This window comes from Vibrio sp. 1-2 (7-a), from assembly GCF_013048515.1.
GTDB classification, from domain to species: Bacteria; Pseudomonadota; Gammaproteobacteria; order Enterobacterales; family Vibrionaceae; genus Vibrio; species Vibrio diabolicus.
Genome location: NZ_VHSQ01000008.1, coordinates 1 through 57,671, shown reverse-complemented (window position 1 = coordinate 57,671; position 57,671 = coordinate 1). Strand labels below are relative to the sequence as shown.

General features: G+C 43.9%; 36 protein-coding genes and 1 tRNA gene (1 of these 37 running past the window's edge). 13 read left to right on the top strand and 24 right to left on the bottom strand.

Going from position 1 to position 57,671, the window contains the following annotated elements:
• Positions 1–2,058, bottom strand: partial view of a DNA helicase IV gene (gene helD / locus FKN08_RS17620; protein ID WP_047008263.1) — the 5' portion only. 12 nt of this gene lie to the left of the window's left edge; only the first 2,058 of its 2,070 coding nucleotides appear in the window; its start codon is at positions 2,056–2,058; the stop codon falls past the left edge of the window.
• Positions 2,059–2,381: 323 nt separating this feature from the next.
• On the opposite strand from helD, the gene yccS reads away from it, so the two are divergent.
• From yccS to FKN08_RS17605, 3 genes are all read left to right on the top strand, one after another.
• Complete coding sequence (gene yccS, locus FKN08_RS17615) at positions 2,382–4,535, top strand: YccS family putative transporter (RefSeq protein WP_005396670.1); 2,154 nt, start codon at positions 2,382–2,384, stop codon at positions 4,533–4,535.
• Between the two features lie 184 nt (positions 4,536–4,719).
• Positions 4,720–4,950: a hypothetical protein gene (locus FKN08_RS17610; protein WP_041853076.1), complete on the top strand. Its 231-nt coding sequence runs from the start codon at positions 4,720–4,722 to the stop codon at positions 4,948–4,950.
• 80 nt (positions 4,951–5,030) lie between these two features.
• Positions 5,031–5,333 carry a hypothetical protein gene (locus tag FKN08_RS17605; RefSeq protein ID WP_170892601.1) on the top strand — a complete coding sequence of 101 codons (303 nt, stop codon included), beginning with the start codon at positions 5,031–5,033 and terminating at the stop codon, positions 5,331–5,333.
• A gap of 159 nt (positions 5,334–5,492) precedes the next feature.
• Here the strand turns inward: FKN08_RS17605 and FKN08_RS17600 are convergent, their stop codons facing one another.
• On the bottom strand, positions 5,493–20,864 hold the full coding sequence (locus FKN08_RS17600) for a retention module-containing protein (RefSeq protein ID WP_170892600.1): 15,372 nt from the start codon (positions 20,862–20,864) through the stop codon (positions 5,493–5,495).
• A gap of 860 nt (positions 20,865–21,724) precedes the next feature.
• Between FKN08_RS17600 and FKN08_RS17595 the strand changes: the two genes are divergently transcribed.
• On the top strand, positions 21,725–21,970 hold the full coding sequence (locus FKN08_RS17595; protein WP_005397186.1) for a YgjV family protein: 246 nt from the start codon (positions 21,725–21,727) through the stop codon (positions 21,968–21,970).
• A gap of 97 nt (positions 21,971–22,067) precedes the next feature.
• Here FKN08_RS17595 and FKN08_RS17590 read toward each other — a convergent pair whose 3' ends face one another.
• Positions 22,068–22,349, bottom strand: a complete 282-nt coding sequence (locus FKN08_RS17590) for a DUF2218 domain-containing protein (RefSeq protein ID WP_006742780.1) — start codon at positions 22,347–22,349, stop codon at positions 22,068–22,070.
• A 42-nt stretch (positions 22,350–22,391) separates the two neighbouring features.
• Positions 22,392–24,398 (bottom strand): TonB-dependent siderophore receptor, encoded by a 2,007-nt coding sequence (locus FKN08_RS17585; RefSeq protein WP_170892599.1) that lies wholly within the window; start codon positions 24,396–24,398, stop codon positions 22,392–22,394.
• Positions 24,399–24,514: 116 nt separating this feature from the next.
• Here FKN08_RS17585 and FKN08_RS17580 point away from each other — a divergent pair, with 116 nt between their 5' ends.
• Complete coding sequence (locus FKN08_RS17580) at positions 24,515–25,483, top strand: AraC family transcriptional regulator (protein WP_170892598.1); 969 nt, start codon at positions 24,515–24,517, stop codon at positions 25,481–25,483.
• Positions 25,484–25,570: 87 nt separating this feature from the next.
• Positions 25,571–25,957, top strand: a complete 387-nt coding sequence (gene cueR / locus FKN08_RS17575; protein ID WP_012842332.1) for a Cu(I)-responsive transcriptional regulator — start codon at positions 25,571–25,573, stop codon at positions 25,955–25,957.
• A gap of 54 nt (positions 25,958–26,011) precedes the next feature.
• Here cueR and vctC read toward each other — a convergent pair whose 3' ends face one another.
• The 13 genes from vctC to rbsD all read right to left on the bottom strand — a co-directional run bounded on the left by vctC (position 26,012) and on the right by rbsD (position 38,613).
• Positions 26,012–26,767, bottom strand: a complete 756-nt coding sequence (vctC, locus tag FKN08_RS17570) for an iron chelate ABC transporter ATP-binding protein VctC (RefSeq protein WP_005397181.1) — start codon at positions 26,765–26,767, stop codon at positions 26,012–26,014.
• 2 nt (positions 26,768–26,769) lie between these two features.
• A complete protein-coding gene (vctG, locus tag FKN08_RS17565) occupies positions 26,770–27,720 on the bottom strand; it encodes an iron chelate uptake ABC transporter permease subunit VctG (RefSeq protein ID WP_161442085.1) in 951 nt (316 codons plus the stop codon).
• A complete protein-coding gene (gene vctD / locus FKN08_RS17560) occupies positions 27,713–28,648 on the bottom strand; it encodes an iron chelate uptake ABC transporter permease subunit VctD (protein WP_170892597.1) in 936 nt (311 codons plus the stop codon). Before vctD ends, vctG begins: the two co-directional genes overlap by 8 nt.
• A 22-nt stretch (positions 28,649–28,670) precedes the next feature.
• The gene (locus FKN08_RS17555) at positions 28,671–29,579 is read right to left on the bottom strand and encodes a siderophore ABC transporter substrate-binding protein (RefSeq protein WP_005397174.1); all 909 of its coding nucleotides are present in this window, start codon (positions 29,577–29,579) and stop codon (positions 28,671–28,673) included.
• 163 nt (positions 29,580–29,742) lie between these two features.
• A complete protein-coding gene (locus FKN08_RS17550; protein ID WP_006741007.1) occupies positions 29,743–30,423 on the bottom strand; it encodes a Crp/Fnr family transcriptional regulator in 681 nt (226 codons plus the stop codon).
• A 132-nt stretch (positions 30,424–30,555) separates the two neighbouring features.
• On the bottom strand, positions 30,556–31,287 hold the full coding sequence (locus FKN08_RS17545; RefSeq protein ID WP_046875984.1) for a nucleoside phosphorylase: 732 nt from the start codon (positions 31,285–31,287) through the stop codon (positions 30,556–30,558).
• A gap of 10 nt (positions 31,288–31,297) precedes the next feature.
• Positions 31,298–32,029: a nicotinamide riboside transporter PnuC gene (gene pnuC, locus FKN08_RS17540; RefSeq protein WP_005397168.1), complete on the bottom strand. Its 732-nt coding sequence runs from the start codon at positions 32,027–32,029 to the stop codon at positions 31,298–31,300.
• Between the two features lie 500 nt (positions 32,030–32,529).
• Positions 32,530–33,552 (bottom strand): substrate-binding domain-containing protein, encoded by a 1,023-nt coding sequence (locus tag FKN08_RS17535; RefSeq protein ID WP_005397164.1) that lies wholly within the window; start codon positions 33,550–33,552, stop codon positions 32,530–32,532.
• A 33-nt stretch (positions 33,553–33,585) separates the two neighbouring features.
• On the bottom strand, positions 33,586–34,503 hold the full coding sequence (rbsK, locus tag FKN08_RS17530; protein WP_170892596.1) for a ribokinase: 918 nt from the start codon (positions 34,501–34,503) through the stop codon (positions 33,586–33,588).
• Between the two features lie 225 nt (positions 34,504–34,728).
• A complete protein-coding gene (gene rbsB / locus FKN08_RS17525) occupies positions 34,729–35,607 on the bottom strand; it encodes a ribose ABC transporter substrate-binding protein RbsB (RefSeq protein ID WP_006741010.1) in 879 nt (292 codons plus the stop codon).
• Between the two features lie 77 nt (positions 35,608–35,684).
• On the bottom strand, positions 35,685–36,668 hold the full coding sequence (gene rbsC / locus FKN08_RS17520; protein WP_006741011.1) for a ribose ABC transporter permease: 984 nt from the start codon (positions 36,666–36,668) through the stop codon (positions 35,685–35,687).
• The gene (gene rbsA / locus FKN08_RS17515) at positions 36,665–38,170 is read right to left on the bottom strand and encodes a ribose ABC transporter ATP-binding protein RbsA (RefSeq protein WP_053807826.1); all 1,506 of its coding nucleotides are present in this window, start codon (positions 38,168–38,170) and stop codon (positions 36,665–36,667) included. Before rbsA ends, rbsC begins: the two co-directional genes overlap by 4 nt.
• Before the next feature lie 23 nt (positions 38,171–38,193).
• Complete coding sequence (rbsD, locus tag FKN08_RS17510) at positions 38,194–38,613, bottom strand: D-ribose pyranase (RefSeq protein ID WP_005397153.1); 420 nt, start codon at positions 38,611–38,613, stop codon at positions 38,194–38,196.
• Between the two features lie 471 nt (positions 38,614–39,084).
• Between rbsD and FKN08_RS17505 the strand changes: the two genes are divergently transcribed.
• The 4 genes from FKN08_RS17505 to FKN08_RS17490 all read left to right on the top strand — a co-directional run bounded on the left by FKN08_RS17505 (position 39,085) and on the right by FKN08_RS17490 (position 44,133).
• The gene (locus FKN08_RS17505) at positions 39,085–41,451 is read left to right on the top strand and encodes an EAL domain-containing protein (RefSeq protein WP_053807827.1); all 2,367 of its coding nucleotides are present in this window, start codon (positions 39,085–39,087) and stop codon (positions 41,449–41,451) included.
• An 841-nt stretch (positions 41,452–42,292) separates the two neighbouring features.
• Positions 42,293–42,934 (top strand): murein L,D-transpeptidase catalytic domain family protein, encoded by a 642-nt coding sequence (locus FKN08_RS17500; protein ID WP_170892595.1) that lies wholly within the window; start codon positions 42,293–42,295, stop codon positions 42,932–42,934.
• A 330-nt stretch (positions 42,935–43,264) separates the two neighbouring features.
• Positions 43,265–43,723 (top strand): hypothetical protein, encoded by a 459-nt coding sequence (locus FKN08_RS17495; RefSeq protein ID WP_065645896.1) that lies wholly within the window; start codon positions 43,265–43,267, stop codon positions 43,721–43,723.
• 86 nt (positions 43,724–43,809) lie between these two features.
• Positions 43,810–44,133 (top strand): hypothetical protein, encoded by a 324-nt coding sequence (locus FKN08_RS17490; protein ID WP_046875977.1) that lies wholly within the window; start codon positions 43,810–43,812, stop codon positions 44,131–44,133.
• A 125-nt stretch (positions 44,134–44,258) separates the two neighbouring features.
• On the opposite strand, the gene FKN08_RS17485 is transcribed toward FKN08_RS17490, so the two are convergent.
• Positions 44,259–44,939 (bottom strand): DedA family protein, encoded by a 681-nt coding sequence (locus FKN08_RS17485; RefSeq protein WP_053807828.1) that lies wholly within the window; start codon positions 44,937–44,939, stop codon positions 44,259–44,261.
• A gap of 575 nt (positions 44,940–45,514) precedes the next feature.
• Positions 45,515–46,033 carry a DUF4136 domain-containing protein gene (locus FKN08_RS17480; protein WP_053807830.1) on the bottom strand — a complete coding sequence of 173 codons (519 nt, stop codon included), beginning with the start codon at positions 46,031–46,033 and terminating at the stop codon, positions 45,515–45,517.
• 371 nt (positions 46,034–46,404) lie between these two features.
• On the opposite strand from FKN08_RS17480, the gene FKN08_RS17475 reads away from it, so the two are divergent.
• Positions 46,405–46,479 (top strand) — tRNA-Gly (locus FKN08_RS17475).
• Between the two features lie 17 nt (positions 46,480–46,496).
• Here the strand turns inward: FKN08_RS17475 and FKN08_RS17470 are convergent.
• Together FKN08_RS17470 and FKN08_RS17465 are read right to left on the bottom strand one after the other, a co-directional pair.
• The gene (locus FKN08_RS17470; RefSeq protein ID WP_085344412.1) at positions 46,497–47,354 is read right to left on the bottom strand and encodes a sterol desaturase family protein; all 858 of its coding nucleotides are present in this window, start codon (positions 47,352–47,354) and stop codon (positions 46,497–46,499) included.
• Positions 47,355–47,361: 7 nt separating this feature from the next.
• Positions 47,362–48,372: a DUF2804 domain-containing protein gene (locus FKN08_RS17465; RefSeq protein WP_170892594.1), complete on the bottom strand. Its 1,011-nt coding sequence runs from the start codon at positions 48,370–48,372 to the stop codon at positions 47,362–47,364.
• Positions 48,373–48,674: 302 nt separating this feature from the next.
• Between FKN08_RS17465 and gdhA the strand changes: the two genes are divergently transcribed.
• Positions 48,675–50,027, top strand: a complete 1,353-nt coding sequence (gdhA, locus tag FKN08_RS17460) for an NADP-specific glutamate dehydrogenase (protein ID WP_039437518.1) — start codon at positions 48,675–48,677, stop codon at positions 50,025–50,027.
• Between the two features lie 75 nt (positions 50,028–50,102).
• Here gdhA and FKN08_RS17455 read toward each other — a convergent pair whose 3' ends face one another.
• The 3 genes from FKN08_RS17455 to FKN08_RS17445 form a co-directional block, all read right to left on the bottom strand.
• Positions 50,103–50,570, bottom strand: a complete 468-nt coding sequence (locus tag FKN08_RS17455) for an OsmC family protein (protein WP_046875971.1) — start codon at positions 50,568–50,570, stop codon at positions 50,103–50,105.
• Between the two features lie 98 nt (positions 50,571–50,668).
• Positions 50,669–53,026 (bottom strand): ATP-binding protein, encoded by a 2,358-nt coding sequence (locus FKN08_RS17450; protein ID WP_145534828.1) that lies wholly within the window; start codon positions 53,024–53,026, stop codon positions 50,669–50,671.
• Entirely contained in the window at positions 53,019–53,987 is a 969-nt protein-coding gene (locus FKN08_RS17445) for a cytochrome c peroxidase (protein ID WP_170892652.1), read from the bottom strand. The genes FKN08_RS17450 and FKN08_RS17445 overlap by 8 nt, the downstream gene beginning before the upstream one ends.
• A gap of 720 nt (positions 53,988–54,707) precedes the next feature.
• Here FKN08_RS17445 and FKN08_RS17440 point away from each other — a divergent pair.
• A complete protein-coding gene (locus tag FKN08_RS17440) occupies positions 54,708–57,356 on the top strand; it encodes an EAL domain-containing protein (protein WP_249373445.1) in 2,649 nt (882 codons plus the stop codon).
• Positions 57,357–57,671: the final 315 nt, after the last annotated feature.

Sequence of the window (57,671 nt, the reverse complement as noted above, 5' to 3'; positions counted from 1 at the left end):
GATGATCGGATAATCACCATTGACGAGCTCTTGAACAAATGCGGACCCAGCGCCAGTGTGCGTAATCCAAACTTTCTCTTTCGCACGCGTAATCGCCACGTAAAACAGCCTGCGCTCTTCTGCGTGAGGGAATTTGTCTTTGGACTCGGTCAATGCGCCATCAATGTGAATTTGCTTCTTCTTCGCAGGGAATTGCCCCTCATCCACAGAAAGAATAATAACAAAATCAGCCTCTCGCCCTTTACTCGCATGGCAAGTCATAAAACGAATATCGAGATTAGGAAAACGTCGCAACCAATCGTCATACAAGTCGGGCTTATGATAATGATTACGTCCTAACAATAAGACTGACTTGGTTTGCTTGGCTTGTTGATTCAATTGATCCAAGATCTTTTCAACTTGGTTACTTGGTGCGGTATGCACACTCTTCTGCTTACGTTGCTTGTGGCTATTTAGTGTTTTCGGCAATTGCGATGGGTTTTGCTGCACAAAAGTGTTTGCCACATCACCAATCTGATTGTTGAAACGATAAGTCGTATCTAGATGATGAACGGTAGAGTGAGCAAAGCGGTCTTTAAACCCAGTGATAAGATCGACGTCCGCACCAGCAAACTGATAGATGGCCTGCCAGTCATCACCAACCGCAAACAACGTCGCACCCGCTTGTTTCTGTGTGGATTCGCACAGTGCTTCAATCAGTGCTAAACGGTCTGGAGAGATATCTTGGTACTCATCGACCATAATGAAGCGCCATGGGGAGACAAATTTCCCTTTATTTACATAATCTGTCGCACGACTGATCATGGTAGGGAAATCCACTTGATTGCTTTCTTTAAGCATTTTCTGCCACGCAGTAAAACATGGCCAACACAAGGCGAGTTCGCTGTTTAAACGAGTATAGTCTTGGTGATTTACCAACTTTTCTTGCACTTGCTTTTTGGTTAGCCCTACCGCAGCTAAGTGAGACAACTGAGAGTCTAGCCACGCGATCAGTTTGGGGTTTTCTGAGTGACTTCCTAACTCATCGTCCCCTTTTAAATAGGCAATCGGCCATTTGTCTAAATGTTTTTGCCAACGTTTAAAGTTAGTAGGCGTCATCCAATGCTTTTTCAGCCAATCTACACACCATGCTGTTCGCTGGTTGTCATCTAACGCCAACGGACTGATCTCAACAGGCTGTTGCTCAACTTGATTGAGTATATATAAGCCTAGTTGATGGAACGTATTCACACGCACACCGTCTGCGGCCATGCCTACTTTATCCACTAAACGCTCTTTCATTTCAGTCGCGGCATCACGACCGAAAGCCAGCATAAGCAACTCTTCTGCTTGAGCCTGGTGGCTTTGCAACAAGTATGCAACTCGAGCCGTTAAAACACTGGTTTTGCCAGAGCCTGCGCCAGCAAGGACTAAGTTGTGATCATCGTTAAGCAACACCGCATATTGCTGGGATAAGTTTAAAGGCGAAGATTCTATGCGATTAAACAGCACTTCCCAATTCGGACGTTCTTCCTCAAGCCAATCACGATTACGCTCACCAAGCGTCGCAGACGTATCAATAAGCCAAGGTTCGATTTCCGCCATGCGATTCGGCATCCGCATTTTGGCTTCTTCTAGAGTGGTTTTCATTTCGCTTAACTCTTGGTTAAGACTTTCCACCCAGGAGACCACTTGAGAGTGCGATAGATAGGCAGGAAGATGCTTAAGTTTGTAGAGCTCTTCTTCCCACTTAGGTAGATACTCAGCCAGTTTTCGGCACTGAGTATTGTGCCATTCTTGATACTGACGAACAGCTTCAAGAGCAAACTTACGGCATTGTGGCCACGGTAGCCCTTGTACTAGCCAGCTTTGTTGTTTACCTTCGTGCTCATGAGCAAAAAACTGCAAAGAGCTCCATAACAACCCACGCTTTACGCTAACTTTGCCATTCCAGATCGTAAAAGGAATATGTTCTTCACTGCCTATTGAGCTTAATAAAACACTGTTCTCTTTTATTTCGACGTGATGGTACTCATTTTGAATAAAAAACTGTGCTTTGCTAGTGGCAGTGAGCTGCATGAAACGTGCGCCTTTTAATTTAGAAGTTGTCGATTTATATCATTTTAAGGCGCCAAATTGTAGCAATGGCGAGCACCTAAGTAAGCATCTTCTTTTATTCTTTAATAAAATTCACATTACTGTCGATTTAGTAACCTAAAGCTCATTCTATTTGAAGCTGACTTTACAATTATAGACACATTGCATGGCTGCTTTAGTATAAGTCAATGACATCCCTGTTGATTTTATCAGCAACAACGAATTTTTCTTAAAGTAAATCATAAACGCGCTATAGTGGGTTTGGTAGTATTCCCCCGTTCTTCATCGGAAACATAAGGCGCATTGTGCAAGCAACTTCTAAATTTCGGCTCTATTGGGCAAACAAGACCATAAATTACAGCGTTCTTATCCTAATCACCTTACTGGGTGTAGTTATCCCGACTTGGTACTTCGAGCAAAACACGCTGATCACGCCGCTAATACTGGGCGTTATTGCTGCTGCTTTGGCAGAGAGTGATGACAGCTTCACTGGACGCATCAAGGCGCTGATTCTGACCTTTCTCTGTTTTGCGCTCGCCGCTTTCTCAATTGAAATCTTGTTCGACACCCCTTGGGCATTTGCATTAGGGTTATTTATCTCAACCTTTGGTTTTATCATTCTTGGAGCGATAGGTCCTAAATACGCGAGCATTGCTTTTGGCTCTTTGCTGATCGCCATTTACACCATGCTTGGCGCACATGAGAGTACTAACATTTGGTTTCAGCCACTGCTGCTTTTAACTGGTGCGGCTTGGTATTACTTCATGTCGATGATTTGGCAGATATTTTGGCCTCTTCAGCCTGTACAACAAAGCTTAGCCAATGTGTTCTTCCAAATGGCAAATTATCTCGATGCGAAAGCCAAGCTTTTTCACCCTGTCACCAACCTAACGCCACAGCCACTTCGGATTGAAGCTGCCAAGTGCAACGCAGCGACGGTGATGGCGCTAAACGCTTGCAAAGCCACATTACTAAACCGCTCGAAACGCGGCCACATTGATGGCCCTAGTGACCGATTCTTAAATATCTACTTCATCGCTCAAGACATCCACGAACGAGTCAGCTCTAGCCATTACCGCTATCAAGATTTAGCAACTGAATTTGAACGTTCTGATGTGCTGTTTCGCTTTAAATATCTTTTGGAATCTCAAGCCCAAGCGTGTCGTGATATCGCATTAGCGATTCAGCTAGGGAATGAATACTCACATACCGATCAGTCCATTTTGGCCTTAGCTGAAGTGCAAAATTCACTTGCTTACTTAGAAGAACAAAAGCAAGGACACTGGAAACGTCTGCTAATGCAGTTAACATATTTATTCAATAACTTAGCGACGGTAGAAAAGCAACTGAATAACATTAACAACCCAGATGTCGAGGGCCTAGAGGAAGATACGCTCGCCGATACTAACCCGCACACATTAAAAGCCATGTGGCAGCGTATATCCGCGAATTTACACAAAGATTCGATGCTGTTTCGACACGCATTGCGTATGTCGATTGCCTTGACGATTGGTTATGGAATCATTCAAGTATTCAACATCGACCGAGGTTACTGGATACTCTTAACCACTCTCTTCGTGTGTCAGCCAAACTACAGTGCAACGCGTCAAAAGCTGACAGCGCGAGTCATAGGCACATTAGCCGGTTTGTTAATTGGCGTACCATTACTGACTTTCTTCCCTTCTCAAGAAAGCCAGTTAGTATTCATCGTTATTTCTGGCGTGATGTTTTTCGCCTTTCGGATGAACAATTACGGATACGCAACTGGTTTTATCACACTACTGGTCCTCTTCTTATTCAACCAGTTAGGTGAAGGTTACGCGGTTGTGCTTCCTCGACTGGCCGATACCCTCATCGGGTGTGTGCTTGCTGTAGGAGCCGTACTGGTTATTTTGCCAGATTGGCAATCGAGAAGGCTGCACAAAGTCATGTCGGATGCGATAGATGCTAACAAACAGTATCTCGATCAGATCATTGGTCAGTATCGAATTGGTAAAAAGGACAACTTGAGCTATCGCATTGCTCGTCGTCAGGCCCATAACAGTGATGCCTCACTTTCTTCTGCCATCAGTACAATGCTTGCGGAACCTGGTAAATATCGTGCTGCCGTTGATGAGAGCTTCCGCTTCTTAACGTTAAATCACGCAATGCTGAACTATATTTCTGCTCTTGGTGCGCACCGAACTCGCATTGAAGATGAGTCAATTCATAAGCTCGTTTTAGATGCGCACCGCTGTATTCATCAGCATTTAGACGTTCTCCATAAACAGCTTCACCAGCATTGCGAAGAGTGCGATTTATCTAATATTGACGATGCGGGACTTGAGCAACGCTTAAATGAGTGGCGAGATGAAGATGATAGTTCCGCTCGCATGGTATTGCAGCAACTTCACCTTATCTATCGCATGCTCCCAGAGCTACATTCACTCGCCAGTAAGTTTGCAGTGAGAGTTAACTAGTAACACACGCATATAAAAGGGAAGCGGATTGTCGCTTCCTTTTTTCTTTCTACTTTTCTATCTACCCCAAAGTGGGTAATTATGTACCTTCATAGGAAAAATCTGACGTATCACTTAACGCACCTTGACAATATTCGGACAAAAAGCAATCGATCAAATTCTAATCTATCTAGGTTGAATAAATATGTTGTATCCAAAGGACGAAGAATTTCGGGAAATGAAGGATAAACCGAATTACAACGAGGGTATTGAGATGAACGCACAACAATTTAATGAACTTAAACAAAAGCTCAGTGATTTAACGGCGAGTCAGTTGAAATCATTACAGGGTGAGATAAGCGTAAAGTTAAACAAAACACAAAACCCAGTACTTTCTGTTGAAGAAAGAGAAATGCTTTCTAAACTGTTTGCTTAATCAAATCATTGATATAAAACACTTGAACGTTTTATAAACTCCACCTATGCTCTCATTAGCATAGTATTGGGAGTGGTGATATGCCTGTATCAGGAATTCAATCTGGGCACCAAATTGTTCAGATGTCACAGCAGATGGCTGAAAAAGCCGCGCATGGCATTAATGATAATTTAGGTAAAGTGAAAGAAGAAATCGCTTCTCACAACATCGATTTGGCTAAAGTGGCAGATGTCACAATAACCGCTTCAACTCCTAGCCTCCCCTCTCAAAAAGTTGAATCACTCATCAACCTTACGCAAGCTGCAGGTTACAACCGAGTGGGTGCGTCCGTCATTGAGAAAAACAATGAAGTCATTGGCAGCTTACTCGATATTCACGTCTAAAACTTCTTAGTTCCGACCTGTCACTACAAATCCGTAACAAGCCCTCTTTTGCTACCTAATGTTGTGCTATTTCGATTCAATAAGTCTCGATAAAAACCAATAACTCCCAATAAAAACGGACGCCTTGTTAAAGCCGCCCGTTTTATGTTGAATCCAAATTTATCCGTTATCAATAACACCATGATTCAGCAATGACTCTACAATCTCATTGGAGCTAAGACCGTTGAAGTCTATCGATGTACCTAAGTTTTCCACCACAATGGTTTGCTGGACATTTGCATCCGTCGTAATGTTCAGAGAAACATTTTCTGTTGATGCGTCGTAATCGGCTTGAATGTGCGCAAGTAAATCATCAATACCCGCCGTTGGGTCATTCAAATCAGCGATCACGTCTTTGAGGTCAATGGTGTCCTCATTGACGCTAAAGTCAGTGATGGTGTCAATCGCACCATTATCCACCGTGTCTTCTGTCCATTTAAAGATATCGCTACCCGCACCACCAGTCAGAATATCAGAGCCTAGTCCGCCGATAAGCACGTCATCTCCATCTCCTCCTAGGATATAATCATCTCCCGTACCTGCTGCTAAAGTAATGCCTGCATCACTACCAATAAGATAGCTGTCTTCACTTTCAGCAGACTGATCTATATCTTGACTATTTAGTGTAACGTTTAGATTAATATCTAATGGCGTTGAATACGCTTGGTCACCATTTGATGCTGTAGAAACCGCAGTCAATGTAATATCGTAATCTCCCGGGATCGCATTATTGATATGTAGCGTATCAATTTCATCTTCTGGAACAGTCCATGTTGTACCATCAAAGCTGATATTCGATGTTGTAGCTTCACTCGTGATAGTGGCTCCTCTTGGCACGCCAGTGAGCTCTAAGGCCAGTACTTCATCGACATCGGTCAATGCCGCCATAATACCCACCAGCGCGATGCCTTGACGGCTTGCACTTTGACTCGCGCTAATTCTTTGAATGTAACTAAAGTTCTGATCAATGGCCAAGTTTGGTACGTCAGCGACAGGCGTTACGTTAATATCAAACGTTTCTGATGTTTGTAGTGAGGTACCCGTTAAGTTGTCATAGAAGATACCGTTGTCATCAGCGGTAACCGTAAGCGCAATAGAATTGCTGTTCACGTCACTGGCATCAATAAATACACCGACATCCGGCTCCGTCGAAGCGAAAAGACTATTAAGCTGAGACAAAGTCCCCATCAGTACAGTTTCACCTGCTAAACCAACGCCTTGAGTAATGCCACTCCCCGCCGGGACAACGACACTTATATCACCCTCATCGATGCTGAGTGACACCGTCATGATTTCATTCTCATGAACACCTGCAAAATCAACATCGGTAATTTCGATACCTGAGATTTTTTGATCCGATGACTCCACAATCATATTTGTGACCATTGAGCCATCAATCTCCGGAGCATCGTTAATCGCCTGCACTGTCATCACGGCTGAGCCACTGACGGTCTTCGGATCCGAGACGCCATTGGTCATGCCATCATCCGTAATATCGTAATTAAAGCTTACATCCCCGTAAAAATCAGGAGCAGGTTCAAAGCTCCACTCCGTTGAGCTCAGTTGAGTAAGCGTCCCTGCTGCAGGGTCGACAAGCGTAACATTGCTAACGGTTAAATTGTCCGACTCAATATCAACCGCATTAACCAGCAAGTCCTCTGCGGTAACAATAACAGCGCCGCTGTCTTCATCAATACTTGTCAGCGTCACTTCAGATGTTGTTGGCGCATCGTTCACCTCTGTGACTTCAATTACAAATTGGCTGCTATTTGAATTGAGTGTTTCATCGACACCGCTAATCACAATCCCTTCGTTGCCTTGGTCATCGACAGTGATATCGACATTGACGTTACCAAAGAAGTTAAGCGCTGGGTTAAACTCCACTAAACCATCAGCGATAGCGGCGTTAAGGTCAGATACGGTTCCTTTCAGTTCAATTGAACCCGTGCCGTCTCCAGAAACCGTCAATCCGTAATTGGCAATAATCGATGGATCGAGCGCCAAGTAACCGCTATCGACAGCAATATTTAAGACATACTCTGCGGTAGGATCATCAAGTACCGCATCCACATCCGAAATACCAAATGTATCCAGCAGGATAGCGTTGTCTTCTGGTGTTTCAACGTCAATGACATTCACTAAGTCCGGTCGATCATTCACCGCTTCAACATCAACAGCTACGTCAAACTCCTCGGCTGAACCTAAATTTTGGCGACCATCTAGCCCCGTATCAACAGCTTGCACTTTGAAATGCAGTGACCCACCCCATGAGTTATCGTTGCGGTCACCAGAATTAAAGACCACTTGATCCAAATCTTGAGCATCAATTTCTAATACGAAGACGCCATTTCCTTGGTCAGTAAACACCGTTCCATCAGGTAATGAAACACTCGCCCCATCTGGCACATTTGAAATTTCAACTCTCAGCGTCTCCGGATCATTTTCCTGGTAGGTTGCGCCATCTCCGATGGACTCTTTGTTATCAACCACTAACGCATTAACGTTGATAACAATATCTTCTCCCTCATTCCCCGCAGCTGAAGTATCGGGATTCACATCAACATCATCGCCAATAGGATTCACAACCAGCGTAAAGTTATTAGTTCGCTCAGTTGGTACTTGTAACAATTCTTCTTGGATGAACACGGTAATGCCAATCTCTGCCTCGCCACTGAAGTTTTTCGGCGGTTTGATTTGGATGTCACTCAAATCAACGGATGTCTGAGTAAGGTCTTTTAGCTGAATACTCCATTCTCCTCCGCCGTTGTTCTTAACAACATAATCAGAGGAATTGGATTGCACGACAAAATCATCAGGGATCCCTGTTAACTTGAGTGAAACGAAACTTTCAGAGCCATCATTATCGTTTAAGCTGATCGAAACCCCAGAGCCTGATTGATTCAACGAAATTAAAGTATCTTCGTCACCAACCACGGTAATTGGCTTCGTAGGATCGGCACCTGTAATCGTAATATCGTCCACCACTGGCGTAACTTCGAATGTCACGTCATCAGTAAAAGTTCTTATATCGATATTATCGCCAGGGTTATTTAGGATAGACTGATCAAATACAGCCTCGTCCGTGATCTCTCCTTCGATATTAATCTTGACGGTGTTTTGTCCCCCACCTACGGGATAATTTTCTTTCGGCTTAAACAGAACATTATCAAGCGCACCCGCTAAAATTTCTGCTTCATTAAACTCAATACTTGTCCCTAAGCTATTGCCATTTGCGTCAACAAACTCCCCCAGTGTTGTGTCATCGAGCTCTAACTTGATATTCGTTAGCGTTTCCTGACCACCTTGGATATTGTTATAACGGTCAGCAAAATCGACATTTAGATTAAGTTGGATTAAACCATCTTCATAACCCACACCATCCGCCGTTGGTACATCGTTATTTAGGTCATTAACTGGTTGTTTGTTAGCGTCTAAACCGAGAGTACCTGTGATATCCACTGTCACATTTGGTGTAACATCACCATCTAATGGCTGATCACCCGCCGAACTCGGAACATCTGCAATCGGTAAAACCTGAACTGGAATTCGCACGTTGTTTTCTTTTTCGTCGCCAGACTCTGTGTCTTTGGTGACAAACCTCACAGGCAATTCGAAATCACCAGCGTAATCTTCTGCCAAGTGCATCGTTAAACCGTCCAAACCTGTGATATTGCCACTAGAATCAATATCTGCTTGGAAAACGTATTTACCATTGACAAAATCGATATCAGTGCCTGTTATCACCAAGCCAGGAGGAATACCGGGTGCAGATGGATCAATAACAACAGTCAAAACATCTTCCACACCATCCGCATTAATCGCATCGACTTTCGACGTCAATTGAGTGCCAAGGTCGATCGCATTATCTTCCGATGCTTCAATTTGGACGTCATCAGCCACCTGAATTTCAGCGGCAACACTTGTTTGCGGCGTGAGAACCGTCGGAAACTCAAGTGTCACGTCAGTTTCTCTTACTACTGTTGCGTCTTTTTCAACGGCATCTTCACCTAAATCGTTGACCTCGGCATAGATGGTTAATCCAATTTGAGATAGACCGCCGTTGTCACCATCATCGCTGTCGTCGTTTGGCGTTAAATCAAGACCCGAAGGCGCTTTAATCGAGAAGTTTTCTTCGTCAATGACTGTCCATCGACCGCCGCCTTCGTTCAATGCACCAACAATGACCAATTGATTGAGAATCTCAGGGTCGACATTGTGGAACTGAACAACAAGCTGAGTCACCACTTCATCTGAAGAGGCGTCAAACTCTTGGTATTTGATGATATTCGCACCAGACTCCCCACCCGTTGAAGTATTGATCGTAAAATCAATGTTCCCTTGACCGTCTGACTTCACGATGTCAGTGACAACGTCAGTGCTTTCAGTAACAAGCAAACGTGTCTGGGCGTCTAGCGATCCTGTTGTATTTTCTGGCTCAACGATTGGATTGACTTGGACATGCACCATGCCATTGATGGTTTTTTCTGCAATTCCCTGCCCTGGATTAGAAGCATCGACATATTCGTGGTCAATCTCTTTCACCGTCACCGTAGTATTCAAATCAAAGTCAGTACTAGAGTCTTGCTCTAATTGCACCTGGACATACCCGCTTTGAGAGATTCGAGCAGAAAAGTCTTGCTCCGACTCGTTCGCTAGTGGCGAAAGTATTAATGTTCCAGAAACCAATGTTTGTGCTACGCCATCGACATAAACCGTGCTGCCTGGAGGAAATCCAGAAATCGTCACATCACTAAAGAACTCGTCTGTATCAGGGCTTTGAGCCAACGTTGGCTTCCAATCAATATTAAAGCGTGTATCTTCATCACCTTCTGATTGAACCGTGTAGTTATCTTGCGCATCAATGACAGGAGCGACAATAATTCGGATCTCACCCGATGAGGTTCGACTGTGACCATCATTCTCTGTGACGATCGTCGTCGCTGTAATATGAATGTTCTCCGTCGATGACGCTTCCGGTTTAATAACAATTCCAGAATTAATATTCGCCGTGGTGATATTGGCTTCATAGATTGGCTGATTTTGCGCGTCATAGCCTACAAAGGTCAGATCGACGGATGCACCATCGCTATCAAATACCTCGACACCTGCCGGAATATTGGACAGCAGAACCGTAACCGACTCTGAGTGATCATTCGGGTTATCTGGTAACTCGCCAGAGATGACACTAAAGCCCAACTCTACTTGACCATTCTCATCGATATTAGTCTCAATACCTCTTACATTGCCGTCATTAAACTCATGCCAGATCCCTGATTTATCATTCAGCTCAATAAATGGTATGTCAGCTACGCCTTTCACACCGACGATCACTGTTTTGCTGCCTAGTGACAAAATATCTTCGGCAACCCCATTAGATAACGATGCCGTGTCTTTGACGATACCTTCAACGTTGAAAGTAAAGTCATCATTGCTGTGCAACGGAGGAAGCACTTCGACGTTGGCTAACTCAGATTCTGGCACTTCGTAATAGAGTACATTACCGCTTGAATCGGTCACTTCTACGATTTGGCTTGGGTTTGCTGAATCAAGCCACACTAACGTAACGCCATCAATTGAGAAGTCAGAAATACGCACAAACAGTGCTTCAGAACCATCTAAATCCGCAGACGGCTTCATGGTAATCACTTCACTTAACTGAAGTGGATCATGATCCGTGACAGGATTGACGGTGTCTTGAGTTCGAGCGTTATCCTCAAAGACATTGATTCGGTTGACCGTAAAACTACCTGGGTCCGCGATTGGGTTAACATCAATGATGATAGTTTCTGTCTCTGAACGTGCCGTTTCCTTTCCTGATAACGGATTATTGTTTTCTGTCGTAATCGCGGTTACATCAATCTTGATTTCGCCCGAGAAATTATCGATTGCGTCAATTTGAACGTCACCAATTCGGCTGGCATCTACGAGATAAACACCACCAGTTTGTGGAATCGCACTACCATCCGAATATACTAACTCTGCGTTACCTTCCCCTTGTGTAAAGACGAGCTCGTACACTATATCTTCAGGATTACTAGTATCCTGAGTTTCCGCCGTGATATTAAGTGCGACGTTGTTCCCGTCTTCATCGACAGAATAGTTAAACTCGCTGCTCGTCGTCCAAGTCGCAATATCTGCAACGGCAGCAACTTCAATGTCTAAACGACCATTAATCGTATGATCTGGCGTACCATTGTTAAGAATTTCCACACGGATACGAGGATCGATACCAGAAGCATCGGTTGATGTATGACGATCTGGTACGAAGTACAAGTTATCTAACGAGACAAGCTCGCCACTAAATGATTGCTCGACATTCGAGGCATCGAGAACAACCGTATCGCCTACTGGTGTCAGTTCAATGAAGTTACCGCTGCCATCTCGGTAATAGAACGTACCGTTGTGCGTGCTTGCATCTCGAATCGTGATGTCACCTAAGCTTTCGTTACGATCGATATCATGCAAATCGATAACCAAATCGACTTTCGCCGGCGTCACATCCAGCGTCGACAAGTTGTCCTGCGTATTTGCAGAGTCAACGCCCACAACGACACCATCACGCCCTTGGTCCTCGAACGCAGTAACGGTAGACGTGTCAATTTGCGCATTGCGGTCTCTTATCGAGATATCCACATCGGCATCAGCAATGTCGCCATCACCATCGGTTGCAACAACGTTGATGGTGAAATCAATCGAGTCGGTTTCGGTATGGTCAAGATCGTCATTAGGACGGAATGACACACTGCCATCAGTTCGGACAACCAAACGACCGATTTCAGTATCCACTCCGTCAAGAACCTTGTGAACAAATACGACTTGGTCGCTGCCGTTCAAATCGACAGAATCAGAATCAACACCGTTTTGCTTAAAGTAAATGCCTGAATCATCAGCCGAAAATGAAGTCACTTGTGCGCCGTCAGCACCAAGATCGTCATCACCTTCTACAGGGTCTTGGAATAAGTGAACCGTGCGGCTGCCTTGCCCCTCAACACGCGAAATAGATGCATCGTACAAGGTTGGAACATCATCGGTGATCGTCACTGGTAAGTTAATACCTGCCGTATCGCCATCGACATCGGTCGCAAAGACGGGAAGATCGAGTATGAGAGTATCTTCGCCTTGGGTTGAGTGGTCTAGCGCCCCCTCGAGTGTAAACTTGTAAGAGCCGTCAGCGTTCAAAACTAGCGTGAATACTGAGTTTCCATCCGGAGTCTGCCCTTGATAAGTGTAGTTGTTGTTGCTTACTGCAGTTTGAACTAACGTCACCGCAAGACCACCTGAAGTGACTCCCGGGATCGGGTTAGATGTCAGGTCCAGTTGGTAAGAGACAACGGTATCTGCCCCTTCCACCGTATCGAAATTACCCGTTGCTTCAAGGCTGTCTTTGTTGGTTGCCTGAGAGCCATTAGCGAGGTCATCCTCATCAACAGCCAAAGCATCTGCTGATTTAATTTCGGGAATGTCATCAACCACGGTAATTGGAAGATTCAGTGATGATGACGTGTCACCATCAAAATCTGTGACTGTAATTGGGATATCAATGACAAGGTTGTTTTCACCTTGAACAGCGTCATGGTCGATTGGTCCCAACAGTTCAAATTGGTAACTGTCATTATTCGCATCAAGAGACAGCGTGAAGATCTTAGTTGATGTGCCAGTAATCACCGCTTCGTAACTGGTTACACCACCAACCGAGCTCACCACATTCAACTCAATGCTGCTGCCGTTCGAAGTTAAGCCAGACACAACGGCATTGAGATCAGAAATTTGGTAGCTGACAATCTCATCTGCGCCATCAACGACTTCAAATCCGCCAGTCAGTACCGTCGAATCGCCACTTGTCGTGTCAGAGCCACCAGCAATATCATCTTCATCAACGGTTTGTTGGCTAGAGTCTGTCACTTTCACAATCGCTGGAACATCGTCCACCACAGTGATCGGCAAGGTGATGTTATTGGACACATCGCCGTCAAAATCGGTCGCGTTGACTGGGAAGTTGATGACTAACGAGTTTTCATCGTTACCCGCAGGATGATCAAGTGCACCCAACAGTTCAAATTCATAGCTGTCTGCTGAACCATTTAGCGTCAGTTTAAAGACGGTATCCGTCGTACCTTGAACATAGGCTCGGTACTCAATCACACCATTTGAATTTGAGAACTCAACCAATTCAAGCGGCTGACCGCCTGAGGTAAGTCCTGATACAGGTGACGTCAAGCTATCCAACTGGAAGCTAACGATAGAATCAGCACCATCCGTAACGTCAAAGTTGCCGCCAATGATATTGGATTCTGGCGTATCGTCTGAACCTTGGCTTGGAATATCATCCTCATCCACAGACAAGGTACTACCAGAGCTAATAGCATCAATGGTTGGCTTGTCATCTACGATCGTCACTGGCAAGGTCGCAGTGATGGTATCGTTGTCGCCATCTGTAATCTTCACAGGTAGATTCAACAAAATCTCATCAGAGTTAACCGCGTGATCTAACTGACCAGATAACTCAAAGTCGTATTTACCATCTTGATGAAGTGTCAACGTGAAGACAGTCACTCCACCCGGAGCTTGTCCCACGTAAACAAGCGCATCAGCAGTTGAAGCACCAACGTCTTGAGAAAGTGTTACCTCTTCTCCACCCGATTTCAGATTCGGGATAGGATTTGAGCTCAGATCCAATTCGAACGCATCAATACCATCTGCGCTAGTAACGTCAAATTCACCTGATACCTTTAATGGCTCTATAGTGCCATCAGAACCAAGAGGTAAATCATCTTCGTCGACACGTACACTTTCAATGTTGGTAACAACCGGAACATCGTCCACAACGGTAATTGGCAATGTGAAGGCTGGTGAAGTATCACCATCATTGTCCGTCACCGTCACAGGAAGGTTAATAATGATCTCGTTTTGCTGGTTACCATCTGGGTGATCAAGCGGCTTCTGTAAATCGAACTCGTAGGAATTGTTCGTTGCATCCAACGTCAGTTCGAACACCACTTCAGCAGGATTGCCAGCGATACCTTGGTATACGTTCACGCCGTTTGTACTAGAAGACAAAACTAAGGTGATAGCGTCACCATCTGAAGTCAGTGACGCAACAGGCGTTGTCAGATCACTGAGCTGAATAGAAGCAACTTGGTCAGCACCTTCGGTGATATCAAAAGTACCTGAAATAACAGTATCTTCTGCACTTGCAGCATCTGTACCTCCTGGTAGGTCATCTTCATCAACGGTTTGTTCGCTGCCTGCTAGTAAACCATCAATGGTCGGAACATCATCCACAACCGTAATTGGTAAGGTGATGCTGTTCGACACGTCTCCATCAAAGTCCGTCGCGTTTATCGGTAAATTGATGACCAGTTCATTTTGGCCATCAGCATTTGGATGATCGAGAGGAGCAAGCAAATCGAACGTGTAGCTGTCATCAGAGGCATCGAGGGTCACACGGAATACTGGTGTCGTCGTGCCATCAATACGAGCTTCGTAAACTGAAACGCCACCTGCGTTTGATACTTCAACCATAACCAGTGATTGACCACCAGAGGTCAGGCCTTGTACTGGCGTGGTTAGGTCAGAAACACCATACTCTACAATGCCATCAGAGCCATCAGTCGCGATGAAGTTACCGGCAATGCTGTTCGACTGCGTACCATCAGATCCGACTGTTGGGATATCGTCCTCGTCAACCGTTTGCACACTGGTTGCTTCGATGCCACCAAGTGTCGGCTTGTCATCAACGATCTTGACAGGAATTGTCTCAGCAAAGGTGTCGCCATCAAAGTCTGTCGCAATAATTGGGAAATTGAGTGTCAGCTCATCGCTATCAACAGCATGGTCGATTGGCCCTTCAAGCGTAAACTGATAGCTACCATCAGTATTCACCGTCAGCGTAAAGACCGTTTCAGAACCCGCTGTTGCTTTATAGGTAAAGCTTCCATCGCCGTTTGCGGTTTCAGCCAATGTAACTGCCACGCCTTGTGATGTGAGTCCAGCCACCGGTGTTGCAGAAGCATCAAGCTGATAGCTCACCACTCGGTCAGAGCCTTGCGTGGTGGTGAAGTTGCCATCGATTGAAATCGGGTCAGTTTGGTCTGAGCCAATCGTGGCTAAATCATCTTCATCCACGGTAATCGCATCGACATCAGTAATAGTCGGCTTGTCATCGACGATGGTGACTGGGATCGTTTCTGTGGTGGTATCACCATCAAAATCTGTCGCGATGATTGGGAAGTTCAGCGTCAGCTCATCACTACCTGTTGCATGGTCAATTGGACCTTCAAGCGTGAAGTTGTAACTGCCGTCGCTGTTCACCGTCAAGGTAAATACGGCTTCTGATCCTGCGGTAGCGGTATAGGTGAAACTGCCATCCGCATTCTCGCTTTCCGTCATTGTCACCACTACCCCGTGTGAGGTTAAGCCATTAATAGGATTAGAGGACGCGTCTAACTGATAACTCACAACATGATCAGAACCCATCGTGACAAAGTGACCATCAATCGACACGGACTCGTTTTGATCAGAGCCAATCGTAGCCAAGTCATCTTCATCCACGCTGATCGCATCAACATTAGTGATGCTTGGCTGATCATCAACAATAGTGACAGGCAGTATTTTAGTTGAAGTGTCGCCATCAAAGTCTGTTGCGATAATCGGGAAATCGATTTGTAGGCTGTCGCTATTCATCGCATGGTCTAGTGGACCTAGCAGAGTAAAGGTGTAGCTGCCATCTGGCTTCAGCACTAATTCAAATACGGCATTGCCATCCGCTGTTGCAGTGTAAGTAAAGCTACCATCACCGTTTGCCGTCTCAGCAAGCACGACAGATTCACCATGAGAGGTCAACCCTGCTACTGGATCTGCTGTTGCATCAAGCTGGTATTTAACAACGCTGTCCGAGCCTTCTGTCGTACTAAACGAACCAGACATAAACGCATCATCGTTTTGGTCTGAGCCAATTGTGGCGAGATCATCTTCGTCTACTGTCAGTGGAACAACGTTGTCGATGCTTGGAACGTCATCAGTAATGGTGACTGGAATGGTCGCAGTAGTCGTGTCACCATCAAAATCCGTCGCAATGATTGGGAAGTTCAGTACTAACTCATCGCTGTTTAACGCATGGTCGACCGGCCCTTCCAGACGGAAGTTGTATGTGCCGTCAGCATTCACATTCATGGTGAAGACAGGGTTACCATCCGCGGTAGCAACGTAAGTAAAGCTGCCATCGGCATTCGCAGTCTCTACCAAGGTAACAGGCTCACCTTGCGAAGTTAACCCCGAAACAGGATCAGCCGTTGAGTCAAGTTGGTAGCTCACCACACGGTCTGACCCTTGAGTGGTCGTGAACGCACCTTCTACATAAACAGCGTCGCTTTGGTTTGAGCCAATACCTGAGAGATCATCTTCATCCACAGCCAGAGGCACAACATTATCGATGATTGGCGCATCATCCGTGATCGTGACTGGAATGGTCGCCGAAGTCGTATCACCATCAAAGTCGGTGGCAATAATTGGGAAATCAATCGTCAGGCTGTCGCTGTTGGCGGCATGGTCAATCGGGCCTTGCAGCGTAAAGTCGTACGTACCATCTGTTGCGACATTCAACGTGAAGACAGGATTGCCGTCAGCGGTGGCCACATAGGTAAAACTGCCGTCACCATTCGCGGTTTCCACCAAGGTAATCGCCTCACCTTGAGATGTCAGCCCCGCAACAGGATCTGCTGTTGAATCCAGTTGGTAGCTCACCACTCGGTCAGAGCCTTGTGTGGTCGTAAACGCGCCTTCAACGAACAGATCGCCGCCTGGGTCTGAGCCCACACCGCTAAGGTCGTCTTCATCGACACTCAACGCATCCACCGCTGTAATGGTCGGTACATCATCAACAATCGTGACTGGAATGGTTTCAGTAACGGTGTCGCCATCAAAGTCGGTTGCGATAATTGGGAAGTTAAGTGTCAACTCGTCACTATCAACCGCGTGATCAATCGGCCCTTCTAGCGTGAAGTTGTAAGATCCATCAGTATTCACTGTCAGCGTAAAGACCGCTTCAGAGCCCGCGGTTGCTTCGTAGGTAAAGCTGCCATCACCGTTTGCAGTTTCAGTTAATGTGACCGCCACACCTTGCGATGTTAAACCGTCAACTGGTGTTGATGAGCCATCTAACTGGTAGCTCACCACTCGGTCTGAACCTTGTGTGGTGGTGAAGTTACCATCAATAGAAATTGGATTGCTTTGGTCTGAACCGATTGACGCTAGGTCATCTTCATCAACCGTAATGGCATCTACGTCAGTAATAACTGGCTTATCGTCCACGATGGTGACCGGGATTGTGGCATTTGTGGTGTCACCATCAAAGTCGGTCGCGATGATTGGGAAGTTGAGCGTTAACTCATCACTATCAACAGCATGATCGATTGGGCCTTCAAGCGTGAAGTTATAAGAGCCATCAGTGTTCACTGTCAGTGTAAAGACCGACTCGGTGCCTGCTGTTGCTTGATAGGTAAAGCTGCCATCACCGTTTGCGGTTTCAGTCAGCGTGACTGCCACGCCTTGTGATGTAAGGCCGTCCACTGGTGTTGCAGAAGCATCAAGCTGATAACTTACCACTCGGTCAGAGCCTTGTGTGGTGGTGAAGTTACCATCAATAGAAATCGAGTCAGTCTGGTCCGAACCAATCGTGCCTAAATCATCTTCATCAACGGTAATCGAATCAACATCGATAATGGTCGGCTTATCATCCACGATGGTAACAGGCAATACGATTTGGCTTGTGTCACCATCGAAGTCTGTAGCAATAACGCTAAAATCAAGGGTTAAGCTGTCGCTATTTGCCGCATGGTCAATTGGACCTTGCAGCTCAAAACTGTACGAGCCGTCGGTAGTCAAAATTAATGTGAAAACTGCACTGCCATTTGCCGTTGCGCTGTAGGTGTAACTGCCATCTGCATTTTGCGTTTCGGCAATGGAAACGGTTTGACCTTGAGATTGCAGGCCATTTAAAGGATCAGCGTTTACATCCAACTGATACTGTACGACGCCATCAGAACCCTGAGTCGTCGTGAACTGACCTTCAACCTGAGTTGGCTGTGATTGGTCAGAGCCTACCGAACTTAAGTCATCTTCATCGACGTTAAGAGCGACAACGTCGGTAATGGTTGGCACATCGTCAGCAATGGTTACCGGTAGAACAAGTGAACTGGTGTCACCGTCAAAGTCCGTTGCGACAATAGTAAAGTCTAGAGTTAAGCTATCGCTACCAACAGCATGATCGATTGGACCTTCAAGGGTAAATGAATAAGAACCGTTAGGATTCACTTGTAAGGTGAAGATAGCATCCCCTTCTGCCGTTGCAGAATAGGTAAAGCCGCCATCTGAGTTGGCTGTTTCCGTCAGAGAGATAGATCGACCCTGTGATTCCAACCCATTGAGTGGGTCAGTGCCGCTTTCTAATTGATAACTTACGACACGGTCTGAGCCCTGAGTCGTCGTAAAGTTGCCTTGCGCGAGCACAGAGTCGCTTTGATCGGAGCCGATGCTTGATAAATCGTCTTCATCGACGGCTAGTGCCTCAACGCCATCAATCGAAGGAACGTCATCTTGAACTTGAATGACAATTTGCGCTGCTTCTGGAGTGTTTGAACCGTCGGTAATCGAGGAGCGGTCGCCATCTGCATCTACCGCGTAAACTGGCAGTGAGAAAGTAAGCGAGTCATCGTTGGCACCCGTATGGTCGAGTTGTTCATACAAGTTGAATTGGTATTCGCCCAATGCAGGCGCATCAATCGCCACATCAAATACGGTGATACGCACGCCATCCAGCTCGATGAAACCTTCGTAAGTGCGCACGCCGTTATTCTCGGACGCAAGTTCCAGTTGAACAACCTGCCCTTGAGATTGGAGTTCTCCACCAACGTTAAACTCTGTAGGTTCCAACTCATAGTGGTCAATGATGTCACTACCGACCGCTGTCGTGATCGACCCAGAGCCACTTGTTACTGCCGCGCCTTCCTGTGAACCTTGGTCAACCCCCGCCTCGTCTAAAGACAATCCCGTCACGTTTTCAATCACTGGATTATCGCCATCAAGGATGGTCATCGTAAAGGTGTTGCTTGCCGTATCTTGGTCGAAATCGACGATTGTGGTTGGCAAAGAGAGCTCAATCGTATCTTCACCGTTTGTTTGTTCTAACGGCTTAAATTGCTCAAATTGGTAGGTACCATCAGTGTTAAGACTGATAGTTAAAACGGTTTCATTAGAGCCCGCAATGGACAAGGTGATAGTGCTGCCGTCTTCAGAGAGTACCGCCTCTGTTGCCTGATTATCACTCAATAGGCCATCAAATTGACTAAGTCCTTCTTGATTAAATGTGACCGTTGCCAATTGATCACTACCAATATCAACAAAAGTGCCAGTAATCGGAGTAGAAGAAGATTCAACGTTTTCGAAAGTAACGTTTTGCGGCGCCGGATCATCGCCATCAATAACAGTTGTCGTGAAATCGATAGGTGCTTGAATGCTGTTACCACCAATATCTGCGCCTGTAATGTCAAAAGCGATATTGATTTGATCACTGACGATCGATACTTGGCCATCAGAAACAGACGCGACATGGTCAATGCCCTGGCTAATCGTGGTAACGACCTCTAACTCTAAATCACGGCCTAAAGATGTCGCTTCGATCTCTATACGAAGCACTTCGTTACCTTCTTGAGTGCCGATAATGGCATTTTGCGCTTCGTCATAAACGAACGCCACTGGCTGACCAGCAGAGGTAATATCACTATTTAGCTCGGTTAACAGAGACTCTAATGAGGACGTTTCAGGTACAAATGAAGCGGTATCAAGTGCGAGATCCCCTGCTTCAATCAGCACACTAGAAGAAATGGTTTGCGGGTAGCTTGATAGAGAAATTGAGCCTTCTGTTACGCTAGATTGCAGTGATTGTCCGCCATCGGCAAAAATAGTGACATCTAAATCATCAGCTTCATCGCGTTCTTCTACACCGCTACGAGTCGCTGACGTCTCAAAAAAGGTGGAGGCAAGTACTTCCGGATTATTATATTCAACGGTCACATAGCCAGCATTGGCTGAGCCTTCAGCGCCAGCACCAGCAGCCGTTGCTTCCAAAATAGCAGTCGGGTCAGCACCATCTAAAATGGCCTGTTGGATAGCCGCGACATCATTAGCGTCAAAGTTAGCACCTTCGATAGCTGTTGGATCGAAAGTAACCTGGCCATTAACTGGAGATTGCAGCAAGGTTTCTGGTTGTTCAAAAGAAGGTTCTGGAAGGCACGCGACACAATTAGCATCAACCAGATACAGCTCATTATGTATCTGTACATCAAGAGAAGCGTTATTTTCAGTAATGATCACTTCGCCAGATATTAACTCATCCCCCGCTTTTATAGACCTGGCTTTTCCATCCAGACCTAAAACCAAGACTTCACCTTTGACGGCATTTACAATCGCGTTCTGCGGCACGGTTTGCGTACTCATCTGACCTCCGCTAATGGCCTACGTTTCCCATTAACCTTTTTAGATAGTTTTGAAATGATTTAGTGCGGCATACTGCACACCTTTAGACGATTAGACTAAGTATCAACTCATTAAACAATCGATAAATGGCGCACTAATGAGCAAAGTAAGTAAAACTTACTAGTAGTCACAGAAATGTGACACATGTCCTAACGCCGCAATATCGATTAATCATATGAAATTGATACCTTATTCCGTATAAGTGTAGTCGTTTTAAAAAAGAAGATAGATGAAAACGCTCAGCTAAACGCCAAACTACCGGTTGCAATCAATAATGGAAGAAAAGCAATAAGAATGTTGTATACACCTGAACGTGATGACAACTTAATCAATATTGGTGACGAGAAAAACGTGACGATTAAATATTGAATGACATAAATCGTTGGACAAAATATAACCATGAAAATGTGGCTCACAATATGAATTCCCGAGCACCACGAATTCGGCTTTGTCCTGATATACAGTAAAAAAAATACGAGCAAGCTAATAAGAAAATACATAAACATCACACTTGAAAATAATTATCATTTTCAATCATATGTAAATATTCCCCCACTTTCAATGATGTGAGAGCTATTAATACCATCGTTATTATCAATCAACACAATAAGTAAAATTATCAGTAATTCCCGTCCTAAACGTTTGCGTAATCGCTAACCTTCTCTTAACCTTGATTTGAGGCTTTTATCACGGTTTTTCCATTGATATAGTGCGTCCATACAACAAAAAAAGACCATTCGAGGCATGGAGCTTCCTCATTAATCTCAAGATGAGAAGAATTGGTACCGACAAAATTCGGCAGATTTTAAGAGGGTCAAAAAATGGACATGAATATGGTTGAGATTTTAGGTTATGCAGCTTCAATCATGGTCGCAATTTCGCTAACTATGAAAGATATTGTTAAGCTTCGTATCCTTAACTTTATTGGTTGTGCGCTATTTACTGCTTACGGACTAATGATTGATTCTTGGCCTGTAGTATTAACTAACGGCTTTATTGCTTGCGTTAATATCTACTTCCTAGCAAAAATGCAACAGGAAAAAAAAAGCCTAGAATCTAGAGCCTAAAAAGCAATAGCATTCGAACAATAAAAGCCCGCGAATGATAAGATCGCGGGCTTTTTGCTTTTAATGCGCTCTCATTTTCTGCACATTCATCAATAGCTCAGCGAACCCAGTTAAGTGCTAATGTTTCTCTACGAGAGAACATGTCTACATGCGATGAGATTATCGCCTTCACTGTGCTCAATCTCTCTTCTGAATCTGCCTCACAAATAATGGTCAAGCTAGACTCGCAAAGAGCAAACTCCGCTTTTCCCGTCGGGAATGTCACCAAACCGCTGTTTTCATTCCAAGTAGCAGGAACCTTTCGTCCAAAATGCCGACAAAGTGTCACTAAGTATTTGTCAGCGTGTTCGCTATCTATTCGGGTGCTTTCTTTAATCATGAATTTACTCGTGTTTTGAAGCGCCCCCTCTCGGGAGCCCTATTAGAATTGATAAGCAGCAGAAAGTTTGAAGTTGCGACCCGGCTCGTAGTCATCAAGCGTGAAGCCACGTGCCGTACCCGAACGAGACGCATGAGAGCTGTATAACTCGTCAAATACATTATCAATACCAAAGGTCACCGACAGTCCATCAATATTAGACGGCACCCATTGAGCATATAGATTATGTACATCATAACTTGCTTTCTTTGGCTGACCATCAAAGACGTTGTCTTCCTCTAGAACAAACATTGAGTTCCACCCGAAGATCGTTTCTAAAGCGTCTGACTGGTAATCCAAAGTTAGAGCAATACTATCACCCATATCAATGCTACGCCCATTACCCCCAGCAACAGGGCCACCAGTATTCTTGTTTTTGGTGTCCGACTTAGAGTAAGAAAGTTTGCTGTTAAACTTGTCGTAGCCATAAGAAGCACTTGCCTCAAAGCCTTTAATCTCGACATCACCTAAGTTGTAAATCAGGTAAGTTTGAGTCACGTTTTGGTACTGGTCTGCAATGTAATCATCAATTTCCGTTTGGAATGCCGTAATATTCGCTCCAAAGAAATGCTTATCAAAGGTTTTATCAAAACGGACACCACCCTGTGTGTTCAACCCCGTTTCTGGCTTTAGTCCATCCTCTAAAAATGCAACGTCTTGGTAAGCAATAAAGGTTTCCATCAGCTCAGGGCCTTTGAATAGAGAGCGTGCGCTCGCAAACAGCGTCCAATCCTGAGTGACTGCCCATTCTGCTGCTAGGGCCCAGGTCACATCATCATAGTTACTCGTCCCCGTTTCAGCTTGACGTTTGTAATCATCAAAACGCATACCAGCGGTAACAAAGAAAGCATCAGAGAAGAAGAACTGCTCTTCTACAAACAATGCGGTTGAAATGGCCGATTCATCCATGAACTTACGGCTACCGTAGTAACTTGAAGATGTCTTATCCATGTAGTCGAAACCATAGGTGATTCGATTATCAAACTCACCTAACATAACATCCGACTGGAACTTACCATTCAAACCAAAGTTTTGGTTTTTAGCGGTGTTCTTCGATAAACGGTTCGAAGGCCAACGAGGAGCCATAACGCTCTCATCCCGTTTAATTTCCGTCTCGGTATTATAAAGTGTGACGTTACCTTGATGCTGTTCGCCTCGCAGCTCGTAACTCAAGGTAACGGTATCTCGGTCATAATCCGTAGGAATAAGTAACTTGCTCGATAAGCCATTGTTCGCACTACCCGACATATCAGGACGCGGACTGTAATCACCGCTGTCTCGGTACATGTCATAAGAGAGCTCAAAACGATGGATGTCGTTTAGTTCATACCCCAACTTAGCCAGAATGTTGTAAACATCACCCGCAGCGCCATAGGTTTTGTTGCCGTCACCATCTTCAAAGTCATCGCGCGCAACGTAATGGCCATAAACCATCGCATCAATGTTTTCGGACAAAAGCCCGTACAGTGTCAACGAGCCTTGTTGGTTGTCGTTGGATGCATAACCGCCATAAACACGAGCGCCAAACGTTTCATCGTAACGAAGTAAATCGCGAGCGTCTTTCGTTTCAAAATAAACCGAGCCGCCTAAGCCATTTTGAGTCACAGAGTTATTACCTACCTGGATATCGGCAGATTTGAGAATGTCAGGGTTTAGCGTCAAGTTACCAATGTGATGGAACATGCTCGCATGCTGAGAAGCACCATCAAGACGAATGTCCAAATCGGTTTCGCTCAAACCACGAATGGTAATACGTTGATTCACAGAGTGTGTTCCACCAACATCCACACCGGGAATATCGCGCAGTAAATCAGACATATGATCCGCTTGCTTCAGTGACATGTCGTCCGCAAACATCGACTCAGTATTGCTAGAAACTTTTGTTCCCCATACAACGACTTCTTCAAAATGTGACTCGGTATCTTGAGCTAAAACAGGGTTTGATAGCGCCATTCCCACTGCAAGGCAAAGGCTTGAAAGCTTGATAGATGAACAAGCAGGGCTTTCCATAACTTCATTCCTAAATATTAATGATAATAATTCGCAGGTATAATAAGCATGAGTTTTATAAATACAAAGGCGATTTGATTATGCGAAATCGCACAAGTGTTATGAGGAAGTGTCAAATGCAGGAAGTCACACCAAAACGAACTAGAATTGCCAAGATCGCTTTAACCCAAAAACTGGAAGCCACAGAAAAGCAGTGGATCGTCACGCAAGGTCAACCTTGTCAAACTCAACTGGCAGAAGGCAAATTCCTATCATATCAGTACAATGATCAAATCTTTGTTCATGGTGGACGCTGCCTAGAGCTTGTTGATTCACATATTGTTTCTACTGCACACGCCTCACTGTTGGTCACTATTCTTTTAGAAGGTAAGCTCTCGTTTGGCTACGACGATTTGCAATTTGATTTAGACGCAGGCGACGGCCCTAAAGGTGTCGTGGTGAACCTACTCAAACCTGCAAACTTTCGTCGTTCACTGCTCAAAGATAACCTCATTAATAAGATCAACATATTGGTTAAGCCCCAGTGGCTAGAGGCTCGCCTTGACCAAACCTGTCGTCATTGGTCCTTTTTTAACTCTCATCAGGCGTTTCATCCTCTAGAGCTTAACCAGGCGTTATGCGAACTGGCTGAAACGCTGACAAGCCGAGAAACACCACAAGAATTCCAAGATAAGTTGGAAGTTGAAAACTTGATCTATCAAATTTTGCATCAAGCGACTGAACAAATCCCCAAGCACTTCAGTGCTAATAAAAATAACCTTGAACGGCACACAGATGGTCGAATAGAGGATATTGTTAGCTATATAGAAACTCACCTTGAGCAAGAACTAGGCTTAGAAAAGTTGGCAAGCGTGTTTTCAATGAGCGTTTCAAACCTGCAGCGCCGATTTAAACAATCACTCAATATGACCGTAAATGGTTATATTCGCTTTCGTCGCCTTGAGATTGCGAGGCAACACTTGGAACGTGGCCTAGTGACGATCACAGAAGCTGCTTATGAAGCCGGATACCACCACCCTTCCAACTTCACCTGCGCTTTCAAAAAGGCATTTGGTGTACCACCGCATGAAGTGATAAAAGAGTAGGGAGGCCCCAGGTAACTGACTGTTATTTAGGAGTGTCTTATCCACAACATCGGTATATACTCGCCTTAAACGTTATGGAGGTTAAACATGAATATTGGTGCTGTCGCAAAGCTTACTGGGCTTTCATCTAAGTCGATTCGATTGTATGAAGACAAAGGGATCATATCTCCACCAGCGCGCAGTGACTCTGGCTATCGCGAATATTCAGATAATCATATTCAAGAGCTTAACTTAGTATCACGCGCAAAAAACGCAGGCTTTTCATTGCAAGAATGCAAAGAGTTTGTGCAACTTGCCCATAATCCCAACCGAAAAAGCAGCGAAGTAAAAGCAAGAACCATGGATAAGCTGAGAGAGGTTGAAGAAAAAATCGCGCACCTCATGGAGATCAAAACGCAACTTGAGGGTTGGGTTTCTTCTTGTCCGGGAGACGCTGAAAGCCGATGCCCAATCATAGACGAGCTCACCAAGTAAACTCGCCTATCTATCCTCATTGAGGAATCGCTTTCATTAAGCCCTGAGGTTGGATTAGTGGTAAGTACACATGCGCTTGCCGTTTAATTCGATAATATTAAACGGCGTTTCGTAGATATCCTCTAGCGTAGACGCCTGAATCACCTCTTCCACCGCACCACTTGCCACAACTTTGCCTTGCTTAAGCGCCAATATGACATCCGAGTAGCACGCTGCGAAATTAATATCATGAATTACCACCACCATGGCTTTGTTCATGTCATGAGCTAACCGCTGCACGACTTTCATGATCTGAAGAGAGTGTTTGATATCTAGATTGTTAAGTGGTTCATCAAGAAAAACGTAGTCTGTATCTTGTGCAATCACCATGGCAATAAACGCAAGCTGTCGCTGACCACCACTTAATTCATCCAAATATTTGTCTTGTATACCTTGTAAATCTAGATAGTCGATCGCTTGTTCAATCACCGCATGATCTTCTTTGGTCAGATTTCCTTTGGAGTATGGGAAACGGCCAAAAGAGACCAACTCCTTCACGGTAAATCGCATGGTAATAGAGTTGGCTTGACGAAGTACCGCCAGCTTTTTCGCTAACTCTTTAGTGTCCCATTCCGCAATTTCCTTGCAATCAATGATAACACTACCACCATCCCGCTCCGTTAAGCGCGAAGCCATAGATAACAGCGTGCTCTTTCCCGCGCCATTCGGGCCAATAATGGACGTCACTTTGCCCTTTTCAAACTGAGTATTGGCCTCATCAACCACTTTATTTGAACCGAAGGCCTTCGTTAATTTGTCTATCACTATCATATTTATACAACTTTGTTTTTCAGTAGTAGGTATAAGAAATACGCACCACCAATAAAGTTAATAACGACACTCAACGTCGTCTCAAAACTGAACACGTTCTCGATAATCCATTGCCCAGCCAGTAACGAGCTGATGGAGAGAAACGAACAACCAACCAATAGCGTTTTGTGTTGGTAACTTCGGAACATTTCTCGGCTTAAGTTGGTCACCAGCAAACCAAAGAACATGATTGGTCCCACTAGAGCCGTAGAAATAGCAATCAGAACCGCCGAGATAATGAATACATTTCGCGTCACCTTAGGTACGTCGACGCCCAAACTTTTCGCATTGTCTTGGTCGAGCCAAAACACATCTAAAGTGTGATGCATACTAAATAGCAACCAACATGCAAACATCAAAGCTGGTGCACTAAAGTAAACCAAATTCACTTTGACATTATTAAAGCTGGCGTAAAGTTTCGATTGAACGATTGCAAACGTATTGGGGTCCATCAGCAAAGAGAAAAATGACGCCGCATTGGAAAATAGCTGACCAAAGATCAAGCCGACCAATAGCAACGTAATTAAGTTCTTGCTTCCTTTAGAAAAGTAAAAACCAAACAACAATAACGAAAACGACACCATTACAATTACGGCAATCGCGAAATTGACGTACAAGTTAAGAACTAAAGTACTCAAACCACCAAAAATCAGCACGATCAAAATTTGCGTCAATACATACAACGCATCAAACCCCATGATACTTGGCGTTAAAATTCGGTTGTGCGTAATGGTTTGAAATACAAGTGAAGACTGAGCAATAGCCACACCCGCTAGCACTATCGCCAATACTTTAGGAACTCTACGAGATAAAAAATACTGGTAGTTGTCAGCCGTTAGCCCAATACCAATAAACAAACATGCAAAAAGTACCGCAATGCCACCTAGCAGTAGGATTTTCGTTGAATCACGCATGTGGCTTACCTCGCAACAACATCGCGATGAATACCACACCACCCAATATGCTGATCACGATAGAGATTGGCATTTCATGAGGGAAGATAATCAAACGACTCACCAAGTCGCAACACAGCACTAAAGTCGCCCCATACATGGCCGTAAGCGGAATGTTCTTTTTGAGGTTATCACCATAAAAGTGACTAACGAGGTTCGGCACAATCAGGCCAAGGAATGGCAGCTGCCCCACAATCATCACGACACTTGCCGACATGATGGACACCAACAGCACGCCAATCGTGACAACCTGCTGATAATTTAACCCCAAGTTAACCGCGAAATCTTTTCCGATACCCACGGCTGAAATCCGTGCGGCAAAAAGATAGCTGAGAATAGCCATTGGTACCGCGATGTACAGTAGCTCAAAGTCACCACGTAAGATGTTGGCAAAATTCGCTACCGTCCAAGCGTTTAGACTTTGTAACGCATCGTATTTGTAAGCAATAAATGTAGTCATGGATTGGATGACATTGCCGAAAATAATTCCGACAAGTGGCACAAAGACCACACTCTTAAATTGAATGCGTTGAATAAAGAAAATAAATGCTAGCGTCCCGAACACCGAGATACCAAAGACAAGCCATAGGTGATTGTCGTTTCCAAAGAAAACCACGCTCAATACGTAGCCCAGCATGGCACATTCGATCGTACCGGTTGTAGAAGGTGCAGCAAATCGGTTCTGACTGATTTGCTGCATAATAAGGCCTGCAATACTTAAGCCTGCACCAGCAAGCAGTATGGCGAATAAACGTGGTATACGGCTGGTAAAGAAAAGCTCTAACGCTTTCTCATCACCCGAAAATAACTGTTGGGGCGTCATGTTTGCCACCCCAACAAATAACGAAACCGTGCTTAAAACCACAAGGGTTAGCAATAACTTTTTCAAAGTTAACCTCTGCTATCTTGGATTACAGTTCAACGGTTTGCTTGATCTCACTGACCATTTTTTCTGTTGCAGTCACACCAGACATCGACAAGTACCACGCGTCCACATCTAAATAAGTGATTTTGTGATTCTTATATGCGGCGGTTGCTTTGACTAAGTCGTTATCCATGGACTTACGAATATCGTTATCTGGCGTGCCTTTTAGCGAATTGCGGTCAACTACGAGTATATTTTTTGGGTTAGCTTCACGAATAAATTCATAAGAAATAACATCTCCGTGAGTGCCTGTTTTCACGTGTTCAACCGTTTCCAAGAAACCGAAATCGTTATAAATCACACCAAATCGTGATTGAGCACCAAACGCACTGATGTTGTCACCCATGCTTAAAATCGTTAACGCATCATTGTTATTTGATTGGTTGTAGTCACGGATTGCTTTGAATTGAGCATCTAGCGCTTCAATTTTCTGCTCTACTTTTTCTTCGATATTGAAGATTTTACCAATATTGCGCCACTGTGCTTGCGTACCTTCCCAGTAACCTTGATTCTCTTTCGCAGCAAAAACGACCGTAGGAGCAATTTCACTCAGCTCTTCATATTTCGCAGACGCTCGCGGACCAACCAATATCAAATCCGGTTTTTGCATGTAAATGGTTTCAAAGTCAGGTTCAAACAAACTACCCGCAGAGGTGTAGTTATCTTTGCTGTACTTTGAAAGGTAGCTAGGCAGATTAGAAGAGTTAGAAACTGCAACAGGATCGATGCCAAAGTTGTCCAGCGCATCTAGCGGACCAAAGCCAATCACAACCACACGTTCTGGTGATTGTTCTAGCTCGGTTTGCCCCATGTAATGGTCAATCACAACCTTAGCAGCGAAAGAAGGAGAAACAGTAAATAGCGACAGCATAGCCGCACCGACGAATTTTTTCATTTTGTTAAGCCTTAATGAGATCTATTATCATGCGCGTTCGCAATATAACGTTACTCTTTACTGCATTCAACAAAATTTAAGGTACTTTACATTAGTTACGTTTATTCGAGCTCCAACTATATCAAAGACTTATAAAAACCATTCATTGTAATATCTAGGTGTATCATTCATGCGCTTCGATAAATGCTTTGAGTGCAAGCTCATCAATAATCTCCAACCCGTTTTCCGTTTTTGCAATCAATCCCTTTTCAATCAAATCTTTAACTGCACGTCGATAAACACGACCAGAAGTACCAAATCGCTCAGCTTCTTGATTCACTTTGTCAAAGCCACCGAGCAATGTGTTGGTTTGATTACGGACGAAAAGATCATACGCAATATTATAAGTAATGGGATGCAATAACCGATTGGTATAGATATCCATAGAATCTTGATAATCTTCGGCCAACGCTGAAGCAAAGAACACCATCATTTCTGGATGCTTTTGTAGCGCTTCAGTTAGTTTTTGGATGCAGATGACATCAACCTGCATGTGCTCGTCTGCAATCACGTTCCATTGGCAAGGAGTCTGAGTGAAGTACTCCATTTCACCATAGATATGGTAGTCGCAGTTTGCCTCTCCTAATTGAAAGCGTCGCCCATTCGCGGCCAATATGCTCATTGAAACTCGACCTACCGGCACAACATATAAGTACTGAAGTTGCTCACCTTGACGGAGAATTTCTTCCCCTGCATCAAAGTAACGCGTACTAATTTGACACTGATAGATCATCTCACGAAAGGCAACGCTCTTTTTTTCAAGGTATGTTTTGAAGCGGCCAGTTGGATACGGGCTGATTTTCATTCTCTGCTCTCTCAGAAAAGTTACTGATAACTATCTCAGGTGGATTGTACCCCGTAACACCAAATAAAAAAGCGACAGTGGCCTGTCGCTTTACATTCATTGATTTATAAGAGTTACTGAAGTTAGTACGGACTATCTCTGAGCAATCAGCGCTTCTAACGCCGTCATTGCAGCAAGCTTCTCACCTTGCATCATTACTTTCGCTTCATCAACGTACTGGCCAACCCCTTCTTTCACATCTTGTTGATACAAAACGACGTTATTTAAGATCGAAGCCACATGAAGGCCACGTAATCGGCCAACGGCAAACAGAGCTGAGGTTTCCATATCGGCACCTAAGACGCCCTTCTTGTTCCAGTATTGGCATATCGCATCTTCGTCATCGGTATAGAAACTGTCGTGAGAACGTACCACACCGAAATGATAACGCGCCTCTTGTACTGACAGGTAACGCTCAACTTCCTTTAATAAGGAAAAGCTTGCGTACGCCGGATAAGCCGAATCCACATACGCTTTGGAGCCGCCTTCATCTCTTACCGCACCTTCGGCAATGATTAGCTCGCCAAGCTGAATGCCTGATTGCATCGCACCGGCCGATCCAACACGTACTACATGAGTGACACCGCACTGTTTTAGCTCTTCAACTGCGATGATCATCGATGGGGCGCCGATGCCTGTGCTGCATACTGAAACAGGCTGGTCTTTGTATTTGCCAGTAAAAACACGGTACTCGCGATTTTCCGAGATCATTTCTGCATCATCCAATAATGCGGCAATACGATTAGCTCGGTCTGGCTCACCACATACAATGACGAGAGGAGCGACTTGTGTTTCATCAACACCAATATGAGGTTGTTTCGCCATTTTTCGTTCCTTAAGCTGCAGCTTGAGCTAAGGTTTTATCGCCATTGCGCTTGGCGCTACGGGCCCATTCACGCGTACCATTGGCAGCAATGAACATCAAAATCGCATACTGAACGGACATCGCATAAACACCCTGTGTCGCGTAGATGCCAACACTGATGATGTTAATCACAACCCAAAGAATCCAGTTTTCCACATATTTACGTGTCATCAGAATTTGTGCAACAACAGAAAGTACTGTCATGGTTGCATCCCAAAACGGGAACGCATCAGGTTCAAGTACCGGATCAGCCAAACCTGCACCAAAGAGATTCAAGCTATCAACAGCAATGTTTGCTAATGCAAAGAAAAAAGGGTCGATGTAGATGGTTAACAACGCGATAGACACAACGCTAATAGAAGCAGTGGCGATGAGTTTCTGTTTGTTTAACCAGCGTACTTCCAGCGTTTCACCTTCCGCGTTTGGACGAGTCCACGCATACCAACCGTAAATGTTCGCACAGAAGAAAAACAGTTGAAGAAGTAATAATCCGTATAACTGAATTTGGAAAAAGATAACGGCAAAAAGAGTGACATTCAGCAAACCGAATAAGTAGTTGATGGTTTTTTCTTGGCTAGCAAACCAAATGCAAAGCAATCCAAAAACCGTACCGAAAGCTTCGATCCAACTCATTGCGTAACCGCCGCCAATTGGAATGTTAACCAGGGTGTTGTTTATATCGAGTAAGGCAAGTAGGTCCATGTCGATGTCCTTTATTATTTTGTTTGGGAATATGCCTATATTAGGGCGTGACACCTAACAAAAAGGAGGACATTTGTCCCCCTCTTGATGCACTCGATCATAATTCAGTTCAATATTTGCTTGAAAGCAATAAATGACTCAATTGAACCGCTTGGAAATTAACACGCCTAAGAATCCAAACCTAAATAGCGCTTTTTGAATGCGGAAGCTGATGCAAATAAAGCTGACGCCAACAGTGTAATAACAAACCCAATTGCGTACTCGAATGCTTCATTCACCAAGAGCTGATAACAGCTCACAAAAAAAATCAGTATGACCGCAATAACATTAACTCGGTGAAACCAAGGATGCTTTACGGAGAACTTAGCGTAACCTTTTGATAACATTTAACTAATCCGCCAGACAACAATTAATATTTTTATTTATAATCAATGGTGATAGTAAGGCTTTATAGTATAAAGAGAAACGACTTTTTTGATTTTTTAGCTCAACATCACAGGTCATCTAGTGCTGCTTGACTTTAATATCTTGACACTTTTTCGTTCAACTAAGGTAGGTTCTAATTGCACGACTTGCGCTTCTGTTGATTTATCATCCAGTTTTCGGACAAGCGTTTCCACGGCAGCTTGCCCAAGACGGTATTTAGGCTGGTGAATTGTGGTGAGTGATGGCGACATGAACTTCGCGATATGTATGTCATCGTAACCGATGATTGAAATCTGTTCCGGGACTTTAATATTGAGCTCATTTGCGGCGTTAATCACACCCATCGCCATCATATCATTGGAAACGAAAATCGAGCTGGGTAAGGTGCCTCGCTGCGCCATTTTCATAAATGCTTGGTATCCGCCTTCACATTCGAAGTCCGATTCAATGATCCAGTTGGCATTAAATTCCAAGCCAGCTTCGTTCATCGCACGTTTGTAACCTTCGTATCGCATTTGTGCTTGGTGTTTAATCAAAGGGCCGGTGATACATCCTATTTCTGTGTGGCCGCAATCAATCAGGTATTTCGCCGCTAGGTAACCGCCACGAAGCGAGTTATCTTGAATTTTGTCGCTCGTAAACAGCATCGGCCCCCAATCCATCACCACGACAGGGATATCAGGATAACGCTCAAATACATCGATACGCTCCCCTTCTAGCGAGGAGCACATCAAGATCAAACCATCGACACGCTTTTGCAAAAGCGTATTAATGGATTGGCGCATGCGTTCATTATCACCTTCTGTGTTACATAGAATGAGACTATAGCCTTTGTGATAGCAACTGCGTTCGACGCCTTTTACGACTTCGCCAAAGAATGGGTTGGTTGAAGTTGTCACTAGCATACCAATGGTTTTGGTACGATTGACTTTGAGGCTACGCGCCAAAGCTGATGGCGCATAGTAGTTGAGTTCTTTTGCGGCATTATTGACGCGTTCGGAGATCTCTTCACTCACAAAACGCGTCTTGTTAATAACATGGCTCACTGTTGAAGTGGAAACCCCTGCCAGTTTTGCGATGTCTTTCATCGTCGCCATGTTATTACTCCTAATTGATGAGGCGTTTAAGCCCTATTGTGCTGCGAGAAACGCGTCCACCTCTTCGCGAGTTGGGATCGACGTCTGCGCGCCAAAGCGGGTCACAGAAATTGCAGCCGCCGCATGTGCAAACTTAATCGCTGATTCTAAAGGTAAATCCTCTAACAGGCCAGTGACGAATGCCCCATTAAACGTATCCCCTGCTGCGGTGGTATCAGTCGCGTCAACACGGAACCCCGGGATGAGCTCACCTCTACCATTTTGACTTAACCAAACACCCTTCGCACCGAGAGTGATCATGACAATTTCGATACCTTTGCTATGAAGCATATTCGCCGCTTCTTGCGCGCTGTCATTATCCGTTACCGTTACTCCCGTCAACACTTCAGCTTCGGTTTCATTTGGTGTAATGACATCAATACAAGCAAGCAGTTCGTCTGACAGTTCACGAGCAGGGGCAGGGTTTAAAATGACGTTAGTTTTTGCATCTTTCGCCACTCGCGCGGCTTTCTCAATGCCGCACATCGGCGTTTCCAATTGCATCAGCAGGTAATCCGCTTGGCGAATGCGATCTAAATCTGGCTCAATCGCTTCTGCTGTCAATTTGGCATTCGCTTCTGCTGAAATACAAATGCTGTTTTCACCACTATCCGACACTTGAATCATCGCAATGCCAGTTGGGCAGTTTGGTTGCATCTTCACACCTGTGATGTCGATGCCGTCCATATTGAAGTTTTCACGAATATTGATGCCGAACGAGTCATCGCCTACACAAGCAATAAAGCCAATATCAGCCTTGAGTCGAGCTGCAGCAACAGCTTGGTTGGCACCTTTGCCACCTGGGATAACTTGATAGTTGCGACCATGTAGCGTTTCGCCAGGGCGAGGGAAAGAAGGCACTTGAAGAACATGGTCAGCGTTTACACTACCTAACACCACTAACTTATTCATACGGTTATCCTCGGTTCTGAATGAACCCTTTTTTTGAAAAACTATTTTGGAAAATACATTAGATGACTTTAACTTCTCTTCCTAACGAAGGAGTCACGATAAAAAGTCAAAGGCATCTATACCCTGCATTTTTAAGTCTCTTTGGTATGTTTGCCCTCTCCTCCTAAACGACAGATATAAACGGAGGAGAGAGCAAAAATTAGGACGCTTTATTGAACGTCAAACTTATTTAGTCACTACTTTTAGTGGTACCGGAATGTATGCTTCTACTTTTTCACCTTTCAAGACTTTGTCAGCCGTTTCAACACCCAAAGCACCGATAAGATCTGGCTGCTGCGCGATGGTTGCTGCTAGTTTGCCACGGTTAACTGCGGCAATGCCGTCTTCCGTGCCATCAAAACCAACGATAACGACGTCTTTGCCAGAAGCTTGAACGGCGCGAAGTGCCCCTAGCGCCATTTCATCATTCTGTGCGAACACCGCTTGCACATCAGGGTTAGCCGCGAGTAGGTTTTCCATCACGTTTAGGCCTTTAGTACGGTCAAAGTCTGCTGGCTGGCTGGCAAGAAGATCCATATCGCTCCCCTTCACGGCATTCATGAAACCTTCACCACGCTCGCGCGCCGCCGATGTGCCCGCAATACCTTCAAGCTGAATTACTTTTGCTTTTTCGCCAACTTTTTCCATGATGTAGTGGCCTGCCATTTCACCACCGATCACGTTGTCGGACGCGATGTGACTCACGACTTCACCACGGCTTGCGCCACGGTCTAGTGTCAATACAGGGATCTTAGAACGGTTCGCCATACGAATCGCATTAGACACAGCATCAGAATCCGTTGGGTTGATAAGAATAGCTTTTACGCCGCGAATACTTAAATCCTCGATGTTCGACAGTTCTTTGCTCGGGTCATTTTGCGAGTCCAGTACAATTAAGTCGTACCCCAATTCTTTCGCTTTAGCTTCCGCACCGTCTTTCATCGTTACGAAGAACGGGTTGTTTAGCGTCGAAACCACAATCGCCATCGTATCTTGGGCTTGTGCCGCTACTGATACAGTGGAAGAAAGAAGTGCAGCAGAAATAAGAGTTGCAAGTTTTTTCATCGTTCTAGTCCTTTGTGTAGGGTGAGCCAGCACACGCCCACTGGCTCGGTTTGTATTCAGGATTTAATGGTTATGGATTATTTGTTTTTGTTGTCTACCAGTACTGCGAGCAAGATAACCACTGCTTTGGCAATCATTTGGTAGTAAGAAGAAACATCAAGTAGGTTAAGAGCATTGTTCAAGAAACCGATGATCAGCGCACCAATCAAGGTACCCATGATACGGCCTTTACCGCCCATCAAGCTGGTACCGCCAAGTACAACTGCAGCAATCGCATCTAACTCATAACCCATACCTGCAGTTGGCTGAGCGGAAGATAGACGAGAAGTTACGATAATACCTGCAAGCGCTGCCAGCATACCGCAGATTGCGTATACACCAATCTTCACTCGGTCTACATTGATACCAGATAGACGAGTCGCTGATTCGTTGCCACCTAGTGCGTAAACATAGCGACCAAAGCGAGTGTGGTTAAGTAGGTACCAAGCCGCAGCGAATACAACCACCATTAACCAAACAGGTACTGGAATACCTAGCGCGTAGCCGGTACCAAACCATGCAAACGCATCAGCTGTGTCAGTAAAACCTGTCGAGATTGGACGACCTTCGGTGTACACCATAGTCACACCGCGTAGTAACGTCATGGTAACCAGCGTAGCGATAAAGGCCTGTACTTTGCCCTTAGCAATGATGATGCCGCTAATTGCACCTAACGCTGCACCTGCGACTAAAGCAGTCGGAACCGCCACCAGCACCGGGACTTCAAGCGCAATCATGCTTGCCGCAAAGGCACCACATAGCGCCAGTACGGAACCAACACTCAAGTCGATGCCTGCGGTTAAAATAACCAGTGTCATACCTACCGCGATAATGGCATTCACTGAGGTTTGACGAAGAATGTTGAGAATGTTGTCGACCGTAAAGAAGTTCGGGTTCAAAAATGACACAACAACAATCAAAAAAATCAGTGCTATCAGTGATTTTTGCTCAATCAACCACTCTTTTGTGAACAACTTCTTGTTGCTAGCTTCGGTTGGTTTGCTCATGGTATTAGTACTCATGCTGCTTCCTCATTGATCTTTTTGCCTACGGCACAGGCGAGTAATTTTTCTTGATCGGCGTCTTTCGCATCGAATTCGCCAGTAATACGACCTTCATGCATAACCAGAATGCGGTCACTCATACCGAGCACTTCTGGCATCTCGGAAGACACCAAGATGATGCTCATGCCTTCGGCTTTGAACTTGTTGATGAGTTGATAAATTTCTTTTTTCGCACCGACATCGACGCCACGTGTTGGCTCATCGAGAATCAGAACTTTAGGTTTGGTCATTAACCCTTTCGCGATCGCCACTTTTTGCTGGTTACCGCCGGATAAGTTACCAATGATTTGGTCGCGCGTAGGGGTTTTGATATTAAATAGCTTGATAAAATCTTCCACGGCAATCACTTCATCGCTATGTTGGATTTGGAAGCCTTTAGTCAACTGATTGAGTGAACAAAGTGACATATTCTCCTTAACCGAGAGACCTAACACCAAGCCATCGCCTTTGCGGTCTTCTGAGATATAAGCGATGCCATTTGCTAAGCCATCTTGTGGGCTAACCGGATTAATGGTTTTGTTATCGAGGTTGATAACACCATGCTCACTTGGCAACGCGCCGTAAATCACTTTCATCAGTTCGGTACGGCCTGCCCCCATCAAACCAGAAATACCCAAAATCTCACCGCGTTTCAGTGTGAAGCTCACATCGTGAACGCCAGATCCAGTCAGGCCAATCACTTCAAGGCAAGTTTCGCCATGTCGCACATCAATACGTGGGTATTGCTCTTCTAACTTACGACCAACCATCATTTCAATCAGGCCGTCTTCATCAGTGTCTGCTACTTTGCATTCACCGATAAATTTACCGTCACGAAGCACGGTAATGTCGTCACAGATTTCAAAGATTTCTTTAAGACGGTGTGAGATGTAAACGATGCCGCAGTCCTGCTCTCGAAGCTCGTTGATCACTTTAAATAGTGACTCCGTCTCGGTATCGGTCAGCGCGTCGGTTGGCTCATCCATAATGATGACTTTCGATTCAAACGAAAGCGCTTTCGCGATCTCCACCATTTGCTGTTCACCTAGGCTCAAATCACCAAGCAACGTTTTCGATGAGTGCTTTACGTTAAGGCGTTGAAGCAACTTGTCTGCTTCTTCATACATCTTGCCCCACTGAATACGCCCCATCGTGCCGGTAAATTCACGACCTAGATAGATGTTTTCAGCAATCGTCAGTTCAGGGATCAAGTTCAATTCTTGGTGAATGATGCTGATGCCCGCTTCCTGAGAGTCACGCGGCCCTTTAAACGCGGCAGGTTGGCCTTGATATTGGATGCTACCCGCATCCATGTGATAGATGCCAGTCAGCACCTTCATCAATGTTGACTTGCCTGCTCCATTTTCTCCCATGAGCGCCATGACACGGCCTGGGTAAACATTCAGGCTCGCTTTGTCCAGTGCTTTCACGCCCGGGAACGCTTTCTCAATGTCGCTCAGTTGTAGAATGGCTTGAGTCATAATCTGTCCTCAATATCTCTGGCTTAAAAAACCACACCCGCTTGAAAGATAACGTTCGCGTATGGCGAGCATTCGCCAGTTCGAACGACAGCGCGGCTTTGTGCCGTGCGTGCTTTAAATGCTTCATGTGACACGTAGCTGATCTCGATAGATTTACCCGTTTCTTCGCTCTCTTTGCTCAGTTCGTTAAGCAATGCTTGATGCAAAACAGGGCTTACATCAGAAAACTCTTCCGCAATGATGACCCCTTCGATTTGCGACTCAGATAGAATCACGCGAACAGTATCAAGAAAACTTGGTACGCCATGCGTTAGCGCCAAATCAATTCGCTGTACATGCTCAGGGATTGGCAGGCCAGCGTCACATATCGTGATCTCATCGGTGTGGCCTAGCGTCGCCACCAAGTAAGAAATATCTGAGTTAATTAGGGTACTTTTTTTCATCTCATCGACCTTTCGGTTACACGTTCATACAACCATGAGAGCCTGTTTAAAGTGTTTTCGTTATTAACAGAAAACTCATCGAAACGTTTCGATGAAATAATAATTCGTTGTGGTAATTTGACCAGAGTGAGATCGATAAGGTGTGAGAATGATCCGTAATTAGCGGGTCATCGAATAGTAAAAAGGTACATGAGTCACACTTTATCATCGAAACGTTTCGATGACTGACTTAATCTACACTTGAAGTGAGGTTTTTAAAGACAGTTGAAAAAGAGATATGTCCCATTACTGAGAAACACTCTAGTTAATGAGATGGAAACCTTACACATCATCACAGTTCTTGGATGGTTGTCTGATTTTGGAGAACGCTCACCTTACAATCTGGTTACAATTTGCAAAACACATCATCCGTTCAGTACCTTATATGGTATGCGACGTTTGTAGGGACACAAACGGAAACTAAAAGCCATAATGAAGTTAAGCAATCGAGTCATCTTGCTTGTCGCGCCAGTGATCTTATTAAGCGCGCTGGTATCAAGTTATATTATTTACAGCATTCAAAAAGTAACGCTCATCAAGCGAGAAGACAGCTATATCCAATTGCAAATGGAAAAGCTCGCAGGGCAGTTCCGACAAGCCAACATATTCCTCAATAGTTATGCATACACATTAAGCAAAAGTGATGTATTGCAAGACTACTTGGTGAATCATAGCAATCCGTATCGTGAGCGCGTGTTATTTAACCGACTCGATGAAACCGCAGATGTGTTAAGCCATGGCTATACAGGCGATGCAAGCATGGCGATTCTCGACGGGAAACAAAACCTTCTTTATTACACAGAAAATAAATACTACGAATCTTCAGGTGTAGTCGACCCTAAGGTATTGGATTACATCTCGCGAAGCTTTAGTACGAGAGAAGCGTTTAACCATACTGGCTTTATTTACAATTCCAGCGGGCAAAGTATTCTTCTGCAATACGAACTGATCGACAAACGAACAGGGACACAACCTCTAAGTTTTGATCCGCAAAATGTCTTTTTCGTGGTGGTATCGGTATCGCTCGAAGCCTTCAATGAGATCAAGCACGAAATCGAGTTCGACACGCATAGCGTGATAACTTTTGCCGACAAGCCTATTTATCTCGATATTCCTCTCGCTCAGACGATTGAACTATTGCCACACTTTTATGCGGTACTCTCCCCCGCTGAATATTTGATGTGGAATAAAGTCGATAAAGTGTGGCTAGAACTGGCCCTTTCCTTTGGTGTGGCGGCGTTTTGTACCATCACCTTAATTGTTTTGGTTTTGTATCGTTATGTATTACACCCCGTTTCTCGCCTCGATAAACAGCTACAAGAGCTGGAAACAAATCAACGCGGCAACATTGAAAAGCTAGAAACAAACGATGAAATAGGACGCTTATCCTCACGCTTTTTTGATATGTATGAAGAGCTCAACGTCATATATAAGAAGACAAAACGCCTGGCTGAAACGGATCACCTAACGCAACTCGCTAATCGCCATCGTTTCCATGAACTTGCAACTCGTGAACTCATCTCCCCTTCGCAGCATTTGTGGGTCATTTATGTCGATCTCGATAACTTCAAGTACGTTAATGACAAATACGGGCATGAACTGGGAGACAACTTATTAAAGGTGTTTTCATCACACATCAAAAATGTCTGTCAAAAATTCTCGCACGACTACGATAGTCCCTGTTTTGCAGCAAGATTGTCTGGTGACGAATTTGCTATTTTATTGAGTTCAAATCAGGATGCACAACGCCTACCCGACTTGCTGGCTTCAGAGTTGCTAAAACCGATTAGCAATCTCAGTCCATCTTGGAGCAATTCATTCCCCGTGACTGCGAGCGTAGGTATCGCTCAGTACCCTCAAGACGGTACAGACGTCGCGAAATTACTCTCCAGTGCCGATGCGGCAATGTATCAAGCCAAACGAGCCGGGAAAAACCAGTACGCTTATTACTCAGCAGCTCTCAATGTTGAGTCTCAAAGACGCAGTCAGCTTGAGCGAGCGCTCAGAAAAAGCAACGTGGAAGAAGAGTTCCATCTCGTTTTTCAACCCTATATGAATAATCGGGACAACGAGATTGAAGGATTAGAGGTATTATTGCGCTGGGAAGCGGAAGGCATTGGTCCCGTGCCTCCGAAAGAGTTTATCCCAATCGCGGAACAGGCGGGCTTATTTGATAAAATTGATCGCTGGGTTTTCGCCAATGCAACTGCAGAATATCACCAATTAAGAAATATTTTTGGCAAAGACATTGTCCTTTCGATCAACCTCTCTTCAGCAGAGCTTAACTCCATCGAAATGGCGAATTATATTCATGACCAAGCAAGCAAAAACGGTGTGAAACCAGAATGTATTGAGTTAGAGATAACAGAAACCTTTGCCGCAGAACAACAAGGTACAGCATTACTTGATGAGCTGTCGAAGCGTGGCTATCGTCTCGCCATTGATGACTTTGGCTCTGGCTATACATCGCTGACTCAACTTGTTCAATATCCAGTTCAAAAGATCAAGTTTGACCGAGAGTTCCTCGTTACATTGATGAAAACCAACAACGGTCATGTGATCAAACCCATCATCGATCTATGCCACGCTCAAAATAAAACGGTCACCGCAGAAGGTATTGAGCACAATGTGATGCATGAATGGTTATCGTCCTACCGCTGTGACTATATGCAAGGCTATTTATTTGGTAAGCCAATGAGTAAGAAACAACTGAATTTGTGGTGGCAATCCGCAAATGACGATAGCCGCTTCGATGGTTCCATAGTTGGTTCAATTACTGTTCAAGGGACATCTTATTAAAGATTAAGTACAAAAGCCATGTATGTGGCTGCTGTACTTATATAATATAGAAACAAGACTTTACCCCTAGTTTCAATAATATAAGCAACCACATAAGTTCGTACGTTAATTTTTGGCATTATTTTTCGATGAAAGCTCTCAGTTATTTAAATATTTAATCAAAACGATAGAATTAATTTCTGGTAAGTTTAGTTCAGACTTTTATGTATTTAATTGAAAACATGAGGAAATAAGTAAAAGCTGACAAAACTTACTTTTGTACTGCTGATCACCGGCTTAGATGATTCGTGTAGAAGCTCATTTGTCGGCTCCACTTAGACTTAGCTTTATCACTTGTGAACAGGAAATGCCCTTCTTCTCGGTATTTCTCTACCTTTCTTATCCATCTTGTTGTTTACCCACTCACTTAAAATGCACTAACACACATAACGAGTTGACGTTACGATTTGTTACGAGTCAAATCACAAATCTAAACGCAGGCTGAATAGACGCACAAAAGACAAACACATTGAAATAAAAAGAGTTTCTAATCTAGAAAAAATAAAACGTCGTTTTTATAAATTCGCCATCTCACAAATATCCTTAAACACAGTTTTATTAATTACGCATATCAGATATTATTTATGCCGAAGTTTATCGAAACAATCGATTAACTTCATAATTTATTTTAGTTTCAAACAGTTAGTTTTTAACTTGAAAACTTATCGTTAACCCAATATTAAGTACCTAAGCGTACAATAAGAAACATTGGGAATAGAATTATATTGATGTGCATGTTGTTTTAACGAATGCATGAAGCAATCGGTAAATTTGTAACACCATAGAGTTTTATTTAGCCAAGATGAAAAATTTAATTTTATTATTTATATGGACATTTCTGTCTGCCTCTCCTTTTGCCTTTGCAAAACAAGCAGATAACGAAGTCAAAAGTCACATACCACAGAATCAAATTGAACAAGTGTTCAAACAAGCAAAGTTAGATGGCGTAGTAGACTTTAAATTGTTTCGTGACGCTTACATCGCGTACAAAAAAACACCCGATAGAAAGAAATCAGTACTAACCATCATCGACTATAGTAAACCATCGACTGAAAAACGCTTTTATGTGGTTGATTTAGATAAAAAGAAGCTTATCTACAATACTTATGTTTCTCACGGTGTGAACAGTGGAAAGAAAACAGCGACGCAGTTTTCAAATGTGGTGAACTCGCGTAAAACATCGCTGGGTACGTTTTTGACTGACACCACCTACTACGGATCAAATGGTTATTCACTTCGATTAGATGGTCTAAGCTCAGGGTTGAACGATAAAGCTCGCGAGCGTTATATCGTTGTGCACGGTGCCGACTATGCTAACCCTTCTTTTATCAAGAAGAATGGTTACCTTGGGCGCAGTTGGGGTTGCCCTGCACTGCCAAAGAAGTTGTCTCGTGAGATCATTGACACCATAAAAGGCGGCAGTGTTATTTATGCAAGCGCATAACACGGTGCAAATTATGTGGGGAAGAATGCTCTATTTCTTCCCTAACAAATAATCGGATTGGCTCAAGCTTCCTTGTCTCATGACTCTCTTTACCTGTTTCTCCAGTTTTCGCTTGCCTCAACGCTAAAATTATTTAGGTATTAGCTTATACCCAAATAACATCAGAAAACTCTGTTCATCCCTCTTCCATCTCGTTAGTATACGCTGAGTTGGTCAGACACCGATTTTCATTGTTATCATAGTGTCACTAAGATTCCGTAGTCATAGTGATAGTCTATGACGTTATATGTTTAGGGTTACTTCTTGCGTTATCTACACCGTATATTATTGATGCTTTCATTGTCCCTATTTTCAGGGTTCATCGTTGCCTCATATGCGCATACGTATCACCACACTAAACATTACACCTCTGAACGCTTGCTTAAACTTGCGCAACAAGACGATTTTGAACTAGCACATAGCGAATTCCATACTTTTGCCTATCCAAGTTCTTGGGGCTCAGAAGGTTATTATCTGCATATAAAGCGCGAGTTGTTAGCGCTGGTTTCCTGCCGCCGAACATCCGCCACTGATGGTGTTTTATCATCAGATTTTACTCCTGATTATTTTTTACTTGTTGCTTTCTCTTCCCCACCACTATTGGAATTGGCAAAACAAGCATCTCGCTTACCTCTTGATGGTTATGGCGGGCTGATGAGTAAACGCTCTCTCTATCGACTCTCAGGAAGAAAAGAAGCCAATTTAATGTACGTCTTTACTCATGGTCGCAACGCCTTCCCTGTTGTTTAAATTTTTATGACATACAGAGAACACGGAAATGTAACGATGAGAACCAATACGCTCATTGTTACTAGAACCAATTTGAGGTCCATATAATGACAAAATTCGCTACGACTATCGCACTAGCATTACTATTTGCAACGGGCTCAGCCTTCGCTAACACAGAAGCAAAGCCAGAAGAAATGAGCAATGAGACTCTGCTAGAGTGTGCCAATGTTTCTAATGCACGTATTGCGGTTCCTGAACACAGAGCGATGTTCAGACACTACCTAATGTCTGAAAGAAACTATAGTTTCAGCCAGTTATCTTCTGCTGAGCTTGAATTTAAAGCAGCAGATAAGAATGAATCCGAAGTAGAAACTATCTACAAGTCTCAGTGTAAAGAGGTTGGCGAGTACCTATATAGCATTGGCTATTAAACTCGAAACCCTAACGACACTCAAAAAGAAAGGCGCATACATTGCGCCTTTCTTTTTACTGATAAAAACCAGCCGATTAGATGTCTAATCTGTATACAAGCTTAAAAGTGCAAATCAAAGTAAACTTACTGAGAAAACTCTGACACATCCTTGGATTTACAGAACGCTCGACGTGCTTTAACAAACAAGAAACTAAGCACCCCAATCACAAGAGTAATTATTGGGGCCGCCATTAATAGCATTGTGATCGTTTTGCTTATATTCTCTGGTAACAAGGGAAGCAATAAACCAAAACCGCATAATATCAGCGTCCATAAAATCGCACTCAGCCACGCAAAGTAATGGAATTTACTAATACCTTTCACTCGCAACCCCATCATTAATGGCAATAGGGAACGAACAACCGGAATAAACCGCGCACAAAAAAGCGCGATCAATCCATGTTTACTGAGTAATACGTCGACCTGTTCCAAACGCTTTTGAGGAACCGCGCTCACCCAGCCTTGGACCTTAGGTAAGCGATTTAGCCACTTGCCTTGTAAGTAAGCCGCCCAACTTCCCAATCCCGCACTAACAGCTATCACCAACATGATCATTATTGGATCAAGGACACCAACCGCCGCCAGCGTACCGGATAATACGACGACACTGTCGCATGGGAATGGCGCAGCAGGAATAAAACCACTTTCCAAAAAGATAAGCGCAGCAACAACAAAATAAACCAATCCTGCACCGCCTGGCGCCATTAACGCCGTGAAATCTTGATGCCAAAAGGCACTCAAGACCTGAATTATCGAATCAAACATAAACCGCTCCTAAGCATAACTAACCAAAAATTGTAAAAACATGGAATGTGTTAGCGAGCATGTATAAAGCGGTATATGAGATTCGATTCTTTCCTCGCACCGATTCTGTATTTAGAATGAGTAAAAATACTTTCAACACAACGACCTAAAGCCTCATTGCCGATGCGTTTTAGCAGCCCCATCGAGTGAATTGCCGAACGATGTGCCCACCAAACTACAGCAAGCGTTTCAAACCATTCGAGTTCTACATCGTCGTTCGAGCTCGTTTCCTTAGAATGGCTAACCCTCAATATATTCCGGCTGTTTAAACTCGGATAGTCTTGCTGTATTGGAGAGGCAGGGTGTTCTGAAAAGTGCTTCGACTTAGCGTCAACAGCAATATTCTGGTTATGAAATGAAAGAAAATTTGGGTATGAGTGCGCCATACTCATGCTCGGAGCCAACAAGCAGAAAAGTAGTCCGAGTAAAGCAATCAGAGTCGTACGCACAAAGGTAACCAAAACCAAAATAATAAGTTCTTTTAACCCTGTGCGTAACGATTGGCAATTAGTATTCTTAATCGTTAAGAATACTAATTATTTTTCACCGTAAGGGTAGTTTTCAAACATTTTCGCAATTTCTTCTTCAATCAGAGACTCTCTTTTCTCAGAGCTCATAGACTCAGATAGTTTCCTGCTTGAAACACCTTTCCACACAACCTGATTAGCCTTTGCATCAACAAGCTCTACCACCAGTTTGCCATACTTACGTTCTTTGTATCTTTCCGGGCTTGAAGTGATCACGCCAAAGCTATTCCAACCATAACCGAAACTCACCGAAGACCCAGAAGAGACAAGCTCGGACTCTTCGACGATATCATGATGAACGTAAAGGTCCCCACCACTATTCACTTTAATTAAGCCCTTGTCTTCAAGCTGTTCAGCCAATCCTTGTTCAATACGTCGACCATCAATACTCGTAGGGGCTTCTGCTTGGGCACCGAAATCAAACGTTCTGTAAGCTGAAAAATCGGCTTGCTTATCAACATCCGTCGTTACGGTTGTACAAGCAGACACGAGCATCATCACCGTCCCTAATATCAAACCTTTCCACATGTTAAATCTCCTTTGGTTAAGCTGACTGTTTCAGCGGAATTACGCTAGTGCTATACATACGCTTCAGCAGTAAAAAGTAATCATTTCAATATCTAGTCTTGACCATGAAACGTGACTGTTCAATAAACGCAATTAACCTTTACACTGACAATCTTGAATATCATCAATACCTAAACGCTAGTAGACAGTGTGTTTGCCCCTAATTAGCAGCCATCGATTTTAGAAGCGGAATCTCTGACCCTCCTGAAAAACAGAGACAATGAACACTTTAACACCAAGACGCTACTTTTTTAGGCACCTGACAAACAATTGATGAGAAAAGACTTTTCTTTTTCGTTCAGTGTGGCATATTAACTGCGTCCTATCGATGCGCGGGCATCGTATAATGGCTATTACCTCAGCCTTCCAAGCTGATGATGCGGGTTCGATTCCCGCTGCCCGCTCCAATCTCTTTTATCTCAATCTACTCAAAAGAATCCGATGGCGGAGCAAATAGACAGCGCCAACGTTGTTTCCACGTTAAATTTGGTCGTGTTACGTCATAAAACATATCTTTCCATTCTGCAAACGTCACACGAATGGGATTAAAGCTGTTTACAGGTTTAGAAATTCCATACCTAACGGTTTCCACTTCTGGTTCAAACGTTCCAAACATCCGATCCCAGATAATCAACACTCCCGCGTAATTTTTGTCGATGTACTGACGGTTTATACCATGATGAACACGATGATGAGATGGCGTATTAAATACCCACTCTAGCGGTCCAAGCGAGCGAATTGATTGAGTATGAACAAAAAACTGTAAGCCCAGATTAAACAGCACAACGAAGACGACCCACTTGGGATCAAAGCCAATAATCACCAAAGGCAACCAGAAAATCCACATTCCCGCTAACGGATACATCAAGCTTTGACGAAACGCGGTGCTGAAATTCATTCTCTCCGAGCTGTGATGGACCACGTGCGCAGCCCACATCCAACGAATACGGTGGCTAGCTCGATGAAACCAGTAATAGAAAAAGTCTTGCAGAACGACAAGTAGCAAAAACGCTGAAACGCTCATTTCGATATCAAACAATCGCCAATCAAACCACCACAAATATAACTGAGCAATCAGTAAACCCGTGAGTATGTCTGTCGCTTGGTGTAAGCCCGCAAGCACAAAATTACATACAACTTCCGGAATATAATACATCGCGCTTTCAGGCAAACGTCCCCTTCGTTGTCCAAACCAGTACTCTGCAACCATACATAAAAAGAAAACAGGCGCCAAAATCATCAGAAGTAATTCAGGGCGTTCCATCAACTGTGTCCAATCCATTGTGTTTCTACCATTTTGCATAGTGATCTTCAGTAAGACCTATGACTTCTTCTAACTGATGTTTGATACCATTCCCATCAACGATGTAGCCAGAGAAATAGCCGATATATTGACGAAAATTGCTTTTGAGAAACCAAAAGTTCTTCTTTTCTGAACGTCGATTTAAAGGCGTGAATACTAGGTCAATCCGTTTATCTTCCGACGTGATATGCCATCTTTGTCCTTCATCATTTCGTGAAAATTGAAACTGAACAGGCTGTAGAAAATGCCGTTCACCATTAATCCAGAATACATTTTCACAGCAGCCCGTTTCATTGACGCCTGCAGCTAAGTTCAGCCCCAATCGTCTGCCGCTTTCAAAGCAATTAATACTCGCCCAGCGCCAGCTTGTCTCCCGTCGCATGTACCCAGCGGAAAAGTCGTAACCAGCAGCCACTTCTGAGAGATCTTGTTCCTTTCCTAATATGAATAAATTGCCATCTACCGTTAACGCATTATGCTTCTGCGTATAAGTCCAACCCGCATAACCGGTTGGCGTACATAACATTAATGGCAAACTCATACTTTCTGGACGTAAGTAGAGATCAGCATTGACAGATTGCGTCACAAAGTGGACGTGCCAAATACCATTCTGAATAGAAAACTGAATACTTTTGTCAGCAAGATGGGCATGACTAGACCAACTGGAAGGCTGAGTTTGATAATCAATATTAAAAGGCTTTAACCACTGCTGCTCCACTAACTCATTATTTTGAATGTCAAACAGATAGCAAAAACCAGATGCTAAATACCCAATATCCGCAATCGCAACCCCAATCACGTAGCTAGGTGTGACCAAATTAACGAACTGAAACTGCTTATAGTCACAGTAACGGCGCCACTTAGACGCTGGCTTATCCATCTCATCAAGGTAGATAAACTTATCTAACTGTAAAGATGTGGGAATCCCATCAAGATGGCCAAACACTGGTAGACCGTCTTGCTGCATAAACGAGTCCAGAGTCTTAAGCTCATGCATATTTTTATCTTTTTCGAGTCAACACGCTCAGATGTTAACACTACGTTAACAAAAATAATTTGCGTGACAGCACAACAATATCGACTAATTTGGCTTCGGCTCGCTATATGTGAAACCGATCACTCAACTATCCACTCATGTCACTCACTTAATCTTCCTCATCAATACGACCAGAAGTTGGAAATTGAGCGTTCTCATCCGCAGGAAAGACCATTATAGCCATTGAGAATTGGTCAAAATCACTATTTAATGGGAATAAATTCATATAAACTGATTGCTTATTCATATCAAGGAAGAGATCTATGTCACACATACACGATACTATTGTTGCGTTGCAACACAGTAGCCCGGCTCAAAAAGAGTTTTACCAAGCCGTAGAAGAAGTATTAACTTCTCTCGCTCCAGTCATAGAAAGCAATAATAAATATAAAGAACAAGCGATTATCCAAAGAATCGTAGAACCAGAACGTCAAATCATGTTTCGAGTTCCTTGGGTCGATGACGCAGGGAATGTGCAAGTAAACAAAGGCTACCGCGTCGAGTTTAACTCCGCCTTAGGTCCATACAAAGGCGGACTGAGGTTCCACCATTCAGTGAACGCGAGCATCATAAAGTTCCTCGGCTTTGAACAGATTTTTAAAAACGCGCTTACTGGCCTTCCAATTGGTGGCGGAAAAGGCGGTTCAAATTTCGATCCGAAAGGAAAATCTGACGGTGAAATCATGCGATTTTGCCAATCATTTATGAACGAGTTATACCGCCACATTGGCCCTGTTACCGATGTTCCTGCTGGCGATATCGGCGTCGGTGCGCGTGAAATTGGTTATATGTTTGGTCAATATAAGCGATTGACGGGCCGCTACGAAGGGGTACTTACAGGCAAGAGCCTTCTTTGGGGGGGCTCACTTGTTAGGAAAGAAGCAACGGGATACGGAACCGTATATTTTGCGGAATGCATGCTCAATGACCGTAATGATTCACTAAAAGGCAAAACTTGCCTCGTTTCTGGCGCAGGTAACGTCGCTATCTATGCAATTGAAAAGCTATACCACATGGGAGCAACCCCAGTAACATGCAGCGATTCTCGAGGCACGATTTATCATGAACACGGTATTGATCTGCAGCTCCTCAAGCAACTTAAAGAAGTGAAAAGAGCAAGTTTAGAAGAGTATTTAGACACTTACCCTGAAGCAGAGTATACGCCGTTGGGTGACTATCCTAATGAAGGGCATGCTGTATGGCGATATCAAGCTGACGCCGCATTCCCTTGCGCGACCCAAAATGAACTAACGTCAAACGATGCTCTTGCTCTTATCGATAATGGGTGTGTTTTGATTAGTGAAGGCGCAAACATGCCAACCACTCGTGATGCGGCCAATATCATCGTGGATTCCGAAATGGCTTATGGGCCAGCGAAAGCAGCCAATGCAGGCGGCGTTGCAACCAGTCAGCTTGAAATGGCACAAAATGCCAGCATGCAAAACTGGACCTTTGAGCAAGTCGATAGCCAGTTACAGACCATCATGAAAAACATCTTTATTAATGCAAACGAAACCAGTCGAGAGTTTGGTCAACCTGGTAATTTAGTTTTAGGCGCAAACATTGCCGGCTTTAGAAGAGTCGCTGATGCGATGATCGAGCAAGGCATCGTTTAGTTCACAATAGCCAGCAGCCGGACTGCTGGCTTAACACTATTCGGCGATACACTGCGCTTTGACACAGAGTTTCATTTAATCCGCAATAAGCGTCGTCACTTCAGTTTTAACCGAATTGGCGATAAAACAATTCTCATGAGCCATGTGGTGCATTTTTTCTAATTGAGATCGTGTCGGTTTATCATCACCAGCAAATGTTATTTTAGGGTTTAGTGTTACCTTAGACACCCATTCTTTTCCATTTTCACCTTTTGTCAGCTCTCCTACTGCTTCATCTAGGTAGCGATCCACAACGTAACGTCGTTTCGCCGCAATAGAGAGAAAAACAAGCATGTGACAACTGGAAAGTGCCGCAACAAATGCTTCCTCCGGGTCAACGTTTTCTTCGACAGATAGCGGCAACGGCACTACGTGTGGAGATGGTGACGCAGGGACTTGCAACCCTCCATCAAACTTCCAAATGTGCGCCCGACTATACTGGTTATCACTGAACACTTCGTCAGCTTCGCGATGCCATTCGATTAAAGCGGAATGCTTACTCATTCTAACTCCCTGATTTTCTCATTGACGAATCAACACATCCATTCACGTCATAGTAAACCACAACGAAACAAGGTAAGAAACGTATGAACTCAGAGAGGTTACAAAATTTGTTGAGGATCGACGTTTTTTTTCTGTATGTCATCCAGAAGTCGATTAGCCTGATGGATGTTAACTTGTAATCGGTTGATTAGCATCTGTAACCGCTCAATCTCAGGAGTTTGCTTCGCTTTGAGCTTGTTTTCTAGCGCCTCCGTTTGCCCAGCTAAAATCGGCAAACCAAGGTTCAATGCCATACCTTTTGTTTTGTGCAACGTGTCTTCTAGAGACGCGAAATCTTCAGCCATAAAATAATCAATAAGTTCATCAACCGATGATTCAAAATCGACAATAATACTTTTTAGTAGCTCATCTATCGCTTCCGGCGCTTCTTGCAAAGAAATGAGCATCTCTGAACTGGATAATTCTTCTTCTGTCAGCCGTAACTTCTCTATTGGCTTGCGCTGCAGCTGGAGAACGTTGTTGTCATTCGTTAATGGTAAATTCTCTTTTGGTTCGAGCCTCGCAGCAAACTGTTTAAGAGCGTCCGAAAAGCTCTCTTGCTGTAGCGGTTTTGTAAGCACATGATCCGCTCCGGCTTCAATAAAGCTATCATGCGCCTCACGAAAGACATCTGCCGTATACGCAAAGAGTAATGTTTTGATACCTAACTCTTGTCGAATCACACGCGTCGCTTCAACACCATTCATCTCAGGCATGTGATTGTCCATTAGAATCAGGTCATATTCGTTATCTCTCGCCTTTTTAACCGCCACCAATCCGTTTTCAGCAACATCCACTTCATGTCCCAACTTTTCGCAAAACCCTTTCGCCACAATGGCGTTCACTCGGTTATCTTCAGCAAGCAATATCTGCAAATTGTGTGTTTTCTTGCGCGTTTTTGGTGGCTCTTGTACCTTTGGAAGTTCGCATTCAACCCAAGGAATGGGCAGTTCGACGATGAATTGACTTCCGACGCCCTCCACACTTTTCAATGTAATCTTGCCATCCATCAAGCCAGTTAATTTTTTAACTATTGCTAAACCAAGCCCTGTGCCTCCAAATTTTCGGGTAGTTGAAGAATCGGCTTGCTCAAACGAGTTGAAAACATGTTCTTGCTTGTCTAGCGCGATACCAATACCAGTATCACTCACAATCATCACCAAGCAATGATTTACCTTATCAAGTTCTGTTCTGATTAACACATGCCCCTCACTGGTAAACTTCACCGCGTTGCCAGCAAGATTAAACAAGATCTGTCGTAAACGTGCGCAGTCTCCGGTAAATTCAATGTATTCAGGCACTTCATTTTCCACGATCAATTCGATATTTTTTTCATCGATGAGCGGTTTTATTGCGCTACACACAGGAGAAATGACTTGGTCTAAATTGAACTTAGCCTGCTCAAATTCCAGTTTGTTTTCTTCAACTTTAGAGAAATCCAAAATATCGTTAAGAATCGTCATCAAGTGTTGGCCAGAATCAAGAATGACTTTCACGTACTCTTTAGTCGTCGGCTCTTTGGTTTCCTCTGCAATCATTTGAGAAAGGCCTAATACACCATTCATCGGCGTTCTTAATTCGTGACTCATTGCGGCGAGAAAACTTGATTTGGCTTTTGCTGCTCGCTCGGCTTTATTTCGAGCCTCCTCGATTTCGAGGTTCAATTGTTTCAAGTTGTACATTCGATATTGCGACTGATACAAAAATGCACTGACTAACAACATCACGGCAATAAAAACAAACAACCAAGTGAAACGCGCTTCACTTTGGGCAATATTGAGTAGCCGATGCTCCGCATCCTCGATAAAAACAAAGTATCCATGATCAAGCAGTTCATTCGTGAGTAGTTCTATCCTTTTATCGCTCGCTTGAAGCCGATCTAAGAAATTGGCTTCACTTTCACTCTCAACTACGTTTTGTGTCAAAAGCAGTTGGTTGAGAAACTCAAAATAGTGATGCCCACTCAACGTCTTTCGGGTATCGGTAGAAATATCTTGCTGATATAAGTTGAATAGCATTAATAACGCGTATTGATTCTCCACCTGAACGCCAATCAACATATCGAGCTTCAGCGTTGTATCAAGCACACGGTTTTTGAATAGATTGAGCGTATCCTCAACTTTTTTATGATTGGGCGTAACAGGGAACCAAACTGACTCCCTTGATGAATTTAGCAAGTTCTCAGCTGCGACTTCTATATCCACTAAAGATGTCGTCAGTTCATAATTCTTCCTATCTTCAACCGCATATCGATTCACGATAACATCGCGCTCTTCAATCAACTTGTGCCCAATATCCGTCAACTCCGCGTGGAATTCTTGTGCACTTTTTGAATTCACATGTGACATGTACGCCAATACACAACACGTCAGCATGGCAATAAAAAAGCAGATATTAACGAGTTTGAATTTACTCATTTTCCAACACCTCTAAAATCACGGGTCTGGGTGCTGTCAAAGACTGTAAGAACGCTTCAATATCAGCGACACTTTCATCGCTCATCGTAATTCCGAGCTGCGTTTTCGCCATAATCTGTATCGCCTCAGATAACTGGTCAACTCGTCCGTTATGAAAATAAGGGCTTGTTAGGGCGACATTACGTAAACTGGCGACTCTAAAATAGAATTGTTCTTCACTTTCCGTCGTAATCAGGTGCCGTCCCGAATCCTCTACTACTGGCTTATCTTTGAAATAGGCGAACCTTTGTATCATCGCTCCGCCAATATTTTTGCCCTGATGACACTGTACGCAACCTGAAGACTGAAATGTTTTCCACCCCCTAATTTGCTGCTCACTGAGGACATGGGTGTAACCCAGTAAGTAGGCATCGAATGGTGCACCTGGAGTTTGGAGCCCTTCGACAAACTCCACAATGGCGGACTTAATATTGTTAATATTAATCGGTAGCTCACCATCACGACTAAATAGCGCTTGATAACGTTCGCTTCCTTTCACGTACTGCTCTATTGTTTGCCAGTTTGAGTCCATTTCTATTGGATTGTGGATTGGCCCATCAATCTGAGCCATCAAGGTGTTTTCGGTACCATCCCATAAAAAACGATAATTTAACGCTGCATTAAACACTGTGATGGAATTTCGAGTTCCATCACCTTTCACTCCTGTAGAAACTGGTGTATTTTCAGCGCCATTGGTTTGCAAGTTGTGGCACGTCGCACAACTGACGCTACCGTTTGAAGATAGCTGAGGATCACGAAAGAGATGCCAGCCAATTCTCGCCAGCTTAATATCTACGACAGAGTCACCTTCTATCGGCTGAACTAACGAAATATCACCTAGCACCTTAGCATTTCTTGCGATTGTTGCTTGGCTCAAAATGAGTGTCACAACAACTAATGTGATTATGCTGAATTGCCTCATCAACTGCATACCTTACACTTGCCATTAGTATGAAGTTAGTTGCATTTTTAGGTTTTTTCCATTAATGGAAAACGGTTACCTGAGCTGCACGTGGAGGGACTTTTATTTAAAGCTCAGATAAGGAGCAAATGACGAAGGCGAGTAACGAAGAATTGACTCGCTTCGTGGAGTTATGTGTGCATATTGAATTCTAGATTTAGCTTATAGAAGCCAGCAACCTTTGAACCCAAGTAATCTCACCATAGGAGATGAGATCGAAGATAGTAAAGAAAATGGCACAGATAATGGCCAGTTTGACCAAGCGTTGAACAATAAACATCATAATTACCCATCATTTTTTCGCAGTTTACTATTACAAAAGAAGTTTAGATACAGAAGAAAAGCACTAGTTACACTAATAGACTGTTTTATAAAAAGATTTATACCTTTACTAGCTGCACGATTAAACCGTAATTTGAATGCGCGGTACGTTATTGAGCATTTTAATTGCAAACACGAAAATCTAGTAATTAGAGCAAACGTTTCACTTACCATATCAGCTCAGCAAATCCTTCATTTTATCTCTATAATTTGAATCTATATCAACAATTTCTGTTAGAACATGTCGTACACTTTCAGTGAATTAACATCTATAACTATTTTTTAATGAAAACACTTCGCTTGTTTAACTTGAATCTTCGCTATAAAACCGCCTTATACTTTTCATTAGGACTGCTGGGCATGGTCATCAGCTTCCTTTTTATTAGCCGTTATTTTTTCCTGTATAGCTTAGATGAGCTCGAAGACATGGAAATTAACCATGCGAATCAGCAAGCACTCGCTGTCATCGACATGATGGTGAGCCAGCAAGAAAGCGCCTCATACGATTGGGCGTACTGGGACGAAACATACGATCTGTTTGTTGATCGTGATATTGCGAAATATACCGAGCGAAACCTTTACACAGAGAGCATTGATGCGTTAAACCTCGATATGATGGCGTTTATCACGACTAATGGGCAAACCCTGCTCTCCTTAACTCGTGAGGATAACCCCGACACTTCTTCAGAACTCACCGCTAAAATGGCGAATCAACCTACTCTTCAAGATTACATCAAGTCCATGAATCACAAGCTTGATATCCATAGAGAGAGCATCTCAGGGTTGTTTAAAATCAACGATACTATTTGGGGTCTTAGCCTCAGCCCAGTTAGAAATAGTGAAGGCGACCGCCCTTCTAACGGATGGATGCTTTGGGGAAGAAACCTATCTTTGCGCTTTCCTGGAGACTTTAAATCCATTTTAACTGCGGAAAACTCATTAGAGACGCAGATGGTAAGTGGATCAGACAGTAGTGAGATGCGGGATATAGAGAAGACCTCGCGGTCAATAACAAAATGGGCCTCACTCTCTGATTTATCTGGTGAACCAATCGCATGGCTAAAAACGAAAACACAGCGAGAGCATTATGCGAAAGGTAATACGCTATTCATGTACCTGTTTGCAACGGTTGGCGTTGTGGCATCAATCATCGCTGCGGGTACCTACATCACGTTTAAAAATAAGGTCGCCACTCGCTTTAATCATTTTGCTGAAGGAATAAGCGAAATCGCCTCTCAATACCAGCTTGAAGGCTTGCATTCTGTAAAAGTAGACGAATTAGAGTTAGCGACAAAACTGGTACAAAAGCTCTCTGAAAATACATCGTTAACCCAACTGCAATTGAAAGACTCGATGGAAAAGTTTGGTGCTCTGTACCATAGCTCCTCACTAGGCATGCTAATTGTTATCGATCGTAAAATAGTCGATGTCAACCAACGAGCGTTAGATCTGTTGAGCTACAGCAAATCGCAATTGATAGATCGTCCTCTAGACACCTTGTGCCCATCGGAGGACGATGAATGTCGAGTTGACGCAATGTTCAGAGAGCTGAAAAACGGTAAAACACAATTCGAAGCGCAGGTGCTCGATAGCGATGCCGAAGAAATCGACTGTTTGATAGAAGCCACGCTCATTCAACATCATGGTCAAAGTGCGCTGATGTTGTTGCTTCAGGATATGAGAGAGACAAAACAGCAAGCAGAAATGATCCAAAAACTCACCGACTTTGATCCGGTATCCGGTTTCTGTAATCGTCCTGTCATTCTCAATGCACTGCACGAGCTCGTAGAGACACGGCCAAACCATTTTTCGTTTGTGTACATTAACAGTAAAACTCTCAAGCAAATTGCAGGGGTATACGGTCACCTCATTTTTGATGAAGTGATTCAATACATCGCATCCGCAATACGCGAGCAATTAGGGGCATTCCAAATAGGCCGAATTAGTGAGCATGAATTTATCGTTTTGATTCCAGATATCGAACACCACCAAAAAGCGATAGATGCTACCAATCGATTACTGAATCATTTGTCACATAAGGTCCAGCTCTCCGGGATCATGATGTCATTAGACAGTAAAGCGGTGATGATGGACCTAAACATTACTCACCAGTCTGTCGAGCATTTACTGCTTGCAGCACGTTTCTCATCGCAATCCGCTAAGGGTCGTCACTCTCACGAAGTATTAGTCATTGATGAAGAACTATCAGAGCAGGCGGAAACGTCTATGGTGATCAATCGCGATTTAGAAAATGCCATTAGACAAGATGCGATTAAACCTTTTTTCCAGCCTATCGTGGATGCTAAAACCACTGAAGTTATTAGCTTCGAAGCACTTGCTCGTTGGCAACATCCAACATTAGGGATTATTTCACCAGAAGTATTTATTCCGATGGCAGAACAAGGAAAACTTATCGTCGAATTGGGAGAGTCCATTCTCAAACAATCGTGCGAATTTATCAGTCGGCTCAATGGAGTTCGTCATGCGCAAGGTCTGTCGATGTTAAGCGTGCATGTGAACTTAAGCGCGCAGCACTTTTATCATTCAGGACTGATGCCCTACCTAAAAAAAGTGATGGCTCAATACAACCTCTCTGCGGGCCAGCTTGTGCTTGAAATTACCGAAAGTATGTTGATGGGCGGAGAAATAGAATCAATCCAAAGCATTCAAGACATCAAGCGACTTGGTGTTGGACTCGCTTTGGATGATTTTGGTACTGGATACGCATCATTCAGTAGCGTATGTAATTTCCCATTGGATATTGTGAAGCTGGATAAATCTTATATCGACGAGATTGAAACCAATGACAGAGCGAAAACACTGGTAAGAAACATTGCCAACATGTCTCAAGAGTTAGGCTTAACTATTGTCGCCGAAGGTGTTGAAACCGCGAGCCAAGTACGCAAGCTTAAAGTTTGGAATATTGATGAGTTGCAAGGGTTTTACTTCCACAAACCGATGCCTGCCGAGCAAGCACTCGTTCAATTTTCTCGCCACGTAAACAGTTAGTCTCTCTCCTCTAAGACACATTAGGAAGGCAAAGTGATTACCGTCACTTTGCCTTTTTGTTGAACCTTTTCACACCAGACGCCCCACGATTAGTGACTACCGATATTCATATTAAGGCCCGTAGCCTCAGATGTGCCATGATAAATGCTGATATGACTAATTCGAGTGATCAATTGTAAGCGTCTACGAACCGACTCATTGACTTTCTAATATCTACGCAGATACCGCCAACTAAGGCGGTATCTGTCATTCTGAGCGGTATTCTGTAGGGGCGGACTATTCCGTCTTTGGCATTTTCCAAGGTAGAAGATGACC

Bases quoted from the DNA above. Each gene is read 5' to 3' on its own strand.
- FKN08_RS17490 (WP_046875977.1), top strand. From the start codon at position 43,810: ATGACAAAATTCGCTACGACTATCGCACTAGCATTACTATTTGCAACG.
- gdhA (WP_039437518.1), top strand. From the start codon at position 48,675: ATGTCACACATACACGATACTATTGTTGCGTTGCAACACAGTAGCCCG.
- rbsK (WP_170892596.1), bottom strand. From the start codon at position 34,503: ATGAATAAGTTAGTGGTGTTAGGTAGTGTAAACGCTGACCATGTTCTT.
- FKN08_RS17605 (WP_170892601.1), top strand. From the start codon at position 5,031: ATGCCTGTATCAGGAATTCAATCTGGGCACCAAATTGTTCAGATGTCA.
- FKN08_RS17500 (WP_170892595.1), top strand. From the start codon at position 42,293: ATGAAAAATTTAATTTTATTATTTATATGGACATTTCTGTCTGCCTCT.
- FKN08_RS17580 (WP_170892598.1), top strand. From the start codon at position 24,515: ATGCAGGAAGTCACACCAAAACGAACTAGAATTGCCAAGATCGCTTTA.
- FKN08_RS17485 (WP_053807828.1), bottom strand. From the start codon at position 44,939: ATGTTTGATTCGATAATTCAGGTCTTGAGTGCCTTTTGGCATCAAGAT.
- FKN08_RS17545 (WP_046875984.1), bottom strand. From the start codon at position 31,287: ATGGCGAAACAACCTCATATTGGTGTTGATGAAACACAAGTCGCTCCT.
- rbsA (WP_053807826.1), bottom strand. From the start codon at position 38,170: ATGACTCAAGCCATTCTACAACTGAGCGACATTGAGAAAGCGTTCCCG.
- FKN08_RS17600 (WP_170892600.1), bottom strand. From the start codon at position 20,864: ATGAGTACGCAAACCGTGCCGCAGAACGCGATTGTAAATGCCGTCAAA.
- FKN08_RS17590 (WP_006742780.1), bottom strand. From the start codon at position 22,349: ATGATTAAAGAAAGCACCCGAATAGATAGCGAACACGCTGACAAATAC.
- pnuC (WP_005397168.1), bottom strand. From the start codon at position 32,029: ATGGACCTACTTGCCTTACTCGATATAAACAACACCCTGGTTAACATT.
- FKN08_RS17455 (WP_046875971.1), bottom strand. From the start codon at position 50,570: ATGAGTAAGCATTCCGCTTTAATCGAATGGCATCGCGAAGCTGACGAA.
- FKN08_RS17470 (WP_085344412.1), bottom strand. From the start codon at position 47,354: ATGGATTGGACACAGTTGATGGAACGCCCTGAATTACTTCTGATGATT.
- FKN08_RS17505 (WP_053807827.1), top strand. From the start codon at position 39,085: ATGAAGTTAAGCAATCGAGTCATCTTGCTTGTCGCGCCAGTGATCTTA.
- FKN08_RS17555 (WP_005397174.1), bottom strand. From the start codon at position 29,579: ATGAAAAAATTCGTCGGTGCGGCTATGCTGTCGCTATTTACTGTTTCT.
- vctG (WP_161442085.1), bottom strand. From the start codon at position 27,720: ATGCGTGATTCAACGAAAATCCTACTGCTAGGTGGCATTGCGGTACTT.
- rbsB (WP_006741010.1), bottom strand. From the start codon at position 35,607: ATGAAAAAACTTGCAACTCTTATTTCTGCTGCACTTCTTTCTTCCACT.
- cueR (WP_012842332.1), top strand. From the start codon at position 25,571: ATGAATATTGGTGCTGTCGCAAAGCTTACTGGGCTTTCATCTAAGTCG.
- FKN08_RS17550 (WP_006741007.1), bottom strand. From the start codon at position 30,423: ATGAAAATCAGCCCGTATCCAACTGGCCGCTTCAAAACATACCTTGAA.
- FKN08_RS17445 (WP_170892652.1), bottom strand. From the start codon at position 53,987: ATGAGGCAATTCAGCATAATCACATTAGTTGTTGTGACACTCATTTTG.
- FKN08_RS17495 (WP_065645896.1), top strand. From the start codon at position 43,265: ATGCTTTCATTGTCCCTATTTTCAGGGTTCATCGTTGCCTCATATGCG.
- rbsD (WP_005397153.1), bottom strand. From the start codon at position 38,613: ATGAAAAAAAGTACCCTAATTAACTCAGATATTTCTTACTTGGTGGCG.
- vctC (WP_005397181.1), bottom strand. From the start codon at position 26,767: ATGATAGTGATAGACAAATTAACGAAGGCCTTCGGTTCAAATAAAGTG.
- FKN08_RS17480 (WP_053807830.1), bottom strand. From the start codon at position 46,033: ATGTGGAAAGGTTTGATATTAGGGACGGTGATGATGCTCGTGTCTGCT.
- FKN08_RS17595 (WP_005397186.1), top strand. From the start codon at position 21,725: ATGGACATGAATATGGTTGAGATTTTAGGTTATGCAGCTTCAATCATG.
- FKN08_RS17535 (WP_005397164.1), bottom strand. From the start codon at position 33,552: ATGGCGACGATGAAAGACATCGCAAAACTGGCAGGGGTTTCCACTTCA.
- FKN08_RS17585 (WP_170892599.1), bottom strand. From the start codon at position 24,398: ATGGAAAGCCCTGCTTGTTCATCTATCAAGCTTTCAAGCCTTTGCCTT.
- FKN08_RS17465 (WP_170892594.1), bottom strand. From the start codon at position 48,372: ATGCATGAGCTTAAGACTCTGGACTCGTTTATGCAGCAAGACGGTCTA.
- FKN08_RS17440 (WP_249373445.1), top strand. From the start codon at position 54,708: ATGGTCATCAGCTTCCTTTTTATTAGCCGTTATTTTTTCCTGTATAGC.
- FKN08_RS17450 (WP_145534828.1), bottom strand. From the start codon at position 53,026: ATGAGTAAATTCAAACTCGTTAATATCTGCTTTTTTATTGCCATGCTG.
- FKN08_RS17610 (WP_041853076.1), top strand. From the start codon at position 4,720: ATGTTGTATCCAAAGGACGAAGAATTTCGGGAAATGAAGGATAAACCG.
- rbsC (WP_006741011.1), bottom strand. From the start codon at position 36,668: ATGAGTACTAATACCATGAGCAAACCAACCGAAGCTAGCAACAAGAAG.